Raw genomic sequence first — 56,419 nt, 5'->3', positions numbered from 1 at the left:
GGGCGCTGACCGACCTGATGCTGGCCCACCGCGAAATCGTGATGATGGGCGAGGATGTCGGTCGCAAGGGTGGCGTCTATGGCGTGACGCAGAAGTTGCAGGCCCGCTTCGGGCCGGACCGCATGATCGACACGCTGCTGGACGAACAATCCATTCTGGGCCTGGCCATCGGCATGGCGCAGAACGGCTTCATCCCGATGCCGGAGATCCAGTTCCTCGCCTATCTGCACAATGCCGAAGATCAGTTGCGCGGCGAGGCGGCGACGTTGCCGTTCTTTTCCAACGGGCAATATACCAACCCGATGGTGCTGCGCATCGCCGGGCTGGGCTATCAAAAGGGCTTTGGCGGGCATTTCCACAACGACAACTCCTTTGCCGTTCTGCGCGACATTCCGGGGCTGATCCTCGCCTGCCCGTCAAACGGGGCGGATGCGGCGCGGATGCTGCGCGAATGCGTGCGGCTGGCGCGTGAGGAACAGCGGCTGGTGGTGTTTCTGGAACCCATCGCGCTGTATCCGATGCGCGACCTGCATGCCGACAAGGATGGCGGCTGGATGCAGACCTATCCCGACCCGTCAGAGGTCATCCCTTTCGGGCAGGTGGGCAGGCATGGCGCGGGAACTGATCTGGCCATCGTCACCTTCGGCAACGGGTTTTACCTCAGCCGACAGGCGGAACCCGCGCTGGCGGCGGCTGGCGTCAAGACGCGCATCATCGACACCCGCTGGCTGTCGCCCCTGCCGAAAGAGGCACTGACCGAGGCGGTGAAGGGCGCGAAACGTATCCTGATCGTCGATGAAACCCGCCACACCGGCGGCTTTGCCGAGGCGCTGATGGCGCATTTCCACGAGGCTTGCTCCGGCACGCCGCTGTCGCGCCTGACGGCCGAGGACAGTTTCATCGCCACCGGCCCGGCCTATGCGGCCACCATGCCCTCTGCCGCGCAGATCGTCGCGGTGGCGCAGGAGATGATGAAATGAAAACCGCGGTCGTGATCTGCCCCGGACGGGGCACCTATACCAAGACCGAGCTGGGCGTGCTGGGCCGGCACTTCCACGACAAGGCGCTGCTGGCGAATTTCGACGCCCGCCGCGCCGCCCTGGGGCAGGAAACCCTGTCGGCGCTGGATGGCGCGGCCAGCTATTCGGTGGCGAAGCACACGCGGGGCGACAATGCCAGCGCGCTGATCTATGCCGCGACGCTGGCCGATTTCCGCGCGATCGAAGGGGTGGAGGTGGTCGCCGTCACCGGCAATTCGATGGGCTGGTATTCGGCGCTGGCCTGTGGGGGCGCGCTGACGCCGGAAGGCGGGTTCGAGGTGGTCAACACCATGGGCACGCTGATGCAGGAACGGCTGATCGGCGGCCAGATCATCTATCCCTTCATGGGCGACGATTGGCGCCCCGACCCGGCCCGCAAGGCCGAGATCATGGGCATCGTCGCCGGCATCGCCGCGCGCCCCGGTCATGTGCTGGGCCTGTCGATCGACCTTGGCGGCATGCTGGTGCTGGCGGGGAACGAGGCGGGGCTGAAGGCGTTTGAAACCGCCGTGCCGCCGGTGCAGGGCCGCTTTCCCATGCGGCTCGCCAATCACGCGGGCTTTCACACCGCCATGCAGGCCCCGGTGGCCGAGGCCGGGCGCGCCCGCCTTGCCCCCGCCCTGTTCGAGCAACCGAAGATCCCGATGATCGACGGGCGCGGCCATATCTGGTGGCCCGGCGCCTGCGACCTGGCTGCACTCTGGGACTACACGCTCGGGCATCAGGTGGTGGAGCCTTACGACTTCACCCGCGCCATCACCCATGCGGCGCGCGAATTCGCGCCCGACCTCTTTGTCGTCACCGGCCCCGGCACCACATTGGGTGGGGCGGTGGCGCAATCGCTCATCCTTGCCAATTGGCGCGGGATGGGTGGCAAATCCGATTTCCAATCACGGCAATCCGCCGATCCCCTTCTGGTTTCGATGGGGATGGAGGATCAACGCCGACAGGTCACCAAGGGAGACTGATATGACCCATGCCGACATCCTTCAGGCCAACGGCCTGACCCCAGCGGAACTGACCGGCGGCACGCTGGCCGTGCGCTCGCCCATCGACGGCGAGGTGGTGGCCCATGTCCACGAAACCGACGCGGCCGAGATGCCCGCGATCATCGCGAAATCGCAAGCCGCCTTCCGTGCCTGGCGCACCGTGCCGGCCCCGCGCCGCGGCGAACTGGTGCGCCTGCTGGGCGAAGAACTGCGCGCCAGCAAAGAGGCTTTGGGCGCGCTGGTGACGCTGGAGGCGGGCAAGATCACCTCCGAAGGCCTGGGCGAAGTGCAGGAGATGATCGACATCTGCGATTTCGCCGTCGGCCTGTCGCGCCAGATCTATGGCCTGACCATCGCGTCGGAACGCCCCTCGCACCGGATGATGGAAACCTGGCACCCGATGGGGCCTTGCGGCATCATCTCGGCCTTCAACTTCCCCGTCGCGGTCTGGTCTTGGAACGCGGCCCTGGCGCTGGTGTGTGGCGACCCGGTGATCTGGAAACCGTCCGAGAAAACCCCGCTGACCGCCATGGCCAGCATGAAGATCATGGAACGCGCGCTGGCCCGCTTTGGCGATGCACCCGAGGGGCTGGTGCAACTGGTGATCGGCGGCCCGGCCATCGGCGAGGCGCTTGTTGCGTCGAAAGACGTGCCGATCCTGTCAGCCACCGGCTCGACCCGGATGGGCGGCATCGTTGGCCCGAAGGTCGCCGCGCGCTGGGGCCGCCCGATTCTGGAGCTTGGCGGCAACAATGCGATGATCGTCGCGCCTTCAGCGGATCTGGATATGGCGGTGCGCGCCATCGCCTTTTCGGCGGTTGGCACGGCCGGTCAGCGCTGCACCACGCTGCGCCGCCTGATCGCACATAACTCGGTCCGTGCCGAACTGGTTGAGCGTCTGACCAAGGCCTATGCCAGCCTGCCCATCGGCGACCCGCGCCGCGCGACCACGCTGATCGGCCCGCTGGTCGATCATGCCAGCCGCGACCGGATGCTGGCGCAGATCGAGAAGGCCCGCGCCGAGGGTGGCACCGTCCATGGCGGCCAGACCGTGACCGAGGACGTGCCGCAGGGCGGCGCCTACGTCACCCCCGCCTTGATCGAGATGCCGCAGCAGACCGACACCGTGCGCGAGGAAACCTTCGCCCCGATCCTCTATGTCATGGGCTATGACACGCTGGACGAGGCGCTGGCGATCCAGAACGACGTGCCGCAGGGCCTGTCGTCCTGCATCTTCACGCTGAACATGCGCGAGGCGGAAACCTTCCTGTCGGCCGCCGGGTCGGATTGCGGCATCGCCAATGTCAATATCGGCCCTTCGGGCGCCGAAATCGGCGGTGCCTTTGGCGGCGAGAAGGAAACCGGCGGCGGGCGCGAAAGTGGCTCGGACGCCTGGAAGGGCTATATGCGGCGCCAGACCAATACCATCAACTACGGTGCCACCCTGCCGCTGGCGCAGGGCGTGAAGTTCGACTTCTGATCACATCGGGCGGGCTGTCATTTCGACGGTCCGCCCGGCATTCTGCCGAAGAAACGCTTCACTTCGGGCGCTATGCCGGGCGCATTCGGCACTCCCCTCGGTCATTCTGCCAGATATGCGCCTCCGCAAAGGCGGAGCAGGAATGAGGGAAATACAATGTCTTTCAACAAGATCGCGGTACTGGGGCTTGGCAAGGTCGGCCATCTGGCGGCCGAGCTGCTGGTGGAAAGCGGCTTCACCGTCACCGGCATCGACGCCCGCGACACGAAGGCGGGCTTTGCGACGAAAACCGTCGACCTGTCGGATACCGCTGCGCTGAAAGCCGCACTGGAAGGACAGGAGGCGGTGCTGTCCTGCCTGCCTTACCACCTGAACATTGGCGTCTCGACCGTCGCACACGGCCTGGGCCTGCATTACTTCGACCTGACCGAAGACGTGCCGACGACGAAACACATCCGCGAACTCGCCAAGACCTCGAAGGGTCTGATGGCGCCGCAATGTGGCCTTGCGCCGGGCTTCGTCGGGATCGTGGCCGCCGATCTGGCGAACCAGTTCGACAGCGTGCGCTCCATCAAGCTGCGCGTCGGCGCGCTGCCGCAGAACCCGACGGGCCTGCTGGGCTATGCCTTCAACTGGTCGCCCGAAGGCGTGGTGAATGAATACCTCAATGACTGCGAGGTGATCGAGGAAGGCGTGCTGAAAACCGTCTCGGCGATGGAATGGACGGAAGCCATCTATATCGACGGGATGCAGCTTGAAGCCTTCACCACCTCGGGCGGCCTTGGCACCATGTGCGAAACCTATCTCGGCAAGATCGAGAACCTTGATTACAAGACCATGCGCTATCCGGGCCATGTGCAGTTGATGAACTTTTTCTTCCATGAACTGCTGATGCGCGAGAACCGTGCAGAGGCCGGGCGCATCCTGACCAATGCGAAACCGCCGGTGGACGAGGACGTGGTCTATGTCCACGTCGCCGCCGAGGGCCGGGTGGATGGCCAGATGCGTCGCAAGGAATTCGTGCGCAGCTACTATCCGGTCGAGATTGGCGGCAAGTCCCGCACCGCGATCGCCTGGACCACCTCGGCCTCGGTCGTTGCGGTGATCGAGATGGTGCGCGGCGGCGCCCTGCCGCAACAAGGCTTCCTGAAGCAGGAGGACATCCCGCTGAAACCCTATATGGACACCCGGACCGGCCACTACTACCAGATCGGCCACCGCGCCCGTCACGCCTGAAACGCCGGTCAGGCGGAGCGCGGCCCTGCGGGGCCGCGCAAACCTTTTCATCTTCCGGCTGCGCCGGGGTGCCTCCGGCGGGAGTATTTTTGCAAGAAGCAAAGGGCCTTGCTTCTTGTCCAAATACTCATGCGACATTGCCGTTCTGATTTCGGCCGGGCAGAGGCGCCCGGTTGAGTTTCCGGGTTTTGCCCCCTACACCTTCGGTAACGGGTTGGAGAGGCGCGATGCTGGCAGGAAAACGTATTCTTCTGATCGTCGGCGGCGGAATCGCGGCTTACAAGGCGCTGGATCTGATCCGGCGGCTGCGCGAGCGGGGCGCCAGCGTGCGGGCAGTGATGACGGCGGCGGCGCAGGAATTCGTGACGCCCTTGTCCGTGGGGGCGCTGACAGCGGATCATGTATTCACCGATCTGTTTGACCGGCAGGACGAACAGGATGTAGGGCATATCCGGCTGGCGCGTGAGGCCGATCTGGTGGTGGTGGCGCCCGCGACCGCCGATCTGATGGCGAAACTTGCCAACGGTCATGCCAATGATCTGGCGTCTGCCGTCTTGCTGGCGACGGACAGGCCGGTGCTGCTGGCGCCCGCGATGAACCCGCGCATGTGGGCGCATCCGGCGACACGGCGCAATCGGGTGGTTCTGGCCGGGGACGGGGTCTTGTTCATCGGGCCGAACCGGGGCGAGATGGCCGAGGCGGGCGAAGCGGGCGAGGGGCGTATGGCCGAACCCTTGGAGATTGTTGCGGCAGTCGAGACCGCGCTGGGCGGTGGGCCGCTGGCGGGGCGGCATGTGCTGGTCACTTCGGGGCCGACGCATGAGCCGATTGATCCGGTGCGCTATATCGCCAACCGCTCCTCCGGGGCGCAGGGCACGGCCTTGGCGGTGGCGTTGCGTGATCTGGGGGCGGATGTGACCTTTGTCACCGGCCCGGCAAGTGTGCCGCCACCTGCGGGGGTGCGGGTTGTACGGGTGGAAACCGCACGCGAGATGCTGGCGGCGGTGGAGGCGGCGCTGCCGGCTGAGGCCGCGATCTTTGCGGCGGCGGTGGCGGACTGGCGTGTGGCCAATGCCGGGGTGCAGAAGATGAAGAAGGATGGCTCAGGCCGGGCGCCTGCGCTGGAATTCGCGGAAAATCCCGACATTCTGGCAACGGTGTCCCGGCTTGCCGAGGGGCGGCCCCGGCTGGTCGTGGGCTTCGCGGCCGAGACGGAAACCGTGGTGGAGCATGCGACGGCCAAGCGGGCGCGCAAGGGCTGCGACTGGATCGTGGCCAATGATGTCAGCCCGTCGACCGGCATCATGGGCGGGGCGGAGAATGCAGTGGTCCTGATCACCGGCGAGGGTGCGGAGGTCTGGCCACGCATGGGTAAGGACGCCGTGGCGCGCCGGCTTGCCGCGCGGATCGCGGCGGCGCTGGGCTGATCACTCCACCGGGCAGCCGGTAACTTCGAGCGCTTCGGTGGCAGACAGCACGGTAAGGCGCAGCGTCGCCGGGTCGAAGCTCAGTGGTGTGCCGCGCGGCGGTTCCATTTCCGCAACAGCGACCAGTTCGTTGCCTTCCCGACGCACCTCGGTATCCGAGACCCAGAGGCTGCCGCCCGGTTCCATCACCACGGTTTCCGGAGAGGTGGCCGCAGGAAGGTGCAACCGGGCAGTCACCCGAAGGCCGTCCCCGGTGGGGGTAAATTCACAATGCAGCTCCGTCAGCCCGGCCTCTGTGGCGGGGCGGGGTTGTGCGGCCAGCGCGGCGGTGATCAGGCCATCGGGAGCCCCCGGACCCGTCAGGTCAGCGCCGAGTTCCAGTGTGGCGGGCATGCAGATGTCATTGCAGACCCCGAGCTCCATATCCGCGCGCAGGGACACTGGCCTGCTCGGGTCGGCGGGGGTGATCTCGACCGGCAGCACGACTTCATCGCGGTAGCCGATGGTCTGCATCCCGAGAAAATCGAACACTTCGGGGCGCGGCCAATGCACCTTGACCGATCCCAGATTGCTGGAACCCGCCCAGTCAAACACCGGCGGCACTCCGGCATCGCCGGGGCTGCGCCAATAGGTCTTCCAGTGCGGCGCAAGGCGCAGATGCAGGGCCGCGAAATGGCGTCCGTCCGCCTCGCGCCAGCCGGGGCGCAGCTCGGCTTGCAGGATGTCGGCCTGGGTCGGCACCTCGGCCAGGGCTGGCAGGGCGGTCAGGGCGAGCAGGGGGGCGAGGAACGGGCGCATCATCATGGCGCCAAGATAGGCATCGGGGGCGGAATGCGAAATCACATTCCGGCGACAGTGGCGTGTGCGTGTCCTGCATGCCGCAGGGGCGCGTGCCGGCTGGCGCCGATGTCGGGAACCGGGGGCTTGAGGCCCGCCGGGCTTCGCGCCATATGATAGGGCGAAGGGAGATCGTCATGGACCTCGCCGGAGCCTTGCTCATCTCGATGCCCGCCATGGGCGATCCGCGCTTTGAGAAAAGCGTCATCCTGATCTGTGCCCACAGTGACGAGGGCGCGATGGGCCTTATTGTCAACAAACCCTCGCAAGAGCTCGATTTCGCAGGGCTTCTGGAGCATCTGGAAATCCCTGCAGCGCCAGAGGGGCGTGATATTCGTGTGCATTTCGGCGGGCCGGTGGAAATGGGACGCGGCTTCGTGCTGCATTCCGCGGATTACCGGGCGGTTGGCGGCACGATGCAGGTGGCGGGCGGCTATGCGATGACCGCGACACTGGACATCCTTCAGGAACTGGCGCAGGGCGGCGGGCCGCGCGATGCGTTGCTGGCCCTGGGCTATGCGGGCTGGGGGCCCGGGCAGCTTGAGGCTGAAATCGCGCGCAATGACTGGCTGACCACCGAACCGCCGCCAGGCCTGATCTTCGCGGCCGATGACGGTGGCAAGTGGTCGGCGGCGCTGAAAGCGATGGGAATCGATCCGCTGGTGTTGTCGCCCTCTGCCGGGCGCGCCTGATCGCCGGGCGACGCAAATTTCTTCTTGAAGAAATTTGCGGCTCAGAGCCAGCGGTCGCGCCCGGTGCCGACCGCGCCGGCAAGGGTGGTGAAGCCTTCTCTGGCCGCGATGGCATCCATTCCGCGCGCGATGCGGGCAGCAAGCGAGATGCCCTCGTACACCATGGCGGTATAGACCTGCACCGCCGTGGCCCCGGCGCGGATTTTCTCCCACGCCTGTTCCGGGCTGGAGATACCGCCCACGCCGATCAGGGGCAGGCGGCCCTCGGTCAGCGCCGAGAGGCGGGCAAGAACGCGGGTCGATTTCTCGAACAGGGGGGCACCGGACAGGCCACCCGCCTGATCGCGATGGGGCGAGGCCAGCCCGTCGCGCGACAGGGTGGTATTGGTGGCGATGATGCCGCTGATCCCTGATTCCAGCGCGACACCGGCGACGTCTTCCAGTTCGCCCTCTGACAGATCGGGGGCGATCTTCAGGAAAACCGGCACCGGGCGGGCCAGACCGGCGCGCACCTCCATCACCCCGGCCAGCAGTGCGGCCAGCGCAGCGCGGCCCTGCAGGTCCCGCAGCTTTTCGGTGTTGGGCGAGCTTACGTTGACGGTGGCAAAGTCGATATGAGGGCCGCAGGTGGCCAGAACCACGCCGAAATCGGCGGCGCGGTCGGCCGAATCCTTGTTGGCGCCAAGGTTCAGCCCCACCGGAACCGGTCCCTTCGGGCGAAGAGCCAAACGCGCCGAGATGGCGCAGGCGCCTTCGTTGTTGAACCCGAAGCGGTTGATCGCGGCGCGGTCCTCGCTCAGCCGGAACAGGCGCGGTTTCGGGTTGCCGGGCTGCGGGCGCGGTGTGGCGGCGCCCACTTCCAGAAAGCCGAAGCCGGACCGCATCAGTGGGTCCAGCGCGACGGCATTCTTGTCGAACCCGGCGGCAAGCCCGACCGGGTTGGGCAGAGCCATCCCGGCCAGATCGGTCGCCAGACGCGGCGAGGTTACGACGCCTGGCAATGGAACAAGCCCGCTGCGCAGCGCGGTCAGCGACAGGCCATGGGCACGCTCGGGGTCACAGCGATGCAGGGCGGCGAGGCCCAGGGTTTCGATCAGGCTCAAATCACGCCCTCGGGGAAGATATGGCCGGAAATGCCCAACGGCAGGGATTTGTCCCACACCACATCGGCAAGGCGGAGAGGCCGGTAAAGATGCGGGAACAGCGCGCCACCGCGCGAGGCTTCCCATTTCAGGTCGGGGCCGAGGCCGTCGCCCTTGACGGCGACCAGTACGAGATCGCTTTCCGACGCGAACCATTTGGCGGCGGTTTCGACCACCTGACCGGCGGTCGAGAAATGGATGAACCCGTCCGCCAGATCGACGGGGGCGCCCGCAGTCTGGCCCGCGGCGCGGAAGGCATCCCATTCGGGGCGGCGGAAGATCTTGTAGATCAGCATGTGGCCTGATTGCACCGTGCAAGGCTTTTGGTCAATGCCTGCCGGGCTTGCGCGGAAAATTGCTGGTGGTCACGCTGTCGTGATCTTCCTGCGGCAAGGCAGGGCAGAAGGCTTTGACACGCGTCCGCCCACCGCGCAGTCTGGACCGATCAACCTGAGAGGGAGCTTTGGATGTTCGCACGATTTTATCTTGGCGCAGCGACACTTGCGCTGGGTGCAGGTGCCGCGCAGGCCGATTACACGCTGCATATCCTGCACATCAATGATTTCCACAGCCGGATCGAGGCCGTCAACAAATACGACAGCACCTGTAGTGCCGAGGAAGCCGCCGAAAATGCCTGTTTCGGTGGCGTTGCGCGGATCAAGACCAAGGTGAACGAACTGCGCGACGGGATTCGCGCCGCCGGAGGCAATGTCATCGTGCTGGACGCGGGGGACCAGTCGCAGGGCAGCCTGATGTTCACCACCTACAAGGGCGATGCCGAGGCCGATTTCATGAAAGAGATCGGATTCGATGCCATGGCGCTGGGCAACCATGAATTCGACAGCGGCCCCGAGGGCGTCGTGCCGTTTCTGGAGCGGGCGGGGGTGCCGGTGATTTCCGGCAATCTGGATTTCAGCCAGAACAATCTGCTTTCGGGCCGGGTGCAGAAGCATCTGGTTCTGGAAGTTGGGGGCGAGAAGATCGGTATCGTTTCGGCGCTGGCGACCGATACGCCCGAAACCGCCTCGCCGGGGCCGACCGTGATCTTCAGGGATGACATCGACAGTCTGAAGGGCGACGTGGCCGAACTGGAGGCGCAGGGCGTCACCAAGATCATCGCGCTGACCCATGTGGGTTACAAGCGCGATCAGGAAATCGCGGCCGGGGTGCCCGGTCTTGACGCGGTGGTGGGCGGGCATTCCCATACGCTCCTGTCCAACACCGATGAAAAGGCGGCGGGGCCCTATCCGACCATGGTCGGCGCGGTGCCGGTGGTCACGGCCTATGCCTATTCGAAATACCTCGGCCATCTGGAACTGACCTTCGACGATGTCGGTGTGCTGAAAGAGGCAAAGGGCGAACCTGTGCTGCTCGATGCCTCGGTCGTGCCGGATGCGGCGGTCGAGGCCAGGGTGAAGGAGCTCGCCGGGCCCATCGAAGAGCTGAAGGGCAAGGTAGTGGCCGAAACCGCCGAAGCCATCGACGGCTCGCGCGATTCCTGCCGGGCGGTTGAATGCCAGATGGGCAATCTGGTGGCCGAGGCCATGCTGGACCGTGTGAAGGATCAGGGCGCGCAGATCGCCATTGCCAATGGCGGGGGGCTGCGGGCAGGGATCGACGCCGGCCCCGTGACCATGGGCGAGGTTCTCACGGTGCTGCCGTTCCAGAACACGCTGTCCACCTTCACCGTCGATGGTGCGACGATTGTCGCCGCGCTGGAAAACGGGGTGAGCCAGATCGAGGAAGGCGCAGGTCGCTTCGCTCAGGTGGCCGGGCTGAAATACACCTTTGATCCGGCGCAACCCGCAGGCAGCCGCGTCTCGGACGTGCTGGTGAAGGAGGGCGACGCCTGGGGACCCATCGACCCGGCCAAAGACTATCTGGCAGTGACGAACAACTATGTCCGTGGCGGTGGTGACGGCTACAAGATGTTCATTGACGCCAAGAACCCCTATGATTTCGGGCCGGATCTGGCGGATGTGACGGCAGATTATCTGGCGAAGAATGCACCCTACACGCCCTTTACCGATGGGCGCATCACCCGCAAGTAAGGCGGCTTTCGTCTTTGCCTGATCACGCGGCCTCTGCCCGGGGCCGCGTGTGTCCTTTGAGGGGCGCCGAATGGCGCTTGAATTTGATCAAATCATGCCGCATAACCCCGTCATTCTGGAGGATGGACCATGACGGATTCCGTGCGGATCGCTGGGGTTGAGGTGACGCGGCTGCGGGCCATGGCCGCGCGCGAGGCGAAACGCTACGCTGCGGCCCGGCCGAAAACCCGCGCGGCGCTGGACGCCGGGGCGGGAGCCTATCTGGGCGATGTGCCGATGCACTGGATGCGGGACTGGCCGATGCCCTTTCCGATGCTGGTGAAACGGGCCGAGGGCGCACGGCTGACCGACGTTGACGGCTTCCGCATTGACGATTTCTGTCTGGGCGATACCGGCTCGATGTTCGGCCATTCCCCGGCGCCGGTGGCAAGGGCCATCCGCCGTCAGGCCCGGCGCGGGCTGACCTATATGCTGCCGACCGAAACCGCGCTGGAGGCGGGCGCGCTGCTGAACCGCCGCTTCGGCCCCTATCGCTGGCAGATCGCCACCACAGCCACCGATGCCAACCGCTTTGCCCTGCGCGTGGCGCGGGCGGTGACGGGGCGGCCGAAGGTGCTGGTGTTCAACGGCTGCTACCATGGCACCGTGGACGACACGATGATCGAGCTGCGCGACGGTCATACACACGCCCGGCAGGGGCTGGTCGGGCAGGTCGAGGATCTGTCTCTGGTCGCCGAAGCGGTAGAGTTCAATGATCTTTCCGCCGTGGAGGCCGCGCTGGCCAAGGGCGATATCGCCGCCATCCTGACCGAGCCGGTGATGACCAATTCCTGCATGGTGCTGCCGCAGGCGGGGTTCCATGACGGGCTGCGCACGCTCAGCCGCCGCTATGGCGCCCTGTTGATCATTGACGAGACGCATACGATTTCCTCGGGCCTTGGCGGTTACAGCCGGGTGCATTCGCTGTCGCCCGACATCTTCGTGGCCGGAAAATGCGTGGCGGGCGGGATGCCCACCGCCGTCTGGGGGATGACGGACGAGGTGGCCGCGCGCTTCGCAGAATATGACGCGCACCGCCCCTCCGGCCATTCCGGTATGGGCACCACGCTTTCGGCCAACCCGATGCAATTCGCCTGCCTCAAGGCCAATCTGGCCGAGGTTATGACGCCCGAGGCTTATGCTCATATGGAAAAGGGCGCCGAACGCCTTTCGGCCGGTCTGCGCCGCGTGATCGAGGCGCACAGAGCCCCCTGGCATGTGGTTCGCGTTGGTGCGCGAGTGGAGTTCATTTGCGCCCCCGGTCCGCTGACGAACGGCGCCGAAGCCGCGACTGCCCATCAGCCCGAACTGGAAGCGGCCATCCACACCGCGCTGCTGAATCGCGGCAGCCTGATCGCCCCCTTCCACAACATGATGCTGGTCAGCCCGGTCACCCGAAAACGCCAGATCGACCGCCTGATTGCCGCCTTCGACGAAATCCTCACCGAATTGTTCTGAGACATGACCGATACTCACAGCCCCTCCGGCTCGACGCTCGCCGAGGCCGAAGCCTTTCTTGCCGCCCACCCCGAGATTGAAGCCTTCGACATCGTGCTGCACGACGCCAATGGCATCGGACGCGGCAAGATCATCCGCCGCCACGAATTGCTGTCCTTTTACAAGGGCGGGCGGCATCTGCCGATCTCGATTCTGGGTCTCGACATCTGCGGTGAGGATGTGCACGAAACCGGGCTGATCTGGGATCAGGGCGACGGCGACCTGCGCGCCTGGCCGATCCCCGGCACGCTGAAGCCCTTGCACAACACCAACCCGCCGCGCGGCGAGGTCTTCATGTCGATGTATGATCTCGACGGCAACAAGATGACCTCGGACCCGCGCCACGCCCTGCAACGGCAGGTCGACGCGCTGGCCGCCGAAGGGTTGCACCCGGCGGGCGCTTTCGAGCTGGAGTTTTTCCTGCTGGCCAATGACCGCGACGCGAACGGCAAGATGGTGCCGGCGCGCGATGTGCTGGATGGCCGTCCGTCTTCCAAGACCGAGGTCTATTCGGTCGATCACCTGCACGGGATGCTGCCGCTGTTTTCCGACATCTACGCAGCGGCGGGGAAGGCGGGGATCACGGCGGAAACCCTGATTTCCGAATATGCCCCCGGCCAGTACGAACTGACGCTGCATTACCGCGAGGATGTGATGCAGGCGGCGGATGATCTGATGCGCCTGAAACGCATCGTCCGGGCGCAGGCGCGGGCACATGGCGTGACCGCCTGCTTCATGGCCAAGCCCAACGAGGATTATGCAGGCTCCGGCATGCATTTCCATGTCTCGATGCAGGATGGCGAAGGCCGCAACGTCTTTGTCGAGGCGGTCGAAGGCCAGTGGTCCGACACCATCCTGCACGCGTTGGGAGGACTGCGGGCGACCATGGGCGAAAGCATGCTGGTCTTTGCTCCGCACGCAAACAGCTGGCGCCGTTTTGCCGCGCAAAGCTATGCGCCGGTCAGCCCGACATGGGGGGTGAACAATCGCTCCGTCGCGTTGCGCATCCCGGCTGGTGACATCCGCGCCCGCCGGATCGAACACCGCCCCGCCGGGGTGGACGCCAACCCCTATCTGGTCGCCGCCACCGTGCTGGCCGGCATCCGCAAGGGCCTGGCCGAAAAGCTCGACCCCGGCCCGGAAACCACTGGCAATGGATACGAAGGCGGGCAGGACGCGCCGCCGATCCCGGTGGACTGGCGTTCTGCCATCGAGGTGGCAAAGGGCTCGGCCTTCCTGAAACAGGCACTGGGCGAGGACATGCACCGCACATTCACCGCGATCAAGGCAGCCGAATATGCCCGCGTTGCGCGCACGGTGTCAGAGGTTGATTTCGACCTTTACCTGCATACGGTCTGACCCCCGTCGCCGCGCCGGGTGGCGCTGTCGGATTTTGAGTATTTGGGCAAGAAGCAGGGGACAGGGCGTGCGCTTTGCCGTTTGCTTCTTGTAAAAATACTCAAATTACCCGGCCGGGGCGCCCCGCGTGGTCAGCGGGCAAAGGCGCCTTCCGGCAGCCGCAGGATCAGGTTCGGGTCGGGGCAGATGTCCTGCCAGACGTCCCACAGGCTTTCGTGTCCGACGCCGAAGAAGTTGCCATCGGTCTGTTCCAGCATGTCGGTCATGATCTGAAAATGCAGATGCGGCGCCCAGCCGCCGTTTTCGGGCCAGTCGCCCAGATGGGCGATGATCTGACCGGCGGCGACGGTCTGGCCGGGTTCGCAGAGGCCGGGCAGGCTGGCGCCGAGGTGTCCGTAGAGCGTGAAGAACCTTGTCTCAGCCGCCTCGTGTTCCAGGATCAGCGTGTGGCCGTAGTCCAGCGGGTCGGCGTTGTAGGTGACGGACAGAACGCGGGCGGGCAGGGGCGCGTGGACCGGCGTGCCGGCCGGTGCAAAGACGTCGATCCCCATATGGATCATCCGCCGTTCGGCGCTGGCGGCATCGGCGAATTGCGCGGCGGTATAGACGCTGCGTTTCTCGCCATAAGGGCCGAGGCCATAATCGGCGCCTGTTGCCGCGAACCAGCGGTCGAAGGCGGTGTCGGAATAGGCGGGCATGTCGGGCATCTGGCCGCCGGTCAGCAGGGCGATATGTCGGCTGGCGGCGATTTCCGGCTGGAAGACGGGCGCCACTTCGGCCTGTGCCAGCCAGTCGCGTATGGCGGCGGCATTGCGTGTGGCGGGCAGGCCCGCGCCCGCGCGCAGCACGGCACGGAGAAGCCCCTGATCGACGGAGGCCAGCCGTGCCGCCTCGGGCGCGTCGCCCAGGGCGGCCAGCAGCGCGGGCAGCAGCACCTCGACCTCAGCCGGGGGCAGGCCGGTTCCGGCGCGGCGCAGGGCGGCGTAAAGGTCGTCCTGCCCGGTCAGGCTGGCGGCGATGCGGTCGATGTCTGCCATGTGGGGCCTCTAAACCTGTCTGCGGGCGCGCAGGGCCGCGCCGATCGTACCATCATCGAGATAGTCAAGCTCGCCGCCCACCGGCACGCCCTGCGCCAGCGAGGTAATGCGCACGCCTGTCGGCTCCAGCGCGTCGGCAATGTAATGCGCGGTGGTCTGGCCATCGACGGTGGCATTGAGCGCAAGGATTACCTCGGCCGTTGCCTCGTCCCGCACGCGGGCCACCAGTGCGGGGATGCGCAATTCGTCGGGGCCCGTGCCATCCAGCGCGGACAGCGTACCACCCAGAACGTGATAGCGGCCGCGAAACACCCCTGCGCGTTCCATCGCCCAGAGGTCGGCCACATCGGCCACCACACAGATCTCGCCGGTCTGGCGTTTCGGGTCGGCGCAGATCGGGCAGAGGTCGGAAGTGCCGATATTGCCGCAGGTGGCGCAGTCGCGCGCGGTCAGCGCGACATGGGCCATGGCCTGTGCCAGGGGCGCCATCAGCGGTCCGCGCTTCTTCAGAAGCGTCAGCACCGCGCGCCGGGCCGAACGGGGCCCAAGCCCCGGCAGCCGGGCCATCAGCCCGATCAGATCCTCGATGTCCGAGGGGGCGGTCATCAGAAGGGCAGCTTGAAATCGGGCGGCAGGCCCAGCCCTTCGGTCATCTTCGCCATTTCCTGCTGGCCGCGCTGTGCCGCCCTGGCTTGCGCGTCCTTGATCGCGGCGACGATCAGATCCTCCACCACTTCCTTTTCGGAAGGCACGAGGATGGTCGGGTCGATGTCCAGCCCGGTGATGTCGCCCCTGGCGGTGCAGCGCGCCTTGACCAGCCCGGCCCCGGCCTCGCCGATGACCACGCTGTTGGCGAGCGTTTCCTGCATTTCGGCCATTTTGGCCTGCATGTCCTGCGCGGCTTTCATCATCTTGGCCATGTCGCCAAGCCCGCCCAAACCTTTCAGCATCGCATCCTCATTGTTCTGTCTGTGGAAGATAGGGCGCCGCCGGGGCGGGCTCAATCCTCTTCGAAGGGGTCCCATTCATCCTCGACCTCGGGCAGGGCCTGAACGGCGGCTTCCTGCGCCATGGCTTCGGGCGTGCGGATTTCCGTGATCTTCGCGCCGGGGAAGTTCGCCAGCACCGCCTGCACGAGCGGGTTTTGCAGGGCTTCCGCTTCTGCCGCGCGGCGGTCCGCGTCGCGGGTTTCCGCTACGGTTGCCGCCCCGCCGGTGGAGACGACCGAGACACCCCAGCGCGCGCCGGTCCAGCCTTGCAGCCGCTGCGACAGCGTGGCGGCAAGATCGGAAGGCGCGTCAGCCGTCGGTTCGAACTCGATCCGGCCAGGGGCGTATTTCGCCAGCCGCACATGGCGTTCAACCGCGAGAAGCAGCGTCATGTCGCGCTTGTCGCGGATCAGGTCCAGTACATGATCGAAAGTGGCGTAGACGGTCAGCCGGTCCTCGGCCACCGCCAGCGCGGCACCGCCCTGCATGGTCGCTCCCATGGCAGGGCCGCGGGCGGGCGCCATCATGCGGGCGGGGGCATGAACCATGCCACCACCCCCACCCCCGCCAGCCGGGGCGCCGCCGCCTGGCCCCGGTGCGGGCGGCGGGCCGGATTGCAGGCGACGGATCAGCGCCTCGGGGTCGGGAAGATCGGCCACATGGGTCAGCCGGATCACCGCCATTTCGGCGGCCATCATGGCGTTCGGGGCCAGCCCGACTTCCTCGATGGCCTTGAGCAGCATCTGCCACATCCGTGACAGCACCCGCATCGGCAGGCGCTGGCTCATGTCAAGGCCACGGGCGCGTTCGTCAGGGGGAACGGTCGGATCATCCGCTGCCTCGGGCGTGATCTTGATGACTGAAATCCAGTGTGTGATCTCGGCCAGATCGCGCAGAACCGCCATCGGATCGGCACCATCGGAGTATTGCGCCGACAGTTCGGCCAGTGCGGCGGGGGCATCGCCCCGCATCACCATGTCGAAGAGATCGAGCGTGCGGCCCCGGTCGGCCAGCCCGAGCATGGCGCGCACCTGATCGGCGGTGGTTTCCCCGGCGCCGTGGGCAATGGCCTGATCCATCAGGCTCATCGCGTCGCGGACGGACCCTTCTGCGGCGCGGGTAATCAGCGCCAGTGCATCGGGGGCGAGCTTCGCGCTTTCCTTTTCCGCCACCTTCGCCAGATGCGCCATCATCACCTCGGGTTCGATCCGTTTCAGATCGAACCGCTGGCAGCGGCTGAGCACGGTCACCGGCACCTTGCGGATTTCGGTGGTGGCGAAGATGAATTTCACATGCGGCGGCGGCTCTTCCAGCGTCTTGAGCAGCGCGTTGAAGGCGCTGTTCGACAGCATGTGAACTTCGTCGATGATGTAGATTTTATAGCGGGCCGAGGCGGCGCGGTAGTGGACGCTTTCGATGATTTCGCGGATGTCGCCCACCCCGGTGCGCGATGCGGCGTCCATCTCCATCACGTCGACGTGGCGGCCTTCGGCAATGGCACGGCACTGGTCGCAGATCCCGCAGGGTTCGATCGTCGGGCCACCCTGACCGTCGGGGCCGATGCAGTTCAGACCCTTGGCGATGATGCGGGCAGTCGTGGTCTTGCCGACACCGCGCACCCCGGTCATCACGAAGGCATGGGCGATGCGATCCGCCGCAAAGGCGTTCTTCAGCGTGCGCACCATCGCCTCTTGCCCGATCAGATCGGCGAAAGTGGCGGGGCGGTATTTGCGGGCCAGAACCTGATAGCCCTGCGCTGCGGTTTCGGACATGGCATTCCCTTCGTCTGTCCGGCCAACCTAAGGGCTCGGGCCGCCGCCGTCCATGGCCTGCGCGGTCAATGCCAGTCCCAGTTCACCCTCGGTCGCGTCAGGTTGCGGGTCCGGGCCTTCAGGGCGCGGGTGCGGGCCGCGAGCGCGCGCACCACCCGTTCATGCGATTCGATGAAGACCTGATCCACACGCGCGAAATCCGGGCATTGCAGCAGCGCCTCGATCAGCGGCACTTCCGCCCCCTCGATGTCGATTTTCAGCACCGCAACCTCGCGGTTCAGACTGGCGAGGAAGCGAGGAAAGCCGATCATCTCCACCTCATGCGGGCGGCCAGGGTCCATCTTGTGCTTGTCGGAAAAGATGGAGGAGGAACTGGTGCGCCGGTCAGGCGCGGCATCGAAATCCGTGCGGCGATAAAGGTTGATCCTTCCATCCGCCACACCGGCCGCAGCAGGGATCAGCCGCACATTCGGGCGGGTTCCGACCCGCGCCTGCAACAGTGAGAAGGCATGCGGATCAGGTTCGAAGGCGATGACATCCGCCCCGGTTTCGGCCAGCCGTTCCGTGTAGACCCCGACATTTGCGCCAAGATCAATCGCCAGTGTACCGGGCCCAAGCCGGGACAGGGCAGTTTCGAAAGCCTCGAAGGCTGCGCGCCGGGCCCGGGCCTTGCGTCCGGTCAGGCGGGACAGAAGGTAATCGGCTTCGGTATGAAGGGTGTGGAAAAGCTGCATGAGGGTCCATCGTTGGCGCGCTGCAAAGGTGATCATTCGCGCGCGCCATTTCCAGCCCCCTCTCGGGTGAAAGTCTGGAAATTCGGCAGCACATCGCGGGCCGGTGCCAGGGTGGCCATGCTGCCACTTGCATTCGCCCGGACACGGGCGCAGCATGACGCAACAGGAGGTTCCCATGATCGAGATTAGCCCGGCCAAGGTGGTGCATGTGATCTATCAGTCCCGTGAGGGCGATATGGGCGACCGCGAGTTGCACGCCTTCATCCGCGCGCTGAACGAGGATGAGCAGGCGCATCTTGTGGCGATCGCCTGGGTCGGGCGTGGGGTCTACGAGGCTGGCGATTACGCCGAGGCGCTGGCCACAGCCTACCGCGAACGCGCGGTGCCCACGGACAAGTATCTGATGGGCATGCCGCATCTGGCGGAAAACCTTGAGGCGGGGCTGGAGGCCATGGGCATCGACGTCAGCGCGGAAGAGGAATCCTTCCTGCGCGACCACTGACCGGGCAGGGGTCATGCGCCATTGAAACGTGTCGCAAGCAGAACTGGCATGCCTGAAATTCAATATTTTGCCGCCTGACGCCCGGATCGACAAAGGGCCAAGGTTCGCCGTTTAAGGCTTCCTTATTTTCGGGGGCTTCTGACGCCATATTTCACTTAACTACTGATACAAATGAAACCACACATGATGGCGAGGCCGAAAGGTCTGGGCGTGTCGATGCTGGATTGAGCCTCAACTCTCGCGACGGAGCGGGGGCTGCGCTTGGTCGGGCGCTGTTCCCAACCCGCTTGCGTATGCGTGTGAAGAGAATCGCCTCATTCATCTTCATCACAAGAACTTCTCTATGCCATGCCGCACCAGTCAGGCCGGGGGCCAGTGCTGCCGTTGACAGTCGCGTGGCGCGGGTGCAGAGGTCAGGGATGGAACGCTTTACCGGCAGCTTCACCCAGCAGGAACCGATCCCTGACACCGCCATCGCCGCGGCGCTGCGGGTGATGCAGTCGGGCCGCCTGCACCGCTATAACACCGCCCCGGACGAGATCGCCGAGACCGCCCTGCTGGAGGAGGAATTCGCCGCCGCCACCGGCGCGCGCTATTGCCTCGCCGTCGCTTCGGGCGGCTACGCGCTGGCAACCGCTTTGCGGGCCATGGGGGTGCAACCCGGTGACAGAGTGCTGACCAATGCCTTCACGCTCGCCCCGGTGCCGGGGGCTATCGCCTCGGTGGGTGCGGTGCCGGTTTTCGTGGGCGTCACGGAGGGGCTGGTGATCGACCTCGACGATCTTGCGGCCAAGGCAGAGGGGGCCCGCGTGCTGATGCTCAGCCATATGCGTGGCCATATCTGCGACATGGGGGCGCTGATGCGCCTGTGCGACGCGCGCGGCATCACCGTGATCGAGGATTGCGCACATACGATGGGCGCGACGTGGGACGGGCAGCTGACCGGGCGCTGGGGAGCGATGGGCTGCTTCTCGACCCAGACCTACAAGCACATGAATTCGGGCGAGGGCGGGCTGATCATCTCTGACGACCCGGCGCTGATGGCACGGGCGGTGCTGCTGTCGGGCAGCTACATGCTTTACACCCGCCACCGCGCCGCGCCACCAGCCGAGGCCTTTGCCGACCTGCGGCTGACGACGCCCAACATCTCGGGCCGGATGGACAATCTGCGCGCGGCGATTCTGCGGCCGCAACTGGCCGATCTGCCGCGCCAGTGCGCGCGCTGGAACGAGCGCTACCGGGCGGTCGAGGCGGGGTTGGCCGAAACGCCCGGCCTGACCCGGATTCAGCGCCCTGCGGCGGAGGGTTTTGTCGCCTCCTCCTTCCAGTTCCTGCTGCTCGACTGGACGCCGGAGGCGATCCGCGCCGTGATCGCCCGCTGTGGCGCGCGGGGGGTGGAACTGAAGTGGTTTGGCGCCCCTGAACCCGTCGCGTTCACCAGCCGCTATGACAGCTGGACCTACGCACCCAGCGCCCCGATGCCCGCGACCGACCGCATCCTGCACGGGATCATCGACATGCGCCTGCCGCTGACCTTCAGCCTTGAGGATTGCGCCCAGATCGCGCGTATCATCCGGGCGGAGGTTTCGGCAGTGTTCCAGGGCGACACCAGCGCCCCTGACCTGACACCCCGCGCAGATTGATCTGTCGCCGGGGGCTTTGCGCCCCCACGGCTCCTTCGGAGCCTCCCCCGCAGGATATTTTCGGACAGAAAATAGGGGCGGAGCGTTCCAGGCATTTTCTGTCGGGAAATATCCTCGGGGGTGAATTGAGCCGCAGGCTCAAGAGGGGGCAGACAGCCCCCTGCCTCATGGCAGCGGAACCACCGACAGGGACATCTTGCCGGACCCTTGCGTCACCTCGCTGGCATGGGCGAGGTAGATCAGGGCATTGTTCTTCGCGTCGTAGATCCGGGTCAGTTTCAGCGATTTGAAGATCAGCGACCGTCCTTCGCTGAACACCGCCTCGCCATCGCGGCCCTTGTCGATGTCGCCCAGGGTGATCGGGCCGGTCCGGGTACAGTCGACGGCCGAATAGCTGGGGTCTTCGAACCAGTTGCCTTGGCTCAGCCGGTCGATCAGCGAGCGGTCGAAATAGGCCAGATGGCAGGTGACGCCCTGCACTTTCGGATCGGGGATCGCCTCGACGATGATGTCATTGCCGACCCAGTCGACACCGACCTTCCCGACCACATCGGCAGTTGCGGGCAGGGTGGTGAGGGACAGGGCGGCGAGAGACAGGAGGGCGGTGACGGTGGTGGGCAGGCGCATGGGGGGCTCCTTTTCCTGACGGTCAGAATTTGGGGGGCTGTGGAATAACCCGCAAGGGTGACGCGGCGTTCCGAAGGAAATGCTTGACGCGACTCGGAAACCGGCCTTAATTGAACATGTGTTCATTTCTTGGGAGGGAACCATGTTCACATCGCCGATGCGCTTTGATCTGGGCGAGGATATCGCCGCGCTGCGGGACATGGTGCATCGCTGGGCGCAGGAGCGGGTGAAGCCGATTGCCGCGCAGGTGGACCGAGACAATGTGTTCCCGGCCGAGCTTTGGCGCGAGATGGGGGAACTGGGTCTGCTGGGCATCACCGTGTCCGAGGAATATGGCGGTTCCGGCATGGGTTATCTGGCACATGTGATCGCAACCGAGGAAATTGCCCGTGCTTCGGCCTCGGTCAGCCTGTCTTATGGTGCGCATTCCAACCTGTGCGTCAACCAGATGAAGCTGAACGGCTCGCCCGAGCAGAAGGCGAAATACCTGCCGGGCCTCGTGTCCGGTGAAAAGGTTGGCGCGCTGGCGATGAGCGAGCCAGGTGCCGGGTCGGATGTGGTGTCGATGAAGCTGCGGGCGGAAAAGCGGAATGGCTATTACGTCCTGAACGGCAGCAAATACTGGATCACCAATGGCCCCGACGCCGATACGCTGATCGTTTACGCCAAGACCGATCCCGAGGCGGGGCCGAAGGGCATCACCGCCTTCATCATCGAGCGCGGTTTCAAGGGGTTCTCGACCTCTGTTCATTTCGACAAGCTGGGGATGCGCGGGTCGAACACCGGCGAGCTGATCTTCGAGAATTGCGAGGTGCCGTTCGAGAATGTTTTGGGGCAGGAGGGCAAGGGCGTACGCGTCCTCATGTCCGGCCTCGATTTCGAGCGCGTGGTGCTGTCGGGCATCGGAACCGGCATCATGGCGGCCTGTCTGGACGAGGTGCTTCCCTATGCAAAGGAACGCCATCAGTTCGGCCAGCCCATCGGAAATTTCCAGCTCATGCAGGCCAAGATCGCCGATATGTATGTCGCGATGAACTCGGCCCGCGCCTATGTCTACGAGGCGGGCCGCGCCTGTGATCGGGGCGAGATCACCCGTGCCGATGCAGCGGGCTGCGTGCTTTATGCCAGCGAACAGGCCATGGTGCAGGCGCATCAGGCGGTGCAGGCGCTGGGCGGGGCTGGTTTTCTGAATGACAGTGTGGTCAGCCGGTTGTTCCGCGATGCCAAGCTGATGGAGATTGGTGCGGGCACCTCGGAAATCCGGCGCATGCTGATCGGCCGCGAGCTGATGGCGCAGGGATGACCAGTTCAGGGGAAACTGGTGCTATGGAAAAGGGGCGCGGGCAGAACCCGCACCCCTCCGCACCTTTCCGTCCCGTAAAGGGATCAGAACTTCATGATGTAGGAAATACCGGCCACCACCGGGTCGATATTGACCTTGCCGATCTTGGTGCCGTTCAGCTTCACATCGGCATCAATGTCGATATAGCGCAGGTCCATCCGCAGCGCGGCCTTGTCGTTCAGCGCGTAATCCATGCCGACATGGGCGGCGAGGCCGAAGCTGTCGTCGATCTTCAGGTCACCGAGGGGCGAGCTTTCCTCGAAGAAGGTCGTGTAGTTCAGGCCAAGGCCCACGAAGGGCGTGATCGGGCCGCTGGTCGGGATGTGCCAGTTCACCGTGATGGTGGGCGGAAGGTGTTTAGTATTGCCCGCATAGGCCCCACCCACGTTCACCTTGTGCTTGAAGGGCAGGGCGCCCAGCAGTTCGATGCCGATATTGTCGCGGACGAAATATTCGAAGGTGATGGTCGGGCGCGCATTGTCCCCGACATCGGCGGGGGCCCCGGCCAGCGTGCCGTTGTTGCTTTTCGGCGCGACATAGCCGATCCCGAGGCCGAGCGTCATGTCGCCCGCCGATTGGGCAAGGGCGGGGGCCGTCAGCGCGGCGGTGGCCAGAAGGGCATAGGCAAGCGTTTTCATCGCAGGTCTCACAGGTTGTTTACCGGGCGAACCTGCACCTTCGGAGGCGCCGGAAACCTTGATGTGGATCAATTTCTCAAAGGTTCAGGGTGCGACATTTTTTCATGCAAGTCACTGAAATATATGGGTTAAAGATGAATCTTGCATATCGCTTTGCCCAGGCCGCGCATACCGCTGCCACTTCTGTCCAGAACCACCAGCAGGACTGACCGACATGAAACTGACCTCGCGCATCCTTACCGGCTCTGACGCCTTCAAGGCCAATCGCGCCGCGCATCTTGGCATGCTGGAAACCGTGGCCGGAGCGGCGGCCCTTGCGGCGGCTGGCGGCGGCGAGAAGGCGATGGCGCGCCATGTCGCGCGGGGCAAGCTGCCGCCGCGTGAAAGGGTGGCGGATCTGCTGGACCCAGGCTCGCCTTTTCTTGAGATCGGCGCAACGGCGGCGCACGGGCTGTATGACGGTGCCGCGCCCTGTGCGGGCGTGATCGCCGGGATCGGTCGCATCCACGGGCAAGAGGTGATGGTCGTTTGCAACGATGCCACCGTGAAGGGCGGCACCTATTACCCGATGACGGTCAAGAAACATCTGCGCGCGCAGGAGATTGCCGAGGAATGCAATCTGCCCTGCGTCTACCTTGTCGACAGTGGCGGTGCCAACCTGCCCAATCAGGACGAGGTTTTCCCTGACCGCGACCATTTCGGGCGCATCTTTTACAATCAGGCGCGGATGAGCGCGAAGGGTATTCCGCAAATTGCGGTGGTGATGGGTTCCTGCACCGCAGGCGGCGCCTATGTCCCCGCGATGTCGGATGTGACGATCATCGTGAAGGAACAGGGCACGATCTTCCTCGCCGGTCCGCCGCTGGTGAAGGCCGCGACGGGCGAGGTGGTCAGCGCCGAGGATCTGGGCGGCGGCGATGTGCATACGCGGCTGTCGGGGGTGGCGGATTATCTGGCCGAGGATGATGCCCATGCTCTCGCGCTGGCCCGTCGTGCCGTCAGCCACCTGAACCGCGCGAAACCCGCTACGGTGCAATGGCAGTCGGTCGAGGCTCCGGCCCATGACCCCGAGGAAATTCTTGGCGTGGTGCCGGGCGATCTGCGCACGCCCTATGACATCCGGGAGGTTATCGCCCGCGTGGTGGACGGCTCGCGCTTCGATGAATTCAAGCCGCGTTTCGGCGAAACCATCGTTACCGGCTTTGCGCATGTGATGGGCTGCCCTGTCGGTATCGTCGCCAATAACGGCGTGCTGTTTTCCGAGGCGGCGCAGAAGGCCGCACATTTCGTGGAGTTGTGCAGCCAGCGTAATATCCCGCTGGTCTTCCTGCAAAACATCACGGGCTTCATGGTCGGCCGGAAGTATGAGAACGAGGGCATTGCCCGCCACGGCGCCAAGATGGTGACGGCGGTCGCCACCACCAATGTGCCCAAGATCACCATGCTGGTGGGCGGTTCGTTCGGTGCCGGGAACTATGGCATGGCAGGCCGCGCCTATCAGCCGCGTTTCCTCTGGACCTGGCCGAACTCGCGCATCTCCGTCATGGGCGGCGAACAGGCGGCGGGGGTGCTGGCCACCGTGAAGCGCGACGGGATCGAACGCGCAGGCGGGGCCTGGACGGCCGAGGAAGAAGCCGAGTTCAAGCGCCCCACCATCGAGATGTTCGACCGGCAGAGCCACCCGCTTTATGCCTCCGCCCGGTTGTGGGACGATGGGATCATCGACCCGCGTCGCACCCGCGAGGTACTGTTCCTCTCGCTTTCCGCCGCGCTGAACGCGCCGGTGGAACCCACGCGCTTCGGCGTGTTCCGGATGTGATGGCGATGCGGGCGCTCCCCCCTGGCCGGACCGGCGGTGCGGCGCTTGCCCCGCGCCGCCGGGTCGCGCATCACAGGGCAAAGCCCCTGCAAAGTGATCCGATGCGCCTCAATCCAGAACTTGCCGCCTATATCTTCGTCACGCTGCTGGTCTTGTGGTCAGCCGCGCATCGCTATGCGCCGGTCGCTGCGCGGTCCAGCGAGGCGCAGAAGCCGGTGACGCGCGAGGCGCCGGGCGGTCTCGTCGGCTGCACGACAGGCTATGTCTATGACGGCGATACGGTCGAGCTGATCTGCGGCAACAGGCGCGACCGGGCCCGGCTTGCGGGCTATGATGCGCCGGAAACGCACGAACCCGGCTGTGCCGCCGAGGCTACGCTGGGCGCCCGAGCAACCGACCGGCTGCGCGGGCTGCTGCGCGCCGCGACCCCTGCGATGACCGATCTTGGCACCGATAAATACGGCCGCCGCCTGATCCGCCTGCGGCTTCCGGGGGGGGAGGATATCGCTGATCGCATGATCGCCGAGGGGCTGGCTGTTGCTTATGACGGGGCGCAGCGCATCGACTGGTGCGCCCGGATTGCCGCAAGCGGAGGTGCCAAATGGCTGAGACCCTGATCGACACCCGCTTCACCCGCGCCTTTGCCCTGCGCCATCCGGTCGCTCTGGCCCCGATGGCAGGCACCACGGGCGGGCGCCTTGCTGCTGCCGTGGCGCAAGCCGGGGGGCTGGGCCTGTTGGGCGGCGGCTATGGCGACGCCGACTGGATCGCCCGCGAATGGGCGCTGGCCGAAGGCGCCCCCATCGGCATCGGCTTCATCACCTGGCGGCTGACGCCCGCGCTGCTGGCCGAATGCCTTGACCGCGGCCCGCGCGCGGTCATGCTGTCCTTTGGAGATCCTGCGCCCTTCGCCGCCGCGATTCATGCGGCAGGTGTGCCGCTGATCTGCCAGTGCCAGACGCTCGATCATGCCCGCGCTGCGCTGGATGCCGGGGCCAGCACGGTCGTTGCACAGGGCGCTGAGGCGGGTGGCCATGGCCAGTCGCGCGGCACCTTTACGCTGGTGCCGGAACTCGCCGACCTCATCGCTGTACGCGCGCCCGGGACACTGCTGCTGGCCGCAGGTGGTATCGCTGACGGGCGCGGCCTTGCCGCCAGCCTGATGCTCGGGGCCGATGGCGCCCTGATCGGCAGCCGCTTCTGGGCCGCGACCGAGGCGCTGGTGCCGCCGGGCTTTCATGCCGCCGCAATCGCAGCCGACGGCGATGCCACCCTGCGCACCCGCACGGTGGATGCGGTGCGCGGCTTCGACTGGCCCGCGCCTTTCGACATCCGCGTCCTGCGCTCCTCCTTCACCGACAGGTGGCATGCCGATCCGCAAGCCCTGCGCGCGCCCGGCGCCGCCAATGCCCGCGCCGACTGGGCCGCAGCCCAGGCCGAAGGCGATGCCTCCAACGGCTCCCCGGTTGCTGGCGAGGCGGTGGGGCTGATCCATGACATTGCCCCCGCCGCCGATATCCTCGCCCGTCTCACGGCCGAGGCCGCGCAGCGCCTCTGCTCTTCATCTGTTCACAAATATCCTCCGGGGGAGGGGCCAGAGGCCCCGCGGGGGGCAGACAGCCCCCCGTCCACCCCCGATCACCCCGCGCCGGAGGTCTGACATGTTCCAGAAAATCCTGATCGCCAATCGCGGCGAGATTGCCTGCCGCATCATCGCCACCGCCCGGCGCATGGGCCTCGCCACCGTGGCGGTCTATTCCGAGGCCGACGCCCATGCCCGCCATGTCGCGCTGGCGGACGAATCCGTGGCCATAGGCAGCCCGGCCCCGCGTGACAGCTATCTGCGCGGCGATGCGATCATCGCTGCCGCACAGGCGACTGGCGCACAGGCCATCCATCCCGGTTACGGCTTCCTGTCGGAAAACCCCGATTTTGTAGATGCGGTGGAGGCTGCGGGCCTTACTTTCATCGGTCCTTCCGCGAAAGCCATCCGCGCCATGGGCCTGAAGGATGCAGCGAAGCGCCTGATGTCCGGGGCCGGTGTGCCGGTGGTGCCGGGTTATCATGGCGCTGATCAGCAGGCGGACCACCTCGCCGCCGAGGCTGCGCGCATCGGCTGGCCGGTGCTGATCAAGGCCGTGGCGGGCGGTGGGGGCAAGGGCATGCGCAAGGTGATCCGTGCCGAAGATTTCGCGGCCGCGCTGGACAGTGCGAAAGGCGAGGCCGCCACCGCCTTCGGCAATGATGCCGTGCTGATCGAGAAATATGTCGAAAAGCCCCGCCATATCGAGGTTCAGGTGTTCGGGGATGGCAGTGATGCGGTGCATCTGTTCGAACGCGACTGCTCCTTGCAGCGCCGCCATCAGAAGGTGATCGAGGAAGCCCCGGCCCCCGGAATGCCCGCCGAAATGCGCGCGGCCATGGGCGAGGCCGCCGTGCGCGCCGCGCGTGCCATTGGCTACAAGGGCGCGGGCACCATCGAATTCATTGTCGATGCCTCCGATGGCCTGCGCGCAGACCGCTTCTGGTTCATGGAGATGAATACCCGCCTTCAGGTCGAACATCCGGTGACCGAGGCGATCACCGGCGTCGATCTGGTGGAATGGCAGATCCGTGTGGCGGCGGGTGAGGCGCTGCCGCTGCGGCAGGATCAGCTTGCTATCCATGGTCATGCCTTCGAGGTCCGGCTTTACGCCGAGGATGTGCCTGCGGGCTTCCTGCCCGCCACCGGCACACTGGCCCATCTCGCCTTCCCCGAGGGCGCGCGTGCCGATACCGGCGTGCGGACCGGCGATACGATCAGCCCGTGGTATGACCCGATGATCGCCAAGGTGATCGTGCATGGCCCGACCCGCGAAGTTGCCTTGCAAAAACTGTCCCGCGCCCTGGCGGAAACGCAGGTCGCGGGCACGGTGACGAACCTTGGTTTCCTTGGCGCGCTGGCCCGGCATCCGGGTTTTGCGGCGGGCGATGTCGACACAGGGCTGATCGAGCGGGACCTGGAGGCGCTGGTCTCCGACCCCGCGCCTTCGGCAGGCGTGCGTGCGGCGGCGCTCCTGGCCAGTGCCGGACTGACTGCACGCCCTGCGCTGGGCTTCACACTCTGGGCGCCGCTGGCGCGGCGTCTGGCGGTGCGGCAAGGGGATGAGGTCACCGAAGGGCTGCTGACCCTCGACGCCGAAGGCCCGCGCATCACGGTCGAGGGGGAAAGTCTCGTCCCGCCCGCGCTGCCGGTGGTGCAGGCGGGCGGCCTGATCCATGTCTTCGACAAAGGTGCCTGCCACAGCTTTGCTCCGGTCGATCCGCTGGCGCGTGAGGCCAGTGGCGGCGCGGCGGGGAATGCCACGCTGTCGCCGATGCCCGGTCTGGTAAAGGCGGTCTTCGTGGCCCCCGGACAGGCCGTCGCTGCGGGCGACCGGCTGGCCATTCTGGAAGCGATGAAGATGGAACACACGCTGACCGCCGCCCGCGATGGCGTGGTGGCCGAAGTGCTGGTCACCCCCGGCACCCAGGTCGAGGCGGGGGCGGCGCTGATCCTGCTGGAGGCCGAAACCGCCGAGGTGGCGGCATGATCCGGCTGCATCACTGTCCCGGCTCGCGGTCGATGCGTGTCCTGTGGGCGCTGGAGGAGCTTGGCCTTGACTACGATCTGGTGAGCTACCGGCTCGACGACGGCTCCACCCGCCGCCCGGAACTTATGGCGCTGTCACCCGCAGGGCGCGTGCCCGCGCTGGAGATTGACGGGCAGGCGATCTTCGAAAGCGGTGCCATCATCGAATACCTGTGCGAACGCTTTCCCGAGGCAGGCCTTGGTGTGGCCCCCGGCGCGGCAGAGCGCGCGCGCTTTCTGGAATGGGTGCATTTCGCCGAAACGCAGGCCAATATCCTGCAATCGCTGAACATCCAGCACATCTTCCTGCGCCCGGCTTCGGCCCGTTCCCCCGCCATGATGCAGCTGGAAACCCGGCGTCTGATCAAGACCATGCAGGCGCAGGAGGCGGCGCTGGCGGGGTGCGACTGGCTGCTGGACAAGGGCTTCAGCGGTGCCGATCTGATGATGGCCTTCAACGTCACCGCCTGTTTCCGCTTCGTCCGGCCCGATGGCTTTGCCAATCTTGCCGCCTATGCCGCGCGGATCGCCGAACGTCCGGCCTATGCCCGCGCGCTGGCACGGTCGGGGGAGGATGTCCTTTATACCCGCGACTTCTATGAACTCCCCGAGGGCTGAACCGATGTCCAGCGACCGCGCCGAAATCTTCGAAATGGGCCCGCGTGACGGGTTGCAGAATGAAAAGCGCCTGATCCCGGCGGCAGACAAGATCCGGCTGGTGGACATGCTGTCGCGCGCAGGCTTCCGCCGGATCGAGGTAACCAGTTTCGTCAGCCCGAAATGGGTGCCGCAGATGGCCGATGCCGCCGATGTGCTGGCGGGGATCTCCCGTGCGCCGGGCGTCAGCTACGCCGCACTGACGCCGAACCTGAAAGGATACGAGTCCGCCCGCGCCGCCCGCGCCAGCGAGGTGGCAATCTTTGCCTCGGCCTCGGAGGGGTTCTCCAGGGCCAATCTCAACTGCACCATCGCCGAAAGCCTTGATCGCTTCGCGCCTGTGGCCGAAGCGGCGCGCACCGATGGCATCCCGCTGCGCGGCTATGTCTCGGTTGTCACCGATTGCCCCTTCGACGGGCCGACCCCGCCCGCTCAGGTGGCCAAGGTCGCAGCCGCTTTGCGCGACATGGGATGCTATGAAATCAGCCTCGGCGACACGATCGGTCATGGCACGCCCGACACCATCCGCGCCATGCTGGAGGCTGTGCTGGTGGAACTGCCCGCCGAAAGGCTCGCCGGGCATTACCACGACACGCAGGGCAGGGCGCTGGAGAATATCGAGGCTTCGCTGGCGCTGGGCCTGCGCGTGTTCGACGCAGCGGTCGGGGGCCTGGGCGGTTGCCCCTACGCGCCGGGTGCGGCGGGCAATGTCGCGACCGAGGCGGTGGCGGCGCGTCTGGCAACGCTGGGTTTCGACACCGGGCTTGACCCGGCGGTGCTGGACGAAGCCGCCGGATTTGCGCGCAGCCTGCGGGGCCAGGCGCAAATCTTTTGACCAAAAGATTTGCAAATTTCTTTGCAAGAAATTTGCGGCACGGAGGGACGGATATGTTCGAGACCATCACCATCGCACAGGATACGCGCGGCGTCGCGCGGCTGGTGCTGAACCGGCCAGAGAAGCACAATACGCTGTCGGCGACCATGATTGCCGAACTGACCGAGGCGGCGGCGCGGCTGGGCGGGGACGCTTCGGTGCGGGCCGTGGTTCTGGCCGCGGAAGGGGCCAGCTTCTGTGCCGGGGGCGATCTGTCCTGGATGCGGGCACAGATCGACGGCGGGCCCGTGATGCGGCGCGAGGGCGCGCTGGCGCTGGCGCGGATGCTGAACGCGCTCGATACCCTGCCGAAGCCTCTGATCGGGCGGGTGCAGGGGCAGGCCTTCGGGGGCGGTATCGGCATGATGTCGGTCTGTGATCTGTGCATCGGGGTCGGCGGCGCACGCTTCGGGTTGACGGAAACGAAGCTTGGTCTGATCCCGGCGACGATCTCGCCCTACGTCGTGGCGCGGATCGGCGCGGCGGCGGCGCGGCGGCATTTCATGGCGGCGCGGCTGTTCGACGGTGCCGAGGCGTATCGCATCGGTCTGTTGCATGCCGTGGTTTCCCCAGAGGACCTGGATGCGGCGGTAGAGGCCGAGGTGGCGCCAATCCTCGCCTGTGCGCCCGGTGCGGTGGCGGATGCCAAGGCGCTGGTGGCGCGGCTTGGGCCGCAGGTAGACGAGGCGCTGGTTTCCGACACGGCCGATCTGCTGATCCGCCGCTGGGAAAGCCCGGAGGCCGCTGAGGGCATCGCCGCCTTCTTCGGAAAACGCCCGCCCGCCTGGGCGAGTCGCGGCTAGTCCGAGAGATTCCGTTGGGAAAGCCTTTGACCGGGCTTTCCGCGAGGGCATTTCCCCGCGCGATGCCGCGCTGCGGAATAATCGCGGTATGCGATGGCATACAATCAATGAAATCACGCTCCGGCCTCAGGTTTTTCGTTCCGCCTTTGGTTGACCGCGCGTGAGGGCAGGAGTAAACGGGTCGCAGCAACGATCCGCGCGCGCCGGGCGTCCTGTGCCCCATGCCGCCAGCCGAAGGAGCCACTCGTGGACGGACTTCTCCGAGAATACCTTCCCATTATCATCTTTCTGGTTCTTGCCGTCGGTCTTGGCCTCGTGCTGATCCTCGCCGCCGTGATCCTTGCGGTCAGGAACCCCGACCCCGAAAAAGTGTCGGCCTATGAATGCGGTTTCAACGCCTTCGACGACGCCCGGATGAAGTTCGACGTGCGGTTCTATCTCGTGTCGATCCTGTTCATCATCTTCGATCTTGAAGTGGCCTTCCTCTTCCCTTGGGCGGTTGCCTTCGGGGACATGAGCATGGTGGGCTTCTGGTCGATGATGGTCTTCCTGGGCGTTCTGACCGTCGGCTTTGCCTATGAATGGAAGAAGGGGGCCTTGGAATGGGCGTGAGCACCAGCGCGAACCACGCGGCGAACGACCGCGATGCCGGCATGGTCGCGATGAACCGCGACTTGCAGGACAAGGGCTTTCTGCTCACCACCACCGAGGACATCATCAACTGGGCGCGCACCGGCTCGCTGCACTGGATGACCTTTGGTCTGGCCTGCTGCGCGGTGGAGATGATGCATACCGCCATGCCGCGCTATGACGTGGAACGTTATGGTTTCGCCCCGCGCGCCTCGCCGCGCCAGTCCGATGTGATGATCGTTGCGGGCACGCTGACCAACAAGATGGCCCCGGCGCTGCGCAAGGTCTATGACCAGATGCCCGAGCCGCGCTATGTGATCTCGATGGGCAGCTGTGCCAATGGCGGCGGCTACTATCATTACAGCTATTCGGTGGTGCGCGGCTGCGACCGTGTGGTTCCGGTGGACATCTACGTCCCCGGTTGCCCGCCCACGGCAGAGGCGCTGATGTATGGCATCCTTGCCCTGCAACGGAAAATCCGCCGCACCGGCACGCTGGTCCGCTGAGGAGGGGAAGATGTCCGAAGCTCTGACGCAACTGGCCGAGCATATCCAGCTCAAGCGCCCGCAAGCCGTGATCGGCGCCTCCATCGCCTTCGGCGAACTGACGGTCGAGGTGACGGCGGCACAACTGGTTTCCTTCATCGACTTTCTGAAGTCTGACAGTGCCTGCCGCTTCTCCACGCTGGTGGATATCACGGCGGTGGACCATCCCGAACGCCCGGCGCGTTTCGACGTGGTCTATCACTTCCTGTCGATGTACCAGAACCAGCGCATCCGCGTGAAAGCGGCGGTGCGCGAAGACGAGATGGTGCCGTCCATCGTGTCGGTCCACCCTTCCGCCAACTGGTTTGAACGCGAAGTGTTCGACATGTTCGGCATCCTGTTCTCGGGTCACCCGGATCTGCGCCGCATCCTGACCGATTACGGCTTCCGCGGTCATCCGCTGCGCAAGGATTTCCCGACCACCGGCTATACCGAGGTCCGCTATGACGAGGCGCAGAAGCGCGTGGTCTACGAGCCGGTGAAGCTGGTGCAGGAATATCGCCAGTTCGATTTCCTGAGCCCGTGGGAGGGCGCGCAATATGTGCTGCCCGGCGACGAGAAAAAGGCCTGAGCGCGTCAGGGGTGCGGCTGTGCCTGCGCCCCTCGTGTCGATATGAGGTGAGACGATGGACGGACAATTCGACGACGCGCTGACGGGCGAACAGAAGATCCGCAACTTCAACATCAACTTCGGCCCGCAGCACCCCGCGGCGCACGGCGTGTTGCGCCTGGTGCTGGAGCTGGACGGCGAGATCGTGGAACGCTGCGACCCGCATATCGGCCTGCTGCACCGTGGCACCGAAAAGCTGATGGAAAGCCGGACCTATCTGCAAAACCTGCCCTATCTTGACCGGCTGGACTATGTCGCGCCGATGAACCAGGAACATGCCTGGTGCATGGCCATCGAAAAGCTGACCGGCACCGTGGTGCCGCGTCGCGCCTCGCTGATCCGCGTGCTTTATTCGGAAATCGGCCGCATCCTGAACCACCTGCTGAACGTCACCACGCAGGCGATGGACGTGGGGGCGCTGACCCCGCCGCTCTGGGGCTTTGAAGAGCGCGAGAAGCTGATGGTGTTCTATGAACGCGCCTGCGGCGCGCGTCTGCACGCCGCCTATTTCCGCCCCGGTGGTGTCCATCAGGATCTGCCGCCCGCGCTGATCGACGATATCGAAGCCTGGACCGAGACTTTCCCGAAGGTTCTGGATGATATTGACGGTCTGCTGACCGAGAACCGTATCTTCAAGCAGCGCAATGCCGATATCGGTGTGGTGAGCGAGGAAGATATTCTGAACTGGGGCTATTCCGGCGTCATGGTGCGCGGCTCGGGCCTCGCCTGGGATCTGCGGCGGGCGCAGCCCTATGAGTGCTATGACGAATTCGACTTCCTGATCCCGGTCGGCAAAAACGGCGATTGCTATGACCGCTATCTCTGCCGGATGGCAGAGATGCGCGAAAGCGTGAAGATCATGCGTCAGGCCATCGCCAAGCTGCGCGAACCGGCAGCGAAGACCGACGTTCTGGCGCGCGGCAAGCTGACCCCGCCGAAGCGTGGTGACATGAAGACCTCGATGGAAAGCCTGATCCATCACTTCAAGCTTTACACCGAAGGTTTCCACGTCCCGGCGGGCGAGGTCTATGCCGCCGTCGAAGCGCCGAAGGGCGAATTCGGTGTGTATCTGGTGGCCGATGGCACCAACAAGCCTTACCGTGCCAAGCTGCGCGCGCCGGGCTATCCGCACCTGCAATCCATGGACTACATCGCCAAGGGCCATCAGCTTGCCGATGTGGCCGCCATCATCGGCACGATGGATGTCGTGTTCGGGGAGATCGACCGCTAATGCTCCGCCGTCTGCATAAAGAACAGCCTGCTTCCTTTGCTTTCACGCCCGCCAACATGGAATGGGCGCAGGGGCAGATTTCCAAATATCCCGAGGGTCGTCAGGCCAGCGCCATCATCCCGCTGCTGTTCCGCGCGCAGGAACAGGAGGGCTGGCTGACCCGCGCGGCCATCGAATATGTGGCCGACCTGCTGGGCATGGCGCATATCCGGGCGCTGGAAGTGGCGACCTTCTACTTCATGTTCCAGCTTCAACCCGTTGGCACTGTTGCGAATATTCAGATTTGCGGCACGACGTCCTGCATGATCTGCGGCGCGGAAGAACTGATCGCGGTCTGCAAGGAACTGATCGCCCCGACGCCGCACACGCTGTCGGCGGATGGCAAGTTCTCGTGGGAAGAGGTCGAATGCCTCGGGGCTTGTGCCAATGCGCCGATGGCGCAGATCGGCAAGGACTATTACGAGGATCTGAGCGCCGAGAAGCTGCGCGAGATGATCGCCCGTTTCTCGAAGGGTGAGGTGCCGGTGCCGGGTTCGCAAACCGGGCGCTATTCGTCGGAACCGGCGACCGGGCTGACCTCGCTGAAGGAATATGACAGCGGTCGCACGCAGTATAACGCCTCGGTGGATCGTGCAGTGAAAGTCGGCGATACGGTGAAGCGGATCGACGGCACCGAAGTTCCGATCCTGACACCCTGGCGTCAGAAGCCTGCGGCGGAAGCCCCGGCTGTGACCGAGGAAGCCCCGGCGCCCGCCGCGCGTGGCATCGACCAGGCCACTGCCGAAGTGCTGACCGCCAAGCCTGAAACGACTGCGGCGCCGGAAGGTACGCAGCCGAAGGGCCTGACGGCGGCGCGCGATGGCCAGGCTGACGATCTGAAAAAGATCGAGGGTATCGGACCGGCGCTGGAAAAGCTGTGCCATGAGCTTGGCATCTTCCACTTTGACCAGATCGCCCAATGGGGCGAAGCCGAAATCGCGTGGATGGACAGCAATCTGAAGGGCTTCCGTGGGCGTGTGACCCGCGACAAATGGGTCAATCAGGCGAAGATCATCGTGACCGAGGGGATGGACGCCTTCCTCGAACGCGCCAAGACCAACGATTACTGAGGAGCTGGCGATGACGACCCCTACCCCCGAACAGAAGCGGCTGGCGCGTGACTCGCGTCTGGTTGCCTTCGTGATCGCGGGGACCATGCTGTTGTGGATGGGGGCGCAATGGGTTGGCGGGCAGGTGGGGCTGGAAGCCCGCTATGCCTTCCTTTTCGACCTCGCCGCACTGGCCGCGTTCTTCTGGGCGCTGGTCGTCACTTACCAGATCTGGCGGCGGCACAAAGCCGTCAACCGGGGAAATTGAGGGCACAAGATGCTGAAGGATCAGGACCGGATCTTCACCAACCTCTACGGGATGCACGACCGCAGCCTGAAAGGGGCCATGGCGCGCGGCCACTGGGACAAGACCGCCGATCTGCTGGCGCTTGGCCGTGACGGCATCATCCAGATCATGAAGGACTCCGGTCTGCGTGGCCGGGGGGGCGCGGGCTTCCCGACCGGCATGAAATGGTCCTTCATGCCGAAGCAATCGGATGGCCGCCCGTCCTATCTGGTGGTGAACGCCGACGAATCCGAACCCGCGACCTGCAAGGACCGCGAGATCATGCGCCACGATCCGCATACGCTGCTCGAGGGCTGTCTGGTCGCCGGTTTCGCTATGGGGGCGGTTGCCGCCTATATCTACATCCGGGGCGAATACATCCGCGAGAAAGAGGCGCTGCAAGCCGCCATCGACGAATGCTACGACGCGGGTCTGATCGGCAAGAACGCCTGCAAGTCGGGCTATGATTTCGATGTCTACCTGCATCACGGGGCAGGGGCCTATATCTGCGGCGAGGAAACCGCGCTGCTGGAAAGCCTTGAAGGCAAGAAGGGCATGCCCCGGATGAAGCCGCCGTTCCCGGCAGGGTCCGGCCTTTATGGCTGCCCGACCACGGTGAACAACGTCGAATCCATCGCCGTCGCGCCGACCATCCTGCGTCGGGGAGCCGCCTGGTTTGCCAGCTTCGGCCGTCCGAACAACGCGGGCGTCAAGCTGTTTGCCATGTCCGGCCATGTGAACACGCCCTGCGTGATCGAAGAAACCATGTCGATCCCGATGCGCGAACTGATCGAGAAGCATGGCGGTGGTGTTCGCGGCGGCTGGAAGAACCTGAAGGCTGTCATCCCCGGCGGGGCTTCCTGCCCGGTGATCCCGGCCGACAAATGCGAAGACGCGATCATGGATTACGACGGGATGCGCGCGCTGCAATCGTCGTTCGGCACCGCCTGCATGATCGTGATGGATCAGCAGACCGACATCGTGAAGGCGATCTGGCGGCTGGCGAAGTTCTTCAAGCATGAAAGCTGCGGCCAGTGCACGCCCTGCCGCGAAGGCACCGGCTGGATGATGCGGGTGATGGACCGTCTGGTGCGCGGCGAGGCCGAGGTCGAGGAAATCGACATGCTGCTGAGCGTGACCAAGCAGGTGGAAGGCCACACGATCTGTGCGCTTGGCGATGCGGCGGCCTGGCCGATCCAGGGCCTGATCCGGCATTACCGCGAGGAAATCGAGGACCGCATCAAGGCCAAGAAGACCGGCCGCATGGGCGCGATGGCGGCGGAGTGAGCCTGATGAACCGCGTATTCCCCCATTACATTGCGATGACGGCAGGGCTGCTTGCGGCCTGTCCCGCCATGGCGGAGCAATGGCTGGTGGATTGCGGCGGCCGTCAGGTCGACCTCGGGCGGCTTGAGCTTGATGCAAAAGGGGCCGGGCCGAAGGGTGTCATCACCCTGTCGGAGCATGACGCAGCCAACCGCAGTTTTGTCATGCATGTGCGCCCGAAGGATCTGTGGTCTGAAAAGCAGGCGGCACCTTCCGCCACCTTGGCGGCTGACCTGACGATTTGCCCGTATCTGAATGGACGCGCTATGCCGGTCAAGGCGCTGGCGCATACCGACGAGGAATGGGTCTTCCTTGGGACGTGCCAAGGGGATGCCGGTTTCTGGAAGGGGCTGTGCGGATGAACCTGACCCCCATCCTCCTTTCGGGCTTGGCAGCGGGCCTTTCGGCCTGCGTCGCTGCGCCCGCGCCGCAGGGGGCCTCCGTGAAGGGGGGCACCTATGCGGTGATGCAGGAGGGGGCGGAATATCAGGCGCAGATCGGCGCGGGCCGGGCAGGCAAGACGCTGACGCGCGCAGGCGCGCAGCCGGTTTCGGGTGCGACGGTGCGCGTGGCGCCCTTCGCGATGGATCAGGGTAAACGTGCCAAGGACGTGGCTGCGCAGGCCTGCACACAGGCCGGCGGGCGCTTCCAGCCGCAGGCCGTGGGTGGTTACGCCGCTGGCGCATGGGAATTCGAGGGGGGCTGCGCATGAGCTTTCAGCATGCCCTGATGCACCTTTATCCGCCGGTGGTTGCTTTTGCCTTTCTTGTGATAAACCCGGCTCTGACATTCCTGCTTCTGCGCCGTGCCGGTGTTCGTGGTGCGCTACTCGGCTTGGCTCTCGTTTCGCCGGTGTCGATGGTGTTGGGTGGTTTGGTCTTCCCGTTGATGATGGAAACCATAGTCCATCACGCCATGAACGATGATCTGTGGCCCCCCCTCTGGGTGCTTTTCAAAGTGGTCCCCCCCGGCAGCTTCATCGCGGTCCAGATCGCGCGAAATATCTTTCTGCTTCTTGGCTGCATCGCACCGCTTGCCATACTGGCCATGCTAAAATGGCCTGTTCTCAATAACTCCCGTGATCAAGTGGAGATCTGACGTGAGCAACCTCAAGAAAATCATCATCGACGGTATCGAGGTCGAGGTTGACGCCGCGATGACGATCATTCAGGCGGCCGAGGTCGCGGGGATCGAGATTCCGCGCTTCTGCTACCACGAGCGTCTGTCCATCGCGGGCAACTGCCGGATGTGTCTGGTCGAGGTTGTCGGCGGCCCGCCGAAGCCCGCCGCCTCTTGCGCGATGCAGGTGCGCGACCTGCGCCCCGGGCCGAATGGCGAGCCGCCGGTCGTCAAGACCAACTCGCCCATGGTGAAGAAGGCCCGCGAGGGGGTGATGGAGTTCCTGCTCATCAACCACCCGCTTGACTGTCCGATCTGCGATCAGGGCGGCGAATGCGACCTGCAAGATCAGGCCATGGCCTATGGCGTGGATTTCAGCCGCTACCGCGAGCCGAAGCGCGCCTCCGAGAACCTGAACCTTGGCCCGCTGGTCAAGACCGAGATGACGCGCTGCATCTCCTGCACCCGCTGCGTCCGCTTCACCACCGAGGTCGCGGGCATCACCCAGATGGGCCAGACGGGGCGCGGCGAGGACAGCGAGATCACCAGCTATCTGAATGAAACGCTGGCTTCCAACCTTCAGGGCAATATCATCGACCTTTGCCCGGTCGGCGCGCTGACCTCGAAGCCCTATGCCTTCACCGCCCGCCCGTGGGAGTTGACCAAGACCGAAAGCATCGACGTGATGGATGCGCTGGGGTCGAATATCCGGGTCGACACCAAGGGGCGCGAGGTGATGCGCATCATCCCGCGCAACCATGACGGCGTGAACGAGGAATGGCTGGCTGACAAGAGCCGCTTCATCTGGGACGGCCTGCGCCGCCAGCGGCTTGATACGCCCTACATCCGGGAAAACGGCCGCCTGCGGAAGGCAAGCTGGGGCGAGGCGCTGGCCGCTGCCGCTGCTGCCATGAAGGGCCGCAAGGTGACCGGCATCGTGGGTGATCTGGTGCCGGTCGAGGCTGCTTACAGCCTGAAAACGCTCGTGGAATCGCTGGGCGGCGCGGTTGAATGCCGCACCGATGGCGCGAAACTTCCGGCAGGCAACCGCGCGGCTTATGTCGGCACTGCCGCCATCGAGGATATCGACGCGGCGCAAACGATCCTGCTGATCGGCACCGACCCGCGCAACGAGGCGCCTGTTCTGAATGCCCGGATCCGCAAGGCCTGGGCGCGGGGTGCCGATGTGGCGCTGATCGGCCGCGCGGTCGATCTGACCTATGATTACGCGCATCTCGGCACCGACCGGAACGCGCTGACCGCGCTGGTGGGCAAGGCTTCGGCCTCCGACAAGCCCGCGCTTGTGATCGTCGGGCAGGGCGCGCTGGTTGAGGCCGATGGCGCCGCCGTTCTGGCCGAGGCGCAGGCCTATTGCGCCACCACCGGCGCGAAGCTGCTGGTCCTGCATACCGCCGCTGCCCGCGTGGGCGCGATGGATGTGGGCTGCACCACCGAGGGCGGGCTGAAAGGCGCGACCGAAGGGGCCGAGGTGATCTATAACCTTGGCGCCGATGAGGTGGAGATCGAGGCCGGTGCCTTCGTGATCTATCAGGGCAGCCATGGGGATCGCGGGGCGCATCGCGCCGACATCATCCTGCCGGGCGCCGCCTACACGGAAGAAAACGGCTTGTTCGTGAACACCGAAGGCCGTCCGCAACTGGCGATGCGGGCCGGGTTTGCGCCGGGCGAGGCCAAGGAAAACTGGGCGATCCTGCGGGCGCTGTCGGCCGAGATCGGCTCGACCTTGGGTTGGGACAGCTTGGCCGAGCTGCGCTCGCGCATCGTGGCGGCGCATCCGCATCTGGGCCGGATCGACGAACTGGCCAGCAACGAAGGCGTGGCGCTGCCGCGTGCGGCGCTGGGGAATGCGCCTTTCGGTCTGGTGGTGAAGGATTACTACCTGACCAACCCGATCGCCCGTGCATCGAGCCTGATGGGCGAGTTGCAGGCGATGGCTGCCGCGCGCACCGACGCGCCGCTGGCGGCGGAATAACCGGATGCGCGCCGCCGCCTCCCTGCTTGGCCTGACGACCGCCGCGGCGGTGCTTTCGGGCTGCGCAGGGGACAGCGCCGACGCGCCGCCGCCTTCTGCCCGGTATGAGCGGATCGAGACGATCCTGCTTGACGGGGATCTGGTCAATTTCCGTGTCGCCATGACCGGCGCACGGAATGACGGGGATGTCGAGGCCTATGCGCGCTGTGCGGCGGCCCAATATGCGCTGATCCGGGGTTTCGGGTTCGCGCGGCATGTGCGCACCACGGTGGCACAGGATGGAAACAACTGGCGCGGCGATGCGGTCTATGTGATCTCGGCCGCGCTGCCCCGCGGGTTGCGGACGATCGACGCCGAGGTAACGGTGCGCGATTGCGGCGCGCAGGGGATACCGACGGTATGAAAAAGACTTGGGCTGAGGGACCAGAGGCAAATGGCTGAATTTCTGCAAACAGGTCTGGGGACGGCGCTGCTGATCGCGGCGCAATGTCTTCTGGTCATCGCCTTCGTGATGATCTCCTTGTTGTTCCTCGTCTATGGCGACCGCAAGATCTGGGCGGCCGTCCAGATGCGGCGGGGCCCGAACGTGGTGGGCGCCTTTGGCCTGCTGCAATCGGTGGCCGACGCCCTGAAATATGTGGTGAAAGAGGTCGTGGTGCCCGCGGGTGCCGACCGTCCGGTGTTCTTCCTTGCGCCGATGCTGTCCTTCGTTCTGGCGATGATCGCCTGGGCGGTGGTGCCGTTCTCGGATGGCTGGGTGCTGTCGGACATCAACGTGGCCATCCTTTATGTCTTCGCCATTTCCTCGCTGGAGGTTTATGGCGTGATCATGGGTGGCTGGGCCTCTAACTCCAAATACCCGTTCCTCGGCTCGCTGCGGTCGGCCGCGCAGATGATTTCCTACGAAGTGTCGCTGGGTCTGATCATCATCGGTATCATCATCTCGACCGGCTCGATGAACTTCGGTGACATCGTGCGGGCGCAGGATACCGGCTGGGGCCTGTTCGGCTGGTACTGGCTGCCGCATCTGCCGATGGTGGCGCTGTTCTTCATCTCGGCGCTGGCCGAAACCAACCGCCCGCCCTTCGACCTGCCCGAAGCGGAATCCGAGCTGGTGGCCGGCTACCAGGTCGAATATTCGGCAACCCCGTTCCTTCTGTTCATGGCGGGCGAATATATCGCCATCTTCCTGATGTGCGCGCTGATTTCGCTGCTGTTCTTCGGCGGCTGGCTGTCGCCCATTCCGGGCCTGCCGGATGGCGCGCTGTGGATGGTCGCCAAGATGGCCTTCTTCTTCTTCATGTTCGCCATGGTGAAGGCCATCGTGCCGCGCTACCGCTATGACCAGCTGATGCGGATTGGCTGGAAAGTCTTCCTGCCGCTGTCGCTCGCCTGGGTGGTGATCGTGGCATTCCTTGCAAAATACGAAGTTCTGGGCGGCCTCTGGGCACGCTGGACCATCGGGGGCTGAGATGGGCGAAACGCGCGCAATCGACTTCAACCGGGCAGCGAAATATTTCCTGCTGGTGGATTTCATCAAGGGCTTCGGTCTGGGCCTGCGGTATTTCTTCGCGCCGAAATCGACGCTGAACTACCCGCATGAAAAGGGGCCGCTGTCGCCGCGCTTCCGGGGCGAACACGCGCTGCGCCGGTATCCGAACGGCGAGGAACGCTGCATCGCCTGCAAGCTGTGCGAGGCGATCTGCCCGGCGCAGGCCATCACCATCGACGCGGAACCACGCGAAGATGGCAGCCGCCGCACCACGCGCTATGACATCGACATGACGAAATGCATCTACTGCGGCTTCTGTCAGGAAGCCTGCCCGGTGGATGCCATCGTCGAGGGGCCGAATTTCGAATTCTCGACCGAGACCCGCGAGGAGCTTTACTACGACAAGGCAAAGCTTCTGGACAACGGCGCCCGCTGGGAAGCCGAGATTGCCCGCAATCTCGAAATCGACGCGCCCTATCGGTAATCCCCATGAACGATGATTTCACCAAACTTTTCAAGACGATGATGGAGCAGGGGCAGGAGATGGTCCGTGCCTTCAACCCGTCCTTGGAAAACATGTCGGTGAAAGGGTTCGAAAATTACATCCCCACCATGACCAAAGACATGATGGAGATGTGGTTCGGCCGCACGTTCAACCGCGAGGGGCTGGATGCCAAGACCCGGCTTCTGGTCACCATCGCCGCGCTGACCGTTCTGGGTGCCCATGCGGAGGCGCAGCTGAAGCTGGCGATCCGGCATGCGCTTGAGGCGGGCGCGACCAAACGCGAGATCGCGGAAGTGATCTGGCAGATGAGCATGTTCGGCGGGCTGCCCGCCATGCAGAAGGCGCTTGAGATGGCTCAGGCGGTTTTTGCGGAAACCGAGGAGAAGAACGCATGAGCGTTGCGGATATTGCCTTCTATTGCTTCGCCGTGGTGACGGTGGCGGCGGGCCTCATGGTCACCGTATCGCGCAACCCCGTGCATTCGGTTCTGTGGCTGATCCTGACCTTCCTGTCGTCGGCGGGGCTGTTCGTCCTGCTGGGGGCGGAGTTTGTGGCGATGCTGCTGATCATCGTTTACGTCGGTGCGGTGGCGGTGCTGTTCCTCTTCGTCGTGATGATGCTGGACGTCGATTTCGCGGAACTGAAGGGCGAGATGGCGCGCACCATGCCGCTGGCGCTTCTGATCGGGGTCATCATCATCCTGCAATTCGGCATGGCCTATGCTGCCTGGACACAGGCCGAAGGCGCGCTGGGTCTGCGTCAGGCGGTGGCCCCGGCCATCGAGGATGTGCAGAACACCAAGGCCCTGGGTCTGCTGATCTACGACAAATACATCTACCTCTTCCAGGCCTCGGGCCTCGTGCTGCTGGTCGCCATGATCGGCGCCATCACCCTGACGCTGCGCCACCGCAAGGACGTGAAGCGCCAGAACGTGCTGCACCAGATGTGGCGCGACCCGGCCAAGGCGATGGAGCTGAAGGACGTGAAGCCGAGGCAGGGGCTCTGACAATTCAGAGGGGCGCACAATGATGCGCCCTGATCGCGGGTCTGTCCCGCAAGCGGAACAATTACGGGCACACACCCGGAGGGACGAGAATGGTAGGACTTGAACATTACCTGACGGTGGCGGCGGCGCTGTTCGTCATTGGCATCTTCGGCATCTTCCTCAACCGGAAGAATGTCATCGTCATCCTGATGTCGATCGAACTGATGCTTCTGTCGGTCAACATCAACCTCGTCGCCTTTTCCAGCTTCCTGGGCGATCTGGTGGGGCAGGTCTTCACCATGTTCGTGCTGACCGTCGCCGCCGCCGAGGCGGCCATCGGCCTTGCGATCCTGGTGAGCTTCTTCCGCACGCGCGGCACCATCGACGTCGAAGACGCCAACGTGATGAAAGGCTGAACGAATGGCCACGATCATTCTCCTCGCGCCCCTTGTCGGGGCCCTGATCTGCGGCTTCGGCTGGCGATTCATCGGTGAAACGGCTGGTCAGGTCATCACCACTTCGCTGGTGTTCCTTGCGGCGCTGCTGTCCTGGATCATCTTCCTTGGTTTCGACGGCGAGACGCAACACATCGTGCTGATGCGCTGGATCGAAAGCGGTTCGCTGGCAACGGAATGGGCGATCCGGCTTGACCGGCTGACCGCCATCATGCTGGTCGTGGTGAACTCGGTTTCTGCGCTCGTCCACCTCTATTCCTTCGGCTACATGGCGCATGACGACAACTGGAAGGAGGGCGAGCATTACAAGGCGCGCTTCTTCGCCTATCTGTCGTTCTTCACCTTCGCCATGCTGACGCTGGTGACATCGGACAACCTGGTCCAGATGTTCTTCGGCTGGGAAGGCGTGGGCGTGGCCTCCTACCTGCTGATCGGCTTCTACTACCGCAAGCCTTCGGCCAATGCGGCGGCGATGAAGGCTTTCATCGTGAACCGCGTCGGCGACTTCGGCTTCGCGCTGGGGATCATGGCGCTGTTCTTCCTGACCGACTCGATCCGTTTCGACGACGTGTTCGCAGCGGGGCCGCAACTGGCGCAGACCAACCTGACTTTCCTCTGGACCGAATGGAACGCGGCCAACCTGATCGGCGTGCTGCTGTTCATCGGTGCCATGGGTAAATCGGCGCAGCTCGGCCTGCACACCTGGCTGCCCGACGCGATGGAAGGCCCGACCCCGGTGTCGGCGCTGATCCACGCCGCGACCATGGTGACGGCGGGGGTGTTCCTCGTCTGCCGGATGTCGCCGATCTATGAATATGCGCCCCAGGCGCTGGCGTTCATCACCGTTCTGGGGGCGACCACCGCTTTCGTCGCGGCGACCATCGGTCTGGTGCAGAACGACATCAAGCGCGTCATCGCCTATTCCACCATGTCGCAGCTTGGCTACATGTTCGTGGCTGCGGGCGTGGGCGTCTATTCGGTGGCGATGTTCCATCTGTTTACGCATGCCTTCTTCAAAGCCATGCTGTTCCTCGGTGCCGGTTCGGTGATCCACGCGACGCACCATGAGCAGGACATGCGCAACTACGGTGGCCTGCGCAAGAAGATCCCGCTCACCTTCTGGGCCATGATGATCGGCACGCTGGCCATCACCGGCGTCGGCATCCCGCTGACCCATATCGGCTTCGCGGGCTTCCTGTCGAAAGACGCGGTGATCGAAAGCGCCTGGGTCGGCAGCCAGTATGCCTTCTGGATGCTGGTCGTCGCGGCCTGCTTCACCTCGTTCTATTCGTGGCGGCTGATGTTCCTGACCTTCTACGGCGAAAGCCGGGCGCATGGTCACGGGCATGGCCACGGCCATGATGACCATCACCACGAGCCGCATGAAAGCCCTGTTGTCATGCTGATCCCGCTGGGCGTTCTGGCGCTGGGGGCGGCCTTCTCGGGGATGCTGTGGTACAACAGCTTCTTCGGGGATGAGGCGAAGATGCGGTCGTGGTTCGGCATGGAACCGGCCATGGAGCATGTGGCCGCCGACACCGGGCATGCCACTACGGAAGGTGAGGGCGACCAGGCTGCCGCGACCGGGGCGACGGAAGGCCATGCGGCCCCGGCTGCCGGAGAGCAGGCAACCGAAGGTCATGCCGTGGCGAGCGCCCCGAAAGGTGCGATCTTCCTTGGCGCCGAAAACCATGTCATCCACGCGGCGCATGAGGCGCCGACCTGGGTGAAGGTTTCGCCCTTCATCGCCATGCTGCTTGGCTTCTTCGTCGCCTGGATTTTCTACATCCGTCGGCCCGATCTGCCGCGGCGTCTGGCGACGGCGCAGCGCCCGCTTTACGAATTCCTGCTTAACAAGTGGTATTTCGATGAGCTTTACGCCGCGATCTTCGTGGCGCCCGCCCGCTGGCTTGGCAACTTCCTGTGGAAGAAGGGTGACGGCGCGGTGATTGACGGCACGATCAATGGCGTGGCCATGGGCTTCATCCCGATGCTCACCCGTGTCGTGAACCGGATGCAATCCGGCTATATCTTCCACTACGCATTCGCCATGGTTCTGGGCATCGCTGCCCTGATCACCTGGATGTCGCTCTCGGGGGGCGCGCACTAATGGAAAACGTCCTTTCCATCATCACCTTCATTCCGGCTGTAGCGGCTGCCATTCTGGCGCTGTTCCTGCGCGGGAATGATGCCGCCGCGCAGCGCAACGCCAAATGGGTGGCGCTGGTCGCGACGACCGCCACTTTCCTCGTGTCGCTGACCATCCTGTCGGGCTTCGACCCGGCCAATACCGGCATGCAGTTCGTCGAGGAATACGACTGGATCCTCGGCCTGAAATACAAGATGGGCGTCGATGGCATCTCGGTGCTGTTCGTCATGCTGACGACCTTCCTCATGCCGCTGACCATCGCGGCCTGCTGGACGGTGGAACATCGCACCAAGGAATACATGATTGCCTTCCTGCTGCTGGAAACGCTGATGCTCGGCGTGTTCTGCGCACTGGATCTGGTGCTGTTCTACCTGTTCTTCGAGGCGGGCCTGATCCCGATGTTCCTGATCATCGGCATCTGGGGCGGCAAGGACCGCATCTATGCGGCGTTCAAATTCTTCCTCTATACCTTCCTCGGCTCGGTGCTGATGCTGGTGGCGATGGTGGCGATGTATGTCGACGCAGGGACCACCGACATGGTGCAACTGCTGAACCACACTTTCGCCTCGGACACGCTGAACATCGCGGGCATTCACGTCGTGGGCGGCATGCAGACGCTGCTGTTCCTCGCCTTCTTCGCCAGCTTCGCGGTGAAGATGCCGATGTGGCCGGTGCACACCTGGCTGCCCGACGCCCACGTTCAGGCGCCGACTGCCGGTTCCGTGGTTCTGGCGGCGATCCTGCTGAAGATGGGCGGCTACGGCTTCCTGCGCTTCTCGCTGCCGATGTTCCCGGTGGGCGCCGACGTGATGTCGGGCCTCGTGCTGTGGATGTCGGCCATCGCCATCGTCTACACCTCGCTGGTGGCGCTGGCGCAAAGCGACATGAAGAAGCTGATCGCCTATTCCTCGGTCGCACACATGGGCTATGTCACCATGGGCATCTTCGCGGCCAATCAGCAGGGGATCGACGGCGCCATCTTCCAGATGCTGAGCCACGGCTTCATCTCGGGCGCGCTGTTTCTTTGCGTCGGCGTGATCTATGACCGCATGCATACCCGCGAGATCGACGCCTATGGCGGCCTTGTGATCCGCATGCCCGCCTATGCACTGATCTTCATGTTCTTCACCATGGCCAATGTGGGTCTTCCCGGCACCAGCGGGTTCATCGGCGAGTTCCTGACGCTCATGGGCATCTTCCAGGTCAATACCTGGGTGGCCGTGGTCGCCACCTCCGGCGTGATCTTCTCGGCGGCCTATGCGCTTTACCTCTACCGTCGGGTCGTGTTCGGCGACCTGATCAAAGAGGCGCTGAAGTCGATCACCGACATGAATGGCCGCGAGCGCGCGATCTTCGCGCCGCTGGTGGTGATGACCCTTCTCCTCGGCGTCTATCCGTCGCTGGTGACCGATATCATCGGTCCCTCGGTCGAGACGCTGGTTTCCGACTACCATGCTGCCCTGCCTGCGTCTGCCGACGTGGCGGAAGCGGCTTCGCACTGAGGGCCCGCCCATGACCGGCACCGATTTCAACATCCTCCTGCCCGAGGTCGCACTTTCGATCTACGCCATGGCGGCGCTTCTGTTCGGGGTCTACACCACCAAGGACAAGGCTGCGGGCCTGATCACCTGGGTGACGGCGGGGGTTTTCCTCGTTCTTGCCTTCTGGATCGGCACCAACGGCGAGGGCGCACGCACCGCCTTTGGCGGCATGTTCAACGACGATCCCTTTGCCCGCTATGCGAAAATCACCATCCTGCTGTCGGCCGCCGCCGTTCTGGTGACGAGCTTCGACTACATGAGCCGTCGCGATCTCGCGCGGTTTGAATATCCGATCCTCGTTTCCCTGTCGGTGGTCGGCATGATGATGATGGTTTCGGCGGGCGACCTGATGGCGCTGTATCTAGGGCTGGAGCTTCAGTCGCTGGCGCTTTACGTCATCGCGGCCCTGCGCCGTGACAGTGCCAAATCCACCGAGGCGGGCCTGAAATACTTCGTCCTTGGCGCGCTGAGCTCGGGCCTGCTGCTGTACGGCGCCTCGCTGACCTATGGCTTTGCCGGCACCACGCTGTTCTCGGGCATCCTGTCGACGCTGGGTGGCGAGATCCCGCTGGGCCTGCTGTTCGGTCTGGTGTTCATGCTGTCGGGTCTGGCCTTCAAGGTTTCCGCCGCGCCCTTCCACATGTGGACGCCGGACGTTTATGAAGGCGCGCCGACCCCGGTGACGGCCTTCTTTGCGACAGCGCCGAAGGTTGCCGCCATGGCGCTGCTGGCCCGTCTGGCCTATGACGCCTTCGGTGCCATTCCGGGCGACTGGCAGCAGGTCATCGCGGTGATGTCGCTCTTGTCGATGTTCGTCGGTGCCATCGCGGCCATTGGCCAGCGCGACCTGAAGCGCCTGATGGCCTATTCGTCGATCGCGCATATGGGCTATGCGCTGCTTGGCCTCGCGGCGGGCACGGCGGCCGGGGTGCAGGCCATGCTGATCTACATGGCGATCTACGTCACCATGAACATCGGCACCTTCGCCTTCATCCTGTCGCTGGAGCGTGACGGCAAGCCGGTGACCGATATCGCGGCGCTGAACATGTTCGTGAAGCGTGAACCCATGAAAGCCTATGCCGTGCTTGCGCTGATGTTCAGCCTGGCGGGTGTGCCGCCCTTCGTCGGCTTCTTCGCGAAGTTTGCGGTGTGGCAGGCGGCGCTTTCGGCGGGGCTGACCTGGCTTGTGGTGGCCAGCGCCGTGGCTTCGGCCATCGGGGCCTTCTATTACCTGCGCATCGTCTACTTCATGTTCTTCGGGAAGGACGGCGAAACCGTTGAAAGCCGGATGAGCGCGCCGCAGTGGATCGCTTTCGTGGCGGCGGCTCTGATCATGCTGGTCGGAGCGGTCAACCTGTTCGGGATCGACCCTGCGGCGGCCGTGGCGGCCGAAGCCCTTGTCCGGTAACGCGGACCCGGTCTGGCCCGAGGGCGTGGCGCGCCATGCCCTCGATACGGTCGACAGCACCAATGCTTATGCGCTTTCCCTCGTGCCGGGCCTGACAGGTCCGGCATGGGTCATTGCGGGAGAGCAGACAGCGGGACGCGGGCGGCGCGGGCGGCCCTGGTCCAGCCCGCGTGGCAATTTCTACGGCAGTCTGGTGATGCGCCCCGAGGGGCGGCCCGAAACGGCGGCGCTGCGCAGCTTCATCGCGGCGCTGGCGCTGTATGACGCCTGTGCAGGGCTGACCGATCTGCCCGGTGCCTTCGCGCTGAAATGGCCCAATGACGTGCTGCTGAATGGCGGCAAGCTGGCGGGTATCCTGCTGGAAAGCGGCGGGGCAGGCGGGCGTGTCAGTCATCTGATCATCGGCATCGGCGTCAACCTGATCGGCGCTCCGCCGGTTGAGGCGGTGGAACCCGGTGCCGTGACGCCGGTCAGCCTGCTGGCGGAGACCGGCCTGCGCATCACACCCGAACGGTTTCTGACCCATCTGGCTGCGGCCTTCGCGCTGTGGGAAACCCGCTTTCAGGCCGAGGGCTTCGGGCCCATCCGCGCCGCGTGGCTGGACCGGGCTGCGCGGCGCGGCGAGCGCATCCGTGCGCGCACCGGCACGACCGAACGGCACGGGATTTTCGAGACAATCGACGACAGCGGTGCGCTGGTCCTGAACATCGACGGACGGCGGGAGGCGATCCCCGCCGCCGAGGTCTTTTTCTGAAAGGCACCAGCCATGCTTCTGGCCATCGACTGCGGCAATACCAATACGGTGTTCTCGATCTGGGACGGGCGCGAGTTCATCGCCACCTGGCGCATCGCCACCGATCATAAGCGCACGGCGGATGAATACTTCGTCTGGCTGTCTTCGCTGATGATGCTGACGAAGACCGAGGCGCAGATTGACGAGGCCATCATCTCATCCACCGTGCCGCGCGTGGTGTTCAACCTGCGCGTGCTTTGCAACCGTTATTTCGATTGCCGCCCTCTGGTGGTGGGCAAGCCGGAATGCGCGCTGCCGGTGGCGCCGCGCGTCGATCAGGGCACCACGGTGGGGCCGGACCGGCTGGTGAATACCGTGGCGGGCTTTGACCGTCATGGCGGTAATCTGATCGTGGTGGATTTCGGCACCGCAACCACTTTCGACGTGGTGGATACCGATGGCGCCTATATCGGCGGGGTCATCGCGCCGGGTGTGAACCTGAGCCTTGAGGCCCTGCATATGGCCGCCGCCGCCCTGCCGCATGTGGATGTCACCAAACCGGCAACGGCCATCGGCACGAATACTGTGGCCTGCATGCAGTCGGGCGTGTATTGGGGGTATATCGGTCTGGCCGAAGGCATCGTCCGGCAGATCCGCGCCGAACGTGACCGGCCGATGAAAGTGATTGCCACGGGGGGGCTTGCACCTCTCTTTCAGCAGGGCACCGACCTGTTCGATTCGGTGGAGGACGATCTGACCATGCATGGGCTCGTTCTCATCCACCGCCATAACAAGGAACTGGAAACCGCATGAGCGTGAAGAACCGCCTGATCTATCTGCCCCTCGGCGGTGCCGGCGAAATCGGGATGAACTGCTATGTCTACGGCTATGGGCCGGAAGGGCGTGAGCGGCTGATCGTCGTCGATCTGGGCGTGACCTTCCCGGACATGGACACCACACCGGGCGTCGATCTGATCATGCCCGATATCGCCTGGCTGGAGGCGCGTGCCGACCGGATCGAGGCGATCTTTATCACCCATGCGCATGAGGATCACATCGGCGCGCTGGGGCATCTTTGGCCCAAGCTGAAGAAGCGGGTCTATGCCCGGCGCTTCACTGCTGCAATTGGTCGCCTGAAGTTCGAGGAACAGGGCCATCCGCTGGATGTGATCCATACGGTCGAGCCGCGCCCCGCGGTGGTCGAGGCCGGGCCGTTCCGCGTGCAGTTCGTGCCTATCGCCCATTCGATCCCCGAAAGCTCGGCGCTGGTGATCGACACGCCCGCAGGGCGGCTGGTGCATTCGGGCGACTTCAAGCTGGACCCGACCCCCATCGTTGGCGAGGGCTGGAACGAAGCCGCGTTCCGCGCCATTGCCGACGAAGTGCCGGTGAAGGCGCTGATGTGCGATTCCACCAACATCTTCTCGCCTGCGCCGGGCCGGTCGGAGGCGACGCTGGCCGATCCGATCCATGGCCTGATTGCCAATGCGGGTGGCATGGTTGTGGCGACGACCTTCGCGTCGAACGTCGCGCGGCTAAAAACGCTGGCTGAGGCCGGGCGGGCAGCGGGCCGGTCTGTCTGTCTGCTGGGCCGCGCGATGCAACGCATGGTCAAGGTGGCACAGGAAACCGGCGTGCTGACCGATTTCCCGACCATCATCCCGTCGGAACAGGCCACGGAAGTCTCGCGCCAGAACCTCATGCTGATCGTCACCGGCAGTCAGGGCGAGCGGCGTGCGGCGACGGCGCAGCTGTCGCGCGGCAAGTATCTGGGCCTGGAGCTGAAAGAGGGCGACATGTTCCTCTTTTCGTCCAAAACCATTCCGGGGAACGAACGTGATGTGCTGCGCATCATGAACAGCTTCTCGGAAATGGGCGTCGATGTGGTGGATGATACGGGCGGGCGCTACCACGTTTCGGGCCATGCCAACCGCCCGGATCTGGAAAAGATGCATGAAGTCCTGCATCCGCAGATGCTGGTGCCGATGCATGGGGAACACCGCCACCTGCGCGAGCATGTGAAACTGGCGGAGGCGCGCGGTATCGCCGGTGAGATTGCCACCAATGGCATGATGCTGGATCTGAGCGGTGATGCCCCCGAGGTCGCGGAATATATCGAGACCGGGCGGCTTTATCTGGATGGATCGGTGCTGATCGGTGCGATGGATGGCGTGGTGCGCAACCGCATCCGCATGGCGCTGAACGGGCATGCCATGGTCAACGTCATCCTGGATGAACAGAACGAGCCGCTGGGCGAGGCCTGGGTGGAACTGATGGGCCTGCCGGAAACCGGCAAGCGCGGGCAGCCGTTGGCCGAGGCGATGGAGGCGGAGCTGACGCAGTTCCTTGAAACCGCGCCACCCAAGATCATGCGCGACGATGAAAAGACCGAAGAGGCGATCCGTCGGATCGTGCGTCAGGTCGCGGTCGAGGAGATCGGCAAGAAGCCCGAGGTCACCGTTGTGGTCAGCCGCCTGTCAGAGGAATGACAGGCGCTGCCAGACCGGAAATGAAAAGGGGCGCCGCGCGGCGCCCCTTTCTTATTCTGCGGTGGCGTCTTCCACCTGCGGCTCTGCCGTCTCGTCTGCGGGGCGTTCCTTCAGCTTGAAGCTGCGCATCAGGAAGTCCGGCACATGATCGCCCATACCGACAACACGGTCGTCGCGGTCATTGCGGCGGCGGTCGTCGCGACGGTCCTCGCGGTGGTGATGGTGATGGTGATGATGCCCGGTGCCATGGGTATGGACCTGCGCTGGGGCAGGGGCGGGCGCCGGGCTTGCGGGCTTGCGGTCTTCCACCACCTCGGGTTCGCGCGGCGATGCCTCACGCGGAGTGGCCTCGCGCTGCGGCTTCGGCCCCTTGCCCTTCGGGCCACGGTCGTCGCGGCGGCGGTCATCCTTGCGGCGGTCATCCCGCTCGCGCGGTTCGGGCAGGGTAAAGCCCTCGGGCAGGCTGCCGCGCGGGATTTCCTGCTTCACCAGCGATTCGATATTGGTCAGGTATTTCTCGTCATGCGGCGTGGCAATCGAGAACGCCTTGCCCTTGCGCCCGGCGCGGCCGGTACGGCCGATGCGGTGGACGTAATCCTCGGGATGCGAGGGCAGGTCGAAGTTGAACACATGGCTGACCGATGGAATATCCAGCCCGCGCGCCGCCACATCCGAGGCGACCAGCAGTTGCAGAGACCCGTCGCGGAAGCCATCCAGCGTTTTCATGCGCTGCGACTGGTCCAGGTCGCCATGGATCGGGGCCGCGTTGAACCCATGCGATTTCAGCGACTTGGCGACCACATCCACATCCATCTTGCGATTGCAGAAGATGATGGCATTGGTGCAGCTCTCACCCTCGGCCCGGATCAGGGCGCGCAGGACGGCGCGCTTTTCGGCAAAGCTGCGGTCCTTGCGGCTGGGCGTGAACTGCACCAGCGCCTGTTCGATGGTTTCCGAGGTGGTCGATTGCCGCGCCACTTCGATCTTCACCGGGTTCGACAGGAAGGTCTTGGTGATCCGCTCGATCTCGGGCGCCATGGTGGCCGAGAAGAAGAAGGTCTGCCGGGTGAAGGGCGTCAGATTGAAGATGCGTTCGATATCGGGAATGAACCCCATGTCCAGCATCCGGTCGGCCTCGTCCACCACCATGATCTGCACGCCGGTCAGCAGAAGCTTGCCGCGTTCGAAATGGTCCAGCAGACGGCCAGGGGTGGCGATCAGCACGTCCACGCCGCGGTCGATCAGCTTGTCCTGTTCGCCGAAGGCCACGCCGCCAATCAACAGCGCCTTGGTCAGCTTGGTATGCTTGGCATAGGTGTCAAAGTTTTCGGCCACCTGCGCCGCCAGTTCACGCGTCGGGCACAGCACGAGGCTGCGCGGCATCCGGGCGCGGGCGCGGCCCTGACCCAGCAGCGTGATCATCGGCAGCGAGAAGCTCGCTGTCTTGCCGGTGCCGGTCTGGGCGATGCCCAGCACGTCGCGGCCTTCAAGGGCGGGCGGAATGGCCTGCGCCTGAATCGGGGTGGGAGTTTCATAGCCGGCTTCGGCGACGGCTTGCAAAACGCGCGGATCGAGCGCGAGATCGGAGAACTTGGTCATCAACGTCCTGTCACAGCGGGATCGGCCCGCGGGGAGGTGGAGGGACGCTGCTTGTCCGGGCGCCCCGGCGTCATGGCATACTTTGCCTTCCGCCCCCTACCGGAAATTTGATCCGTCGTCAAGTTGGCCCGCCATGTTCCAGCACATCCTTGTAACTGCCCAGCAGGGGGATATTGCCTTCGAATTTCATGCATTCGCGGCGCAGCTGGCGCGCCTCGGGGTCTTCCATGACCTCTTCGAACTTCCGCTTGTGGATGGCGACCGACTGGCGCCGCAACCGCTTCAGCCGGTCATAGGTCGCATCGTTCAGGGCGTTGAACCGATCCACCAGCCGCGCCCGCCAGGGCGCCATGCTGTCATCCTCGACATAGTTCTTGTTGCGCAGCGCCCAGTATTTCAGCCCGACCTCGCGGTCATCTTGATGGGCGGAGCCCCTGCGGGTCTTGACCATGAACGTATCCAGATCGCGCACGATGTAATGGTTGATCTGCGCAAGGCTTTGTCCACCCGGATCGGTGGAGTTGTAATTCTTGATCTGATATTGCCCCGGCACCAGCCCCGAACCGTTGACGACACGCAACGCGTCTTCATCCACGCCCTCGCGGGGATTGGGGCGGTGGACGCCCGGGCGTTCAAAATATTTCGGGCGGAACAGACATTTATAGGCGTTGAACCGTTCGTCGTCGGCCATCACATAATCGGCCATGGTGAAGCGTTCGGTCTGCATGCGGAAGCTTTGCAGCCGCTTGCCGGAATTGCCGAACAGCCGCCAGTTGATCTGTGCCACGTCGAAGGGCGGGCTGGCCGCCACGAAATCCTCCAGCCGCCCGTTGCCGGTCTTGATCACCAGAAACTCGTCAAGATCCAGAGCCATGGCAAAATCGGCCTCGGCGTAGGATTTCAGGCGTGAAGCGCGGATATAGGCCCGCACCTGATGGGTGCCGCGCGCGGCGGCGCTGTTGTCGAAATACCGGATGGCACCCAGCTTTTGCAGTGCCGTCAGGATGTCCTGCGTCAGATCGTCGGAATCGTTCTGGTAGATCACGATGTCGGTGAAGCCGACTTCCATGTGATGGGCGACCCATTCAAGAATGAAGGGGCCTTCGTTCTTCGCAGTGGCAACCAGAAAGGCACGGGGGGCGGACATGGAACCTCCTGTCGGACGCGGCCAGTCTGGCGCGATTGGGCAGGGGCCGCAAGGGCGGCTCCGGTCACACTCCGGTCAGGCCGGGATGCGGGAGGGGCCGGTAGCCTGCTGCCAGTATGGCGACCAGCGGGGCAGGTGTCAGCACGGTTGCAGGGCCATCTGGCACGGGCCGGGCAGGGCCATAGCCGTGGTCGGGCGTCCAGGGATGCAAGACGCCTTGCCATATCAGGGCGGGCTGGTCTTCGGTCAGGATCATGGCGCCGTCAGGCAGGTCGGGTGAGGGTGCCTGATGGCGGCATTGCTGCGCCGGGCGTCCGGCCAGCCGGGCCTTGTGCAGGGCCGCGTCGATGGCTTTCGCATCCGCCGGGCCGAACAACCGTTCCCAGATCCCGCGAAAGCGGTTGTAATCCTCGCGGCGGCATTCGGCGCAGGGGCGGTGACCAGCAGCCAGCGCCTGCGGCTCGTCATAGAAGAACAGTTCGGTATAGCTATGAGGCGCCATGAGCGGGCGCTTGCGGCCCTTGAAGGCCAGCTTGCAGCAGATCCAGTTCTTGTGCCGCCAGCGCGCCGGGCCAGGCTGGCCCGCTGCATCGTGCAATATCCCGCGATTGCCCATCCATGCGCCGCGAAACGGCACTGCCGCGATCTCGCCCGTTGGCAAGACGCGGTTTTGCCGCGTCACGCCAGCATTTCTTTCGTCGCGGTCAGCTTCAGCTCGGGGTAATCGCGCTGGATGCGATCAATGTCCCATTGCAGGCGGGTCAGGTAAACCACGTCGCCGTCGTGGTCATGGGCGATATGGCCCTTGTTCACGTTGAGGAACTTGTCCATTTCCGCCTTCGGACCCGCCACCCAGCGGGCGGAGGTGAATTGCGACGCCTCGAACCGCACTGGCAGCGCATATTCCTGCTCGATTCGGCTGGCCAGCACGTCGAATTGCAGCGCGCCCACCACGCCCACGATGAAGCCCGAGCCGATCATCGGCTTGAACACCTTCGCGGCGCCTTCCTCGGCGAATTGCATCAGCGCCTTTTCCAGATGCTTGGCCTTCATCGGATCGGCGGCCCGCACCCCGCGCAGCAGTTCCGGCGCGAACGACGGGATGCCGGTAAAGCGCAGATCCTCGCCCTCGGTCAGCGCGTCGCCGATGCGAAGCTGCCCGTGGTTCGGAATGCCGATGATGTCACCGGCCCAGGCCTCTTCCGCCAGTTCGCGGTCGGCAGCGAGGAACAGCACCGGATTCGACACCGCCATCGGCTTTTTCGACCGCACATGCAGCAGCTTCATGCCCCGTTCGAAATGGCCGGAGGCGAGGCGGATGAAGGCCACGCGGTCGCGGTGCTTGGGGTCCATATTGGCCTGCACCTTGAACACCACGCCGGTCACCGGCGTTTCCTCGGGCGCGACCTTGCGGCTGGCGGTGGGCTGCGGCTGCGGCTCCGGGCCGTAATTGCCGATGCCATCCATCAGTTCCTTCACCCCGAATGAGTTGATGGCAGAGCCGAACCAGATCGGCGTCATATGGCCTTCCAGAAACGCCTTGCGGTCGAAAGCGGGCAAGAGCTCGCGCGCCATTTCCAGCTCTTCGCGCAATTGCGCCAGCATCCCGGCCGGGACGTGCTGCGCCAGTTTCGGATCGTCCAGCCCCTTGATCTCGATGGTTTCGGCGACGCGGTTACGGTCGGCGCGGTCCATCAGTTCCAGCCGGTCGTTCAGGATGTCGTAGCAGCCCAGAAACTCGCGCCCCGAGCCGATGGGCCAGCTTGCCGGTGCCACGTCGATGGCCAGGTTTTCCTGAATCTCGTCGATGATCTCGAACGTATCGCGTGCCTCGCGGTCCATCTTGTTACAGAAGGTCAGGATCGGCAGGTCGCGCAAACGGCAGACCTCGAACAGCTTGCGGGTCTGGCTTTCCACACCTTTGGCGCCGTCGATCACCATGATCGCCGCATCCACTGCCGTCAGTGTGCGATAGGTGTCTTCCGAAAAATCGCTGTGGCCGGGCGTATCGACCAGATTGAAGCGGAACTCGCGGTAGTCAAAGCTCATCGCCGAGGCCGAGACCGAGATGCCGCGATCCTGTTCCATCTTGATGAAATCCGACCGCGTGCGCCGCGCCTCGCCCTTGGCCCGCACCTGACCCGCCATCTGGATCGCGCCGCCGAACAGCAGGAACTTTTCGGTCAGCGTGGTTTTCCCCGCATCCGGGTGCGCGATGATCGCGAAGGTCCGGCGGCGGGCGATTTCGGGCG

At 64.7% G+C, this 56,419-nt stretch carries 56 protein-coding genes (1 of these 56 cut by a window edge); 42 read left to right on the top strand and 14 right to left on the bottom strand.

All coding sequences use genetic code 11. The features are described from left to right. The 5 genes from AO684_RS08585 to coaBC form a co-directional block, all read left to right on the top strand. Positions 1–980, top strand: the end of a protein-coding gene (locus AO684_RS08585; protein WP_054302340.1) for an alpha-ketoacid dehydrogenase subunit alpha/beta. 1,204 nt of this gene lie to the left of the window's left edge; the window shows 980 of its 2,184 coding nt (coding positions 1,205–2,184); the start codon falls outside the window, past its left edge; its stop codon occupies positions 978–980. After that, the gene (locus AO684_RS08580) at positions 977–2,008 is read left to right on the top strand and encodes an ACP S-malonyltransferase (RefSeq protein ID WP_054302339.1); all 1,032 of its coding nucleotides are present in this window, start codon (positions 977–979) and stop codon (positions 2,006–2,008) included. The genes AO684_RS08585 and AO684_RS08580 overlap by 4 nt, the downstream gene beginning before the upstream one ends. Before the next feature lies 1 nt (position 2,009). Then, positions 2,010–3,509, top strand: coding sequence for an aldehyde dehydrogenase family protein (locus AO684_RS08575; RefSeq protein WP_054302338.1), 1,500 nt, complete (start codon positions 2,010–2,012; stop codon positions 3,507–3,509). A gap of 156 nt (positions 3,510–3,665) precedes the next feature. Next, entirely contained in the window at positions 3,666–4,745 is a 1,080-nt protein-coding gene (locus AO684_RS08570) for a saccharopine dehydrogenase family protein (RefSeq protein ID WP_054302337.1), read from the top strand. Between the two features lie 227 nt (positions 4,746–4,972). After that, positions 4,973–6,172 carry a bifunctional phosphopantothenoylcysteine decarboxylase/phosphopantothenate--cysteine ligase CoaBC gene (coaBC, locus tag AO684_RS08565; RefSeq protein WP_054302336.1) on the top strand — a complete coding sequence of 400 codons (1,200 nt, stop codon included), beginning with the start codon at positions 4,973–4,975 and terminating at the stop codon, positions 6,170–6,172. On the opposite strand, the gene AO684_RS08560 is transcribed toward coaBC, so the two are convergent. Next, the gene (locus AO684_RS08560; protein ID WP_235451249.1) at positions 6,173–7,015 is read right to left on the bottom strand and encodes a protein-disulfide reductase DsbD domain-containing protein; all 843 of its coding nucleotides are present in this window, start codon (positions 7,013–7,015) and stop codon (positions 6,173–6,175) included. 131 nt (positions 7,016–7,146) lie between these two features. Between AO684_RS08560 and AO684_RS08555 the strand changes: the two genes are divergently transcribed. After that, positions 7,147–7,701: a YqgE/AlgH family protein gene (locus tag AO684_RS08555; protein ID WP_054302335.1), complete on the top strand. Its 555-nt coding sequence runs from the start codon at positions 7,147–7,149 to the stop codon at positions 7,699–7,701. Positions 7,702–7,742: 41 nt separating this feature from the next. Here AO684_RS08555 and AO684_RS08550 read toward each other — a convergent pair whose 3' ends face one another. Continuing rightward, positions 7,743–8,804 (bottom strand): quinone-dependent dihydroorotate dehydrogenase, encoded by a 1,062-nt coding sequence (locus AO684_RS08550; protein WP_054302334.1) that lies wholly within the window; start codon positions 8,802–8,804, stop codon positions 7,743–7,745. Then, positions 8,801–9,139 carry a DUF952 domain-containing protein gene (locus AO684_RS08545; protein ID WP_054302333.1) on the bottom strand — a complete coding sequence of 113 codons (339 nt, stop codon included), beginning with the start codon at positions 9,137–9,139 and terminating at the stop codon, positions 8,801–8,803. Before AO684_RS08545 ends, AO684_RS08550 begins: the two co-directional genes overlap by 4 nt. 171 nt (positions 9,140–9,310) lie before the next feature. Here AO684_RS08545 and AO684_RS08540 point away from each other — a divergent pair, with 171 nt between their 5' ends. From AO684_RS08540 to AO684_RS08530, 3 genes are all read left to right on the top strand, one after another. Next, positions 9,311–10,894 carry a bifunctional UDP-sugar hydrolase/5'-nucleotidase gene (locus tag AO684_RS08540; protein WP_054302332.1) on the top strand — a complete coding sequence of 528 codons (1,584 nt, stop codon included), beginning with the start codon at positions 9,311–9,313 and terminating at the stop codon, positions 10,892–10,894. A gap of 129 nt (positions 10,895–11,023) precedes the next feature. Further along, positions 11,024–12,391: an aspartate aminotransferase family protein gene (locus AO684_RS08535; protein WP_054302331.1), complete on the top strand. Its 1,368-nt coding sequence runs from the start codon at positions 11,024–11,026 to the stop codon at positions 12,389–12,391. Positions 12,392–12,394: 3 nt separating this feature from the next. Further along, positions 12,395–13,789 (top strand): glutamine synthetase family protein, encoded by a 1,395-nt coding sequence (locus tag AO684_RS08530; protein WP_054302330.1) that lies wholly within the window; start codon positions 12,395–12,397, stop codon positions 13,787–13,789. Positions 13,790–13,920: 131 nt separating this feature from the next. Here AO684_RS08530 and AO684_RS08525 read toward each other — a convergent pair whose 3' ends face one another. The 5 genes from AO684_RS08525 to AO684_RS08505 form a co-directional block, all read right to left on the bottom strand. Continuing rightward, positions 13,921–14,826, bottom strand: a complete 906-nt coding sequence (locus tag AO684_RS08525) for a peptidoglycan DD-metalloendopeptidase family protein (RefSeq protein ID WP_054302329.1) — start codon at positions 14,824–14,826, stop codon at positions 13,921–13,923. A gap of 9 nt (positions 14,827–14,835) precedes the next feature. Next, complete coding sequence (gene recR, locus AO684_RS08520; protein WP_108128196.1) at positions 14,836–15,435, bottom strand: recombination mediator RecR; 600 nt, start codon at positions 15,433–15,435, stop codon at positions 14,836–14,838. After that, positions 15,432–15,776, bottom strand: a complete 345-nt coding sequence (locus AO684_RS08515) for a YbaB/EbfC family nucleoid-associated protein (protein WP_054302327.1) — start codon at positions 15,774–15,776, stop codon at positions 15,432–15,434. The genes recR and AO684_RS08515 overlap by 4 nt, the downstream gene beginning before the upstream one ends. 50 nt (positions 15,777–15,826) lie before the next feature. Next, positions 15,827–17,587 (bottom strand): DNA polymerase III subunit gamma/tau, encoded by a 1,761-nt coding sequence (locus tag AO684_RS08510; RefSeq protein ID WP_054302326.1) that lies wholly within the window; start codon positions 17,585–17,587, stop codon positions 15,827–15,829. A gap of 65 nt (positions 17,588–17,652) precedes the next feature. Next, positions 17,653–18,321 (bottom strand): FkbM family methyltransferase, encoded by a 669-nt coding sequence (locus tag AO684_RS08505; RefSeq protein WP_161806004.1) that lies wholly within the window; start codon positions 18,319–18,321, stop codon positions 17,653–17,655. A gap of 175 nt (positions 18,322–18,496) precedes the next feature. Between AO684_RS08505 and AO684_RS08500 the strand changes: the two genes are divergently transcribed. Further along, a complete protein-coding gene (locus AO684_RS08500; RefSeq protein ID WP_054302324.1) occupies positions 18,497–18,823 on the top strand; it encodes a DUF3775 domain-containing protein in 327 nt (108 codons plus the stop codon). 419 nt (positions 18,824–19,242) lie between these two features. Then, the gene (locus tag AO684_RS08495; protein ID WP_054302323.1) at positions 19,243–20,466 is read left to right on the top strand and encodes a DegT/DnrJ/EryC1/StrS aminotransferase family protein; all 1,224 of its coding nucleotides are present in this window, start codon (positions 19,243–19,245) and stop codon (positions 20,464–20,466) included. Between the two features lie 165 nt (positions 20,467–20,631). Here AO684_RS08495 and AO684_RS08490 read toward each other — a convergent pair whose 3' ends face one another. Then, a complete protein-coding gene (locus AO684_RS08490) occupies positions 20,632–21,093 on the bottom strand; it encodes a CreA family protein (RefSeq protein ID WP_054302322.1) in 462 nt (153 codons plus the stop codon). A gap of 142 nt (positions 21,094–21,235) precedes the next feature. On the opposite strand from AO684_RS08490, the gene AO684_RS08485 reads away from it, so the two are divergent. Beyond that, positions 21,236–22,396, top strand: coding sequence for an isovaleryl-CoA dehydrogenase (locus tag AO684_RS08485; RefSeq protein WP_054302321.1), 1,161 nt, complete (start codon positions 21,236–21,238; stop codon positions 22,394–22,396). 83 nt (positions 22,397–22,479) lie between these two features. Here AO684_RS08485 and AO684_RS08480 read toward each other — a convergent pair whose 3' ends face one another. After that, the gene (locus tag AO684_RS08480) at positions 22,480–23,073 is read right to left on the bottom strand and encodes an OmpW family protein (RefSeq protein ID WP_054302320.1); all 594 of its coding nucleotides are present in this window, start codon (positions 23,071–23,073) and stop codon (positions 22,480–22,482) included. 214 nt (positions 23,074–23,287) lie between these two features. On the opposite strand from AO684_RS08480, the gene AO684_RS08475 reads away from it, so the two are divergent. The 30 genes from AO684_RS08475 (at position 23,288) to AO684_RS08330 (ending at position 51,421) form a co-directional block, all read left to right on the top strand. Then, positions 23,288–24,892, top strand: coding sequence for a carboxyl transferase domain-containing protein (locus AO684_RS08475; protein ID WP_054302319.1), 1,605 nt, complete (start codon positions 23,288–23,290; stop codon positions 24,890–24,892). Positions 24,893–24,897: 5 nt separating this feature from the next. Further along, a complete protein-coding gene (locus AO684_RS08470) occupies positions 24,898–25,509 on the top strand; it encodes a thermonuclease family protein (RefSeq protein ID WP_161806003.1) in 612 nt (203 codons plus the stop codon). Beyond that, a complete protein-coding gene (locus AO684_RS08465; protein ID WP_152968385.1) occupies positions 25,494–26,552 on the top strand; it encodes a nitronate monooxygenase family protein in 1,059 nt (352 codons plus the stop codon). Before AO684_RS08470 ends, AO684_RS08465 begins: the two co-directional genes overlap by 16 nt. 1 nt (position 26,553) lies before the next feature. Then, complete coding sequence (locus AO684_RS08460) at positions 26,554–28,464, top strand: biotin carboxylase N-terminal domain-containing protein (protein WP_054302317.1); 1,911 nt, start codon at positions 26,554–26,556, stop codon at positions 28,462–28,464. Further along, positions 28,461–29,120 (top strand): glutathione S-transferase family protein, encoded by a 660-nt coding sequence (locus tag AO684_RS08455; protein ID WP_054302316.1) that lies wholly within the window; start codon positions 28,461–28,463, stop codon positions 29,118–29,120. Before AO684_RS08460 ends, AO684_RS08455 begins: the two co-directional genes overlap by 4 nt. A 4-nt stretch (positions 29,121–29,124) precedes the next feature. Next, positions 29,125–29,994 (top strand): hydroxymethylglutaryl-CoA lyase, encoded by an 870-nt coding sequence (locus AO684_RS08450; protein WP_054302315.1) that lies wholly within the window; start codon positions 29,125–29,127, stop codon positions 29,992–29,994. A gap of 53 nt (positions 29,995–30,047) precedes the next feature. Further along, the gene (locus AO684_RS08445) at positions 30,048–30,836 is read left to right on the top strand and encodes a crotonase/enoyl-CoA hydratase family protein (protein WP_054302314.1); all 789 of its coding nucleotides are present in this window, start codon (positions 30,048–30,050) and stop codon (positions 30,834–30,836) included. Positions 30,837–31,082: 246 nt separating this feature from the next. Then, positions 31,083–31,448 (top strand): NADH-quinone oxidoreductase subunit A, encoded by a 366-nt coding sequence (locus AO684_RS08440; RefSeq protein ID WP_054302313.1) that lies wholly within the window; start codon positions 31,083–31,085, stop codon positions 31,446–31,448. Continuing rightward, on the top strand, positions 31,439–31,972 hold the full coding sequence (locus AO684_RS08435) for an NADH-quinone oxidoreductase subunit B family protein (protein WP_054302312.1): 534 nt from the start codon (positions 31,439–31,441) through the stop codon (positions 31,970–31,972). Before AO684_RS08440 ends, AO684_RS08435 begins: the two co-directional genes overlap by 10 nt. Before the next feature lie 10 nt (positions 31,973–31,982). Next, positions 31,983–32,582: an NADH-quinone oxidoreductase subunit C gene (locus AO684_RS08430; RefSeq protein ID WP_054302311.1), complete on the top strand. Its 600-nt coding sequence runs from the start codon at positions 31,983–31,985 to the stop codon at positions 32,580–32,582. 55 nt (positions 32,583–32,637) lie between these two features. Next, entirely contained in the window at positions 32,638–33,852 is a 1,215-nt protein-coding gene (locus AO684_RS08425) for an NADH-quinone oxidoreductase subunit D (protein ID WP_054302310.1), read from the top strand. Beyond that, positions 33,852–34,961 carry an NADH-quinone oxidoreductase subunit NuoE gene (gene nuoE / locus AO684_RS08420; RefSeq protein ID WP_054302309.1) on the top strand — a complete coding sequence of 370 codons (1,110 nt, stop codon included), beginning with the start codon at positions 33,852–33,854 and terminating at the stop codon, positions 34,959–34,961. Before AO684_RS08425 ends, nuoE begins: the two co-directional genes overlap by 1 nt. Positions 34,962–34,971: 10 nt before the next feature. Then, the gene (locus AO684_RS08415; RefSeq protein ID WP_054302308.1) at positions 34,972–35,208 is read left to right on the top strand and encodes a DUF5337 domain-containing protein; all 237 of its coding nucleotides are present in this window, start codon (positions 34,972–34,974) and stop codon (positions 35,206–35,208) included. A gap of 9 nt (positions 35,209–35,217) precedes the next feature. Continuing rightward, positions 35,218–36,513, top strand: a complete 1,296-nt coding sequence (nuoF, locus tag AO684_RS08410; RefSeq protein ID WP_054302307.1) for an NADH-quinone oxidoreductase subunit NuoF — start codon at positions 35,218–35,220, stop codon at positions 36,511–36,513. A 5-nt stretch (positions 36,514–36,518) separates the two neighbouring features. Then, positions 36,519–36,914 carry a hypothetical protein gene (locus AO684_RS08405; protein ID WP_054302306.1) on the top strand — a complete coding sequence of 132 codons (396 nt, stop codon included), beginning with the start codon at positions 36,519–36,521 and terminating at the stop codon, positions 36,912–36,914. Next, on the top strand, positions 36,911–37,264 hold the full coding sequence (locus AO684_RS08400; protein ID WP_054302305.1) for a hypothetical protein: 354 nt from the start codon (positions 36,911–36,913) through the stop codon (positions 37,262–37,264). The genes AO684_RS08405 and AO684_RS08400 overlap by 4 nt, the downstream gene beginning before the upstream one ends. After that, a complete protein-coding gene (locus tag AO684_RS08395) occupies positions 37,261–37,650 on the top strand; it encodes a hypothetical protein (RefSeq protein ID WP_054302304.1) in 390 nt (129 codons plus the stop codon). The genes AO684_RS08400 and AO684_RS08395 overlap by 4 nt, the downstream gene beginning before the upstream one ends. 1 nt (position 37,651) lies before the next feature. Next, entirely contained in the window at positions 37,652–39,664 is a 2,013-nt protein-coding gene (nuoG, locus tag AO684_RS08390) for an NADH-quinone oxidoreductase subunit NuoG (RefSeq protein ID WP_054302303.1), read from the top strand. 4 nt (positions 39,665–39,668) lie between these two features. Further along, positions 39,669–40,067, top strand: coding sequence for a hypothetical protein (locus AO684_RS08385; RefSeq protein WP_054302302.1), 399 nt, complete (start codon positions 39,669–39,671; stop codon positions 40,065–40,067). Between the two features lie 30 nt (positions 40,068–40,097). Beyond that, the gene (gene nuoH / locus AO684_RS08380) at positions 40,098–41,135 is read left to right on the top strand and encodes an NADH-quinone oxidoreductase subunit NuoH (protein WP_054302301.1); all 1,038 of its coding nucleotides are present in this window, start codon (positions 40,098–40,100) and stop codon (positions 41,133–41,135) included. 1 nt (position 41,136) lies between these two features. Then, on the top strand, positions 41,137–41,640 hold the full coding sequence (nuoI, locus tag AO684_RS08375; protein ID WP_054302300.1) for an NADH-quinone oxidoreductase subunit NuoI: 504 nt from the start codon (positions 41,137–41,139) through the stop codon (positions 41,638–41,640). 5 nt (positions 41,641–41,645) lie between these two features. Beyond that, a complete protein-coding gene (locus tag AO684_RS08370; RefSeq protein WP_054302299.1) occupies positions 41,646–42,056 on the top strand; it encodes a carboxymuconolactone decarboxylase family protein in 411 nt (136 codons plus the stop codon). Next, positions 42,053–42,667, top strand: coding sequence for an NADH-quinone oxidoreductase subunit J (locus AO684_RS08365; protein ID WP_054302298.1), 615 nt, complete (start codon positions 42,053–42,055; stop codon positions 42,665–42,667). Before AO684_RS08370 ends, AO684_RS08365 begins: the two co-directional genes overlap by 4 nt. 89 nt (positions 42,668–42,756) lie before the next feature. Beyond that, entirely contained in the window at positions 42,757–43,062 is a 306-nt protein-coding gene (nuoK, locus tag AO684_RS08360) for an NADH-quinone oxidoreductase subunit NuoK (RefSeq protein ID WP_054302297.1), read from the top strand. Positions 43,063–43,066: 4 nt separating this feature from the next. Then, on the top strand, positions 43,067–45,211 hold the full coding sequence (gene nuoL, locus AO684_RS08355) for an NADH-quinone oxidoreductase subunit L (RefSeq protein WP_054302296.1): 2,145 nt from the start codon (positions 43,067–43,069) through the stop codon (positions 45,209–45,211). Beyond that, positions 45,211–46,752: an NADH-quinone oxidoreductase subunit M gene (locus tag AO684_RS08350; RefSeq protein WP_054302295.1), complete on the top strand. Its 1,542-nt coding sequence runs from the start codon at positions 45,211–45,213 to the stop codon at positions 46,750–46,752. Before nuoL ends, AO684_RS08350 begins: the two co-directional genes overlap by 1 nt. Before the next feature lie 10 nt (positions 46,753–46,762). Beyond that, the gene (nuoN, locus tag AO684_RS08345; RefSeq protein WP_054302294.1) at positions 46,763–48,199 is read left to right on the top strand and encodes an NADH-quinone oxidoreductase subunit NuoN; all 1,437 of its coding nucleotides are present in this window, start codon (positions 46,763–46,765) and stop codon (positions 48,197–48,199) included. 25 nt (positions 48,200–48,224) lie between these two features. After that, entirely contained in the window at positions 48,225–48,953 is a 729-nt protein-coding gene (locus tag AO684_RS08340; protein ID WP_369814583.1) for a biotin--[acetyl-CoA-carboxylase] ligase, read from the top strand. A 12-nt stretch (positions 48,954–48,965) separates the two neighbouring features. Continuing rightward, positions 48,966–49,745 carry a type III pantothenate kinase gene (locus AO684_RS08335; protein WP_054302292.1) on the top strand — a complete coding sequence of 260 codons (780 nt, stop codon included), beginning with the start codon at positions 48,966–48,968 and terminating at the stop codon, positions 49,743–49,745. Further along, a complete protein-coding gene (locus AO684_RS08330) occupies positions 49,742–51,421 on the top strand; it encodes a ribonuclease J (protein ID WP_054302291.1) in 1,680 nt (559 codons plus the stop codon). Before AO684_RS08335 ends, AO684_RS08330 begins: the two co-directional genes overlap by 4 nt. Before the next feature lie 51 nt (positions 51,422–51,472). On the opposite strand, the gene AO684_RS08325 is transcribed toward AO684_RS08330, so the two are convergent. From AO684_RS08325 to AO684_RS08310, 4 genes are all read right to left on the bottom strand, one after another. After that, entirely contained in the window at positions 51,473–53,020 is a 1,548-nt protein-coding gene (locus AO684_RS08325) for a DEAD/DEAH box helicase (RefSeq protein WP_054302290.1), read from the bottom strand. 118 nt (positions 53,021–53,138) lie between these two features. Beyond that, positions 53,139–54,167, bottom strand: a complete 1,029-nt coding sequence (locus AO684_RS08320) for a glycosyltransferase family 2 protein (RefSeq protein ID WP_054302289.1) — start codon at positions 54,165–54,167, stop codon at positions 53,139–53,141. 64 nt (positions 54,168–54,231) lie between these two features. After that, entirely contained in the window at positions 54,232–54,849 is a 618-nt protein-coding gene (locus AO684_RS08315) for a hypothetical protein (protein WP_054302288.1), read from the bottom strand. Further along, a partial coding sequence (locus AO684_RS08310; RefSeq protein ID WP_054302287.1) for a peptide chain release factor 3 occupies positions 54,846–56,419 on the bottom strand: 1,574 nt, incomplete at its 5' end. The genes AO684_RS08315 and AO684_RS08310, both read right to left, overlap by 4 nt.

Source organism: Gemmobacter sp. LW-1, from assembly GCF_001303875.1.
Taxonomy (GTDB): domain Bacteria; phylum Pseudomonadota; class Alphaproteobacteria; order Rhodobacterales; family Rhodobacteraceae; genus Gemmobacter; species Gemmobacter caeni.
The sequence above is the reverse complement of the archived record's forward strand: the minus strand, read 5'-3'. Positions and strand labels throughout refer to the sequence as shown.

Bases quoted from the DNA above. Each gene is read 5' to 3' on its own strand.
- AO684_RS08325 (WP_054302290.1), bottom strand. From the start codon at position 53,020: ATGACCAAGTTCTCCGATCTCGCGCTCGATCCGCGCGTTTTGCAAGCC.
- AO684_RS08460 (WP_054302317.1), top strand. From the start codon at position 26,554: ATGTTCCAGAAAATCCTGATCGCCAATCGCGGCGAGATTGCCTGCCGC.
- nuoL (WP_054302296.1), top strand. From the start codon at position 43,067: ATGGCCACGATCATTCTCCTCGCGCCCCTTGTCGGGGCCCTGATCTGC.
- AO684_RS08395 (WP_054302304.1), top strand. From the start codon at position 37,261: ATGAGCTTTCAGCATGCCCTGATGCACCTTTATCCGCCGGTGGTTGCT.
- AO684_RS08450 (WP_054302315.1), top strand. From the start codon at position 29,125: ATGTCCAGCGACCGCGCCGAAATCTTCGAAATGGGCCCGCGTGACGGG.
- AO684_RS08575 (WP_054302338.1), top strand. From the start codon at position 2,010: ATGACCCATGCCGACATCCTTCAGGCCAACGGCCTGACCCCAGCGGAA.
- AO684_RS08515 (WP_054302327.1), bottom strand. From the start codon at position 15,776: ATGCTGAAAGGTTTGGGCGGGCTTGGCGACATGGCCAAGATGATGAAA.
- nuoN (WP_054302294.1), top strand. From the start codon at position 46,763: ATGACCGGCACCGATTTCAACATCCTCCTGCCCGAGGTCGCACTTTCG.
- coaBC (WP_054302336.1), top strand. From the start codon at position 4,973: ATGCTGGCAGGAAAACGTATTCTTCTGATCGTCGGCGGCGGAATCGCG.
- AO684_RS08570 (WP_054302337.1), top strand. From the start codon at position 3,666: ATGTCTTTCAACAAGATCGCGGTACTGGGGCTTGGCAAGGTCGGCCAT.
- AO684_RS08330 (WP_054302291.1), top strand. From the start codon at position 49,742: ATGAGCGTGAAGAACCGCCTGATCTATCTGCCCCTCGGCGGTGCCGGC.
- nuoI (WP_054302300.1), top strand. From the start codon at position 41,137: ATGGGCGAAACGCGCGCAATCGACTTCAACCGGGCAGCGAAATATTTC.
- AO684_RS08525 (WP_054302329.1), bottom strand. From the start codon at position 14,826: ATGGCAGACATCGACCGCATCGCCGCCAGCCTGACCGGGCAGGACGAC.
- AO684_RS08405 (WP_054302306.1), top strand. From the start codon at position 36,519: ATGAACCGCGTATTCCCCCATTACATTGCGATGACGGCAGGGCTGCTT.
- AO684_RS08430 (WP_054302311.1), top strand. From the start codon at position 31,983: ATGTCCGAAGCTCTGACGCAACTGGCCGAGCATATCCAGCTCAAGCGC.
- AO684_RS08400 (WP_054302305.1), top strand. From the start codon at position 36,911: ATGAACCTGACCCCCATCCTCCTTTCGGGCTTGGCAGCGGGCCTTTCG.
- AO684_RS08470 (WP_161806003.1), top strand. From the start codon at position 24,898: ATGCGGGCGCTCCCCCCTGGCCGGACCGGCGGTGCGGCGCTTGCCCCG.
- nuoF (WP_054302307.1), top strand. From the start codon at position 35,218: ATGCTGAAGGATCAGGACCGGATCTTCACCAACCTCTACGGGATGCAC.
- AO684_RS08545 (WP_054302333.1), bottom strand. From the start codon at position 9,139: ATGCTGATCTACAAGATCTTCCGCCGCCCCGAATGGGATGCCTTCCGC.
- AO684_RS08320 (WP_054302289.1), bottom strand. From the start codon at position 54,167: ATGTCCGCCCCCCGTGCCTTTCTGGTTGCCACTGCGAAGAACGAAGGC.
- AO684_RS08510 (WP_054302326.1), bottom strand. From the start codon at position 17,587: ATGTCCGAAACCGCAGCGCAGGGCTATCAGGTTCTGGCCCGCAAATAC.
- AO684_RS08530 (WP_054302330.1), top strand. From the start codon at position 12,395: ATGACCGATACTCACAGCCCCTCCGGCTCGACGCTCGCCGAGGCCGAA.
- AO684_RS08485 (WP_054302321.1), top strand. From the start codon at position 21,236: ATGTTCACATCGCCGATGCGCTTTGATCTGGGCGAGGATATCGCCGCG.
- AO684_RS08555 (WP_054302335.1), top strand. From the start codon at position 7,147: ATGGACCTCGCCGGAGCCTTGCTCATCTCGATGCCCGCCATGGGCGAT.
- nuoE (WP_054302309.1), top strand. From the start codon at position 33,852: ATGCTCCGCCGTCTGCATAAAGAACAGCCTGCTTCCTTTGCTTTCACG.
- AO684_RS08425 (WP_054302310.1), top strand. From the start codon at position 32,638: ATGGACGGACAATTCGACGACGCGCTGACGGGCGAACAGAAGATCCGC.
- AO684_RS08350 (WP_054302295.1), top strand. From the start codon at position 45,211: ATGGAAAACGTCCTTTCCATCATCACCTTCATTCCGGCTGTAGCGGCT.
- AO684_RS08475 (WP_054302319.1), top strand. From the start codon at position 23,288: ATGAAACTGACCTCGCGCATCCTTACCGGCTCTGACGCCTTCAAGGCC.
- AO684_RS08465 (WP_152968385.1), top strand. From the start codon at position 25,494: ATGGCTGAGACCCTGATCGACACCCGCTTCACCCGCGCCTTTGCCCTG.
- AO684_RS08370 (WP_054302299.1), top strand. From the start codon at position 41,646: ATGAACGATGATTTCACCAAACTTTTCAAGACGATGATGGAGCAGGGG.
- AO684_RS08335 (WP_054302292.1), top strand. From the start codon at position 48,966: ATGCTTCTGGCCATCGACTGCGGCAATACCAATACGGTGTTCTCGATC.
- AO684_RS08500 (WP_054302324.1), top strand. From the start codon at position 18,497: ATGATCGAGATTAGCCCGGCCAAGGTGGTGCATGTGATCTATCAGTCC.
- AO684_RS08365 (WP_054302298.1), top strand. From the start codon at position 42,053: ATGAGCGTTGCGGATATTGCCTTCTATTGCTTCGCCGTGGTGACGGTG.
- AO684_RS08535 (WP_054302331.1), top strand. From the start codon at position 11,024: ATGACGGATTCCGTGCGGATCGCTGGGGTTGAGGTGACGCGGCTGCGG.
- AO684_RS08455 (WP_054302316.1), top strand. From the start codon at position 28,461: ATGATCCGGCTGCATCACTGTCCCGGCTCGCGGTCGATGCGTGTCCTG.
- AO684_RS08490 (WP_054302322.1), bottom strand. From the start codon at position 21,093: ATGCGCCTGCCCACCACCGTCACCGCCCTCCTGTCTCTCGCCGCCCTG.
- AO684_RS08435 (WP_054302312.1), top strand. From the start codon at position 31,439: ATGGGCGTGAGCACCAGCGCGAACCACGCGGCGAACGACCGCGATGCC.
- AO684_RS08385 (WP_054302302.1), top strand. From the start codon at position 39,669: ATGCGCGCCGCCGCCTCCCTGCTTGGCCTGACGACCGCCGCGGCGGTG.
- AO684_RS08580 (WP_054302339.1), top strand. From the start codon at position 977: ATGAAAACCGCGGTCGTGATCTGCCCCGGACGGGGCACCTATACCAAG.
- AO684_RS08505 (WP_161806004.1), bottom strand. From the start codon at position 18,321: ATGCAGCTTTTCCACACCCTTCATACCGAAGCCGATTACCTTCTGTCC.
- AO684_RS08540 (WP_054302332.1), top strand. From the start codon at position 9,311: ATGTTCGCACGATTTTATCTTGGCGCAGCGACACTTGCGCTGGGTGCA.
- AO684_RS08415 (WP_054302308.1), top strand. From the start codon at position 34,972: ATGACGACCCCTACCCCCGAACAGAAGCGGCTGGCGCGTGACTCGCGT.
- nuoH (WP_054302301.1), top strand. From the start codon at position 40,098: ATGGCTGAATTTCTGCAAACAGGTCTGGGGACGGCGCTGCTGATCGCG.
- nuoK (WP_054302297.1), top strand. From the start codon at position 42,757: ATGGTAGGACTTGAACATTACCTGACGGTGGCGGCGGCGCTGTTCGTC.
- AO684_RS08480 (WP_054302320.1), bottom strand. From the start codon at position 23,073: ATGAAAACGCTTGCCTATGCCCTTCTGGCCACCGCCGCGCTGACGGCC.
- AO684_RS08445 (WP_054302314.1), top strand. From the start codon at position 30,048: ATGTTCGAGACCATCACCATCGCACAGGATACGCGCGGCGTCGCGCGG.
- AO684_RS08495 (WP_054302323.1), top strand. From the start codon at position 19,243: ATGGAACGCTTTACCGGCAGCTTCACCCAGCAGGAACCGATCCCTGAC.